We start from the raw sequence: 57671 nt of genomic DNA, 5'->3' as shown, positions 1-57671 counted from the left end.
CACTGGCATCCTGCGCAATATCGAAGGAATCCAGCGAGGCTGAGCCGACTGGAATCCACTCACGCGTCAACGCTGTGGACAGACCTCGGTCGAACCGGTGCCCACCGGCACCACATGATGTGACCGGCCGGTCGGCCCACCGCGGCTGACGTGGACGGAGGCCGCCGACTGCCGCTGGGGGCGCTTCCTGTGACTCAACCTCACAGGAGGCGCCCCTTCGTCGTTCCATCCACAGGGCGGCACTCCGGCCTGGCCGGTGACAGCCGGGCGGATCCAGGCTCGGTGCATGCAGGTAGCCCTCATCACCGACCTCGGTGCGATCACCGAAGAATGCGCACGAGTGGCCGAAAGCATCGGCATCTCGCTGACCGTCCTGCCTCCCGACTCCGGAGGCTGGCAGTCCGCGTCGCTCATCCTCCTCGGAGAAGACGTCCGCGAAGCCCCCGCCACCGACCGGGCAGACACGATCCTCGTCGTCCTCGACGATGACGAACCCTCCTCGACCTGGGCGAGGGCCGCGCACCTCGGCGTCGACCAGCTCGCCGTGCTGCCTGCTGCTGCGGAATGGCTGAGCGGGCGGATGATCGCCGCTGTCGAACCGCCGACGGCACCCGGGACCACGGTCGGCGTCGTCGCCGGATGCGGGGGAGCCGGAGCCTCCGTGCTCGCCTGCGCACTCGCCCGGCGGGCCGGAGCCGATCACAGCACCGTCCTCGTCGACGCCGACCCGCTCGGCGGGGGACTCGACCTCGTCCTCGGTGCCGAACAGGCCCCCGGTCCCCGGTGGACCGACCTCAGTGCCTCCCGCGGACAGCTGCGCCCCTCCACCCTGGCCGAAGCGCTGCCCCGCCACGACGGGCTCGCCCTTCTGTCCTGGGGGCGAGACGACACCGTCGACCTCGACCCGGACGTCTTCGACGACTTCCTCGCCGCGGCCGGCCAGGCCTTCGACCTCGTCATCGTCGATCTGCCCCGCCACGCCCCACCCCAGTGGACCCGGCGCTGCCATCATGTCCTCCTCGTCTCCCCGGCCCGGGTCAGATCCGCCGTCGCCTCCTCCCAAGTGGCCAAGCGGCTCTCCCAAGCCCACCCGGATGTGCGCCTCGTCGTCCGTGAAACCGGGGCCGGCGGGCTCGACGCCGACCTCCTCGCCGATTCCATCGGGCTGAGCCTGGCTGGAAGCATCCGCGACGATCGGGGCCTGTCCGCTGCCGTCGACCGCGGCGAGGGAATCCCAGGTGGGGCGCACCTCGGCCGCCTCGTCGACCGATTGCTGGGGGAGTGGGTGGAATGAGCGAATGGCTCGACGCCTCGCTCGTCGCCGATGTCCGCAAAACGCTGCTCGACAATCCGGGACCGGTGACCACGGCCGCCGTCGCCGAGGCGGTCCAGCGCACCGGACGCGTGCTCGGTTCCTCCGCCCTGCTCGAACTCGTCACCCGGCTGTCCGCGCAGCTGTCCGGGGCCGGACCCCTGCAGTCCGTGCTCGAGGTGCCCGGCACCACGGACGTGTTCGTCAACGGGCCGCGGGAGGTCTTCGCCGACACCGGTGACGGTCCCCAGCTGCTCGACCTGACGCTGGGATCCGAAGAGGACGTGCGGTCCTTGGCGGTGCGTTTGGCCGCCCTCGGCGGGCGCCGCCTCGACGATTCTTCCCCCTATGTCGACGTTCGTCTGCCCGACGGGGTGCGGATGAACGCGATCGTCCCACCGATTTCCGGGGAGACGACGACGATCAGCTTCCGCGTACCCAAACGGGCCGGATTCCCCTATTCCCAGCTCTGCGCCGAAGGGTTCGTCCCCGCTGAGATCAGCCCCCTCGTCGCCGAGGCGGTCACCTCGCGGGCGAACATCCTCGTCTCCGGCGGAACGGGCACGGGAAAGACCGTCCTCCTCGGCGCTCTGCTGTCGCTGGTCGAACCGATCCAACGCATCGTCATCGTCGAGGACTCCCGCGAGCTCATCGTCACCCACCCGCATACCGTGCAGCTCGCTGCGCGTCAGGCCAACGTCGAAGGCGGAGGCGAAGTGACCCTGACCGACCTCGTGCGCAATGCCCTGCGGATGCGGCCCGATCGCCTCGTCGTCGGGGAATGCCGCGGTGCCGAGGTCCGGGACATGCTCACGGCCCTCAATACCGGGCACGAAGGTGGGTGTGCGACGATCCACGCGAACACCGCCGAGGCCGTGCCCAGCCGGGTGGCTGCGCTCGGTGCGCTGGCGCAGATGAGTCCGGACGCCGTGTATTCGCAGTTCTCCACCGCCATCGACCTCGTCATCCATCTGCGTCGCACGGGTTCCGAGCGGGGAGTCACGGAATTGGCGATCCCGACGAGGACCGGATCCGAGGGAGTGGTGATGGAACCGGTGTGGGGTCGCCCCTCGCCGTCGACGGCCGGCACTGTCAATCGGCGTGCCCTGGCCCGGTTCGAAGCCGTGCTCGAACAGAAGTCCGCGCAATGATCGTCGTCACCGCCGTCCTCATCGCGGCCGGGATCATCCTCGCCGCGCCTCCGGACCCGGGCTCCAGGCTGCGCGAGCTCTTGCCCCGTGGGGAGGGCGGAGAATCGGTGCGGAAAGGGGTGCGTGCCTTCTTTCGCCCAGGCGGTCACACCGCCGACGATCAGGCAGAACGTCTGTGGGCGATCGCCGCCGTGGAGAACTGCGCCCACCTGCTCAAGGTGGGGATGACCCCGCAGGCGGTGATGAGCACGCTGAGTCGCCGCAACGACGTCCTGACCCCGATCTCACGAGCCATCTCCCTGGGTGAGGAACCCGGACGCGCCATCGCCACCCGCAGCTCCGGACTGTCGGAAGCCGCCGCTCACGTGCTGTCGGGAATGGCCGCTGTGTGGACGGTGTCCGAACGCTCCGGAGCACCGGCAGCGGAGATGATCCTCAGGTATGCGGCAGCCCAGAGAGACGCCCTCGACGCCGAACGCGAACGCCGCATCGCGATGGCCGGACCGAGGTCGACGGTGCGGGTGCTCAGCTGGCTGCCGCTCATCGGTGTCGGTCTGGGCCTGCTCATCGGCGTCCGCCCTCTGGAACTCATCACCGGACTGCCGGGACAGCTGAGCATCGGTGCCGGCCTCCTCCTGTACGGTGCCGGCCGGTGGTGGATGCGGACGATGATGCTCAGAGCACAGAGATGACCATGCTGATTGTGCTCATCGGTGTCTGCGTCGGACTCGGCGTGCTGCTGTGGTCCGGACCGACCCGCGGGAGACTGCAGAGCCTCCTCGGCGAGGGCCGATCCGTTCCCACCGACACCGAGGCGGCTGCCGGGGAGGCGGGAACGCCGGAGTCGGGGACGGCAGGAGCAGTGGCCGATGATCAGCTGGCGTTCGACCTCGACCTTGTGGCGATCTGCCTGACCTCCGGTCTGCCGATTCCCGTGGCGCTGACCCTGACCGCCGAGGCCACAGACGACCGGTCGGGTCTGCAGAGGATCGCCCGTGCAATGACGATCGGAGGGCGCAGGCTCGCCGACGACGATCGCCTGCTGCCGGTGCTCGAGGTCTTCGAGTTCTCCGAACACACCGGCGTCGGCCCGGCACCTCTCATCGAGTCAGTGGCCGAGGAGCTGCGGGCTTCGTCCCGTCGGCGTCGGCAGGAGGCGGCTGCCTCGCTGGGTGTGCAGCTGGTGCTGCCCTTGGGTGTGTGCATTCTGCCGGCGTTCCTGCTGCTGTCTGTTGTTCCGGTCGTCATCTCACTGCTGACCGACCTCACGACCGTGTTCTTCTGAAGTGGTGACCGGGTTTTCAGACTCGACCGATAGGCTCGGGACATGGCACCGGTCACACCTTTCAATCAGCTGTCCAATGTCGAACAAGCCGAGGACTACGCCGAGAATCTCTTCGTCGGTCGATCCGTGCGCCTGCGGCCGCTAAGGGAGGATGATCTGCCGTACCTCGAACAGTGGTGGTTCGATCCCTCGATCGTCGTCCTGCAGAATCACACGGTTCTGCCGCGGCCCGAAGGGGGTGTGTCCGAGCAGTTCTCGCAGTGGAGTGCGAACACCTCGAGCGAGGCAGTCGGCTTCAGCATCGAGCTGACCGAAACCGAGGAGTTCGTCGGCCATGTCACCCTCTACGGACGCAATCCCATCAACCAGTCCGCCACTCTGGCGATCGTCCTCGGCCCTGAATTCCACGGTCGCGGATACGGCTCGGATGCCGTGCGACTGGCCGTGAAATACGGGTTCCTCCAATTGGGACTCAATCGCATCGAGCTGCAGACCTGGGCGTTCAACACCCGTGGAATCGCCTCCTATACGAAAGCCGGATTCGTCGAAGAAGGCCGTCGACGCGAAGCCGTGTTCTTCAACGGCCGGCGCCACGACGAAGTCATCATGGCCATCCTCAGAGACGACTGGGCCGGCAACAGCTGATGCTCGGGCTGCGCTGACTCGCACGCCGTTTCCTGTGGACGGCGCCTCCACTCACACACGGTGAGCCTGTGGATGCAGAACACGTTTCCACAGGTGCGAATCCGGCCCTGGACACGGCAGTATGCCGACTCCCAGGCTGAAGGTCCGCTCGCAGAGTGCGAACGGGGTTTCAGCCAAGGAGGAGAGCATGGCCACCACATCACCGTCCCCGCAGATCGAGGACCCGCCGACCGGGCACGTGGAACCGGTCGAGGACCACAGCGAGATCGAACAGTTCTGGGAACCCGACGCCGGAGCGACCACAGCCGAATATGCGATCACCACTCTGGCCGCGTGCGGATTCGCCGCACTTCTCGTCGTGGTCCTCAAATCCGAACCGATCAAGGAACTCATCACGGGGGTCATCTCCTCGGCGCTCGGTCTGGGAAGCTGAACCGTCATGGCACGCGGACGCTCCCGTCAGCGGCAGCGAGGATGGGATCGCGATGCGGGAACGGCGACGGCGGAATTCGCCGTCGTCATGCCGGCTGTCGTTCTTCTCATCGTGCTGCTCGCGGGAGCCGCCGCTGTCGGGTTCTCCCAGCTGCGAGCCTTCGACGCGGCACGGTCCGCGGTCCGTGAGATCGCCCGCGGCGAACCACAGGCCGCCGTCGTGTCCGAAGCGAAGAAGCACGCCGGTGACTCATCCTCGGTCCGTGTCCGAGCCGACGGCGGATACTCGGTCGTCACGGTCACGATCGAGCTGCCGGCCGCGATCTTCTTCCTCGACACCGTCGACGCGGATGCCACCGCACGGTTCGAAGGGGACAGAGGAGGACCGTCATGACGAACATCGTCGTGGGTCTCTGCTCGATCGTGCTCGTCCTCGTCACCGCCATCGGCAGCCTCGGCCAGGCGTTCGTCGCCCACAGTCGGGCACAGAGTGCCGCGGATCTGGCGGCGCTCGCCGCTGCGGACGCCGTGCGCGGACTGGCCACCGGGGAACCGTGTGAGACGGCGAAGGAGGTAGCGATTCGCAACGGCGGACACCTCAAGGACTGCCGTGCCTCATTGAGTGAGCAATCCGCCTATGTCGTCATCGAAGTCGACATCCCGAGACCTCTGCCGAAGGTCAGAGAGGAGGCCGTCGCCGGGAAATGAGGGGGATCGCTACCTGAGCACGGTGCGCAGCAGCCTCAGCGCAGCGTCCTTCTCCAACGGTTCGTTGCCGTTGCCGCACTTCGGCGACTGCACACACGACGGGCAGCCGTCGATGCACTCACATGCGGCGATGGCATCCCTTGTCGCACCCAACCATTCTTCGATGACCTCGCTGCCGCGTTCGGCGAAACCGGCACCACCGGCCAGACCGTCATAGACGAACACTGTCGCCAGTCCGGTGTCGGCATGCAGAGCCGTCGACACTCCGCCGATATCCCACCGGTCGCAGCCGGCGAAGAGCGGCAGCAGACCGATCGAAGCATGCTCGGCGGCATGGACGGCTCCGGGCAGGTCTCCGGAGACGACTTCGGCCTCGTCGAGGACGCTCTGCGGAATCGTCCACCACACGGCCTTCGTCCGCAGCGTGCGCTCCGGCAAGTCGAGCTCGTGTTCGGCGATGATCGCTCCACCGCGCTTGGCCCGCATACGGTAGGCGACGACCTGATCCTTGACGTCGACGGTGCCGCTGCACACAGCCACCCCGGAGGGCAGAACCCGCTGCGCATCGGTGTCGACGATCGAGATCTCCGTCTGCGAGCGCGGCTGAGTCGTGTAGTCGACCTCGGCACGTTCGACGGCGACGATCCGGTCCTCGAGGTCGAGATCGAGGACGGTGAAGTCGATGCCCTGATGCGTGTACACCGCGCCCGGATGGGCTCCCGTATGTGCACCCGATTCGTCGACCGTGCCCAGCAGAGTGCCGGTGCTCGCTTCGACCAGGCTGAATTGTCCGCCGCCGGAACCGCGGATATCGGACAGGTCGGTCGCCGGTTGGTCTTTTGCCCAGAACCATCCGGTCGGCCGTGCTCGCAGCATCTTCCGCTCCACGAGATCGTCGATGACCTCGGACGAATCGTCCGGGAAGTGCACGAGATCGGCCGCCTTCAGAGGCACCTCGGCGGCGGCCGCACACAGGTGACCGGAAAGCACGTGCGGATTGCCCGGATGGATGATGCCGGCGTCGACGGGGGAGTCGAAGATGACTTCGGGGTGGTGGACGACGAAGGTATCGAGCGGATCATCGCGGGCGATGAACACAGCCATCCACCGTTGCCCGGCTCGGCCCGCGCGTCCCGCCTGCTGCCATAGGGACGCCAAGGTCCCCGGCCAGCCGGAGATGATGACCAGGTCGAGTCCGGAGATGTCGATGCCCAGCTCCAGAGCATTCGTCGACGCCACGGCCAGCAGCTGACCCGAACGCAGAGCCGTCTCGAGCATCCTGCGCTCTTCGGCCAGATACCCGCCCCGGTATGCCGCGACCTTGCCGGTCAGGGTCTCGTCCACCTCACCCACCTGGTCACGGACCGTCTGCGCCAGGGCTTCGGTGCCTCGGCGGGAGGCGATGAACGTGATCGATCGATATCCGGCGCACATGGAATCGGTGATGACATCGGCGGCCTCGACGAGGCCGCTGCGCCGGTCCCCGCCCGGTGACACAGGAGGCTCCCACAGTGCGAAGCTGCCTGCTGCCCGGGGTGAAGAATCCTCGGTCACCGCGTTTGCGGGCCGCCCGGTCAGCTTCGCAAAGGCTGCGTCCGGGTCCGCCATCGTCGCCGAGGCTCCGATGACGACCGGGGCAGCCCCGTAGTGGGCGGCGATGCGCAGCAGGCGGCGGAGGATGAGTGCGACGTGGGACCCGAACACTCCACGGTAGCGGTGGGCTTCATCGATGACTATGAAGCGCAGGTTTTTGAACATCCGGGCGAAGCGTTCGTGCTGGGGCAGAATGCTGCGGTGGAGCATGTCCGGGTTGGTGAAGATGATGTTCGCATGCCGTCTCGCCCAGTCCTTCGAGACCTGTGAGGTGTCCCCGTCGTAGCTGGCGGGACGCATGCCCTGGATGACGAATCGTTCGAGTTTGGCCAGCTGATCGGCGGCCAGAGCCTTTGTCGGAGCGATGTAGATCGCCGAGGCGGTGCGCAGCTTCCCGCGAGTCGATTGGATCGCTTCGAGCACCGGCAGCCAGAATCCCAACGACTTGCCCGACGCGGTGGGGGTGGCGATGACGACGTCGGAACCGTCCCTGGCCGTCTGCGCCGCCTCGAGCTGGTGCTGCCACAGAGCGTCGACGCCGATGGAATGACATGCGTGCTTGAGTTCCTCGTCGATCCAGTCCGGCCACTCGGCATCCCGTTCGAAACGCTGCGGGATATCGCGGACATGGACGATCCGCTCATCCCGGGCACCGAAACCGGTGACGATGTCGAGAAGAGCAGAGGAGGCCATGAGTCAATTATGGCGCAGTCGCTAGGATTCTTCTGTGACTGATCTGCCGTTGGCCCACCTGGGCGAGACCCTCTACCGTTCCGGATACACCGAACCACGGCTGCGCCAGTTCTGGGGTGGTCCGACCTCGGAGGCGCTGCTGCGCAACAACGCCGCACCCGCCATCCACCACTGCGCCCGGACGCTGGCGGACCAGTCGTCGACGGCCGCCGACCGTGCCATGGCCAGCGCGGCGCTGCTCTTCCACTTCCACCGCACAGTCCCGGTCGCCCAGGTCCGCGCCCTGCTGGGGGAGTCCTTCGACACCGCCGCCGAGGCGGGGCTGATCACCGTGGACGACGACGAGGTGACCGCCCCCTTCGCCCTGACCCCCTATGAACTTCCCGTGGGTGTTCCCCGCGGCTTCCGTCCCGGGGACGAGAACCTCTACCTCGTGGCCGACCACGGCACCCTGACCACACCGGATGTCCTCGACGGCGAGTTCGTACTTGGACTCGGCGGAGCCGGCCGGACACTGGTGTCGATCACCCCGCGCGACCACGTCGGGGTGGCCGCCGACATCGGCACCGGCTGCGGAATCCAAGCTCTGCTGCTGACCCGCCACAGCGACCGAGTCATCGCCACCGACATCTCCCACCGGGCCCTGCGTCTGGCCGAACTCTCGGCCGGACTCAACGGTGTGACGACGATCGAATTCCGGCACGGCTCGCTTCTCGAACCATTGCAGGAACCCGTGGATCTGCTCGTGTCGAATCCGCCGTTCGTGATCACCCCGCGCAGCACGGACACCACCTTCGAATACCGGGACGGCGGAATGACTGGGGACCGACTCGTTCGGGAGCTCTTCACCCGGATCCCTGAGAACCTCGCCCCGGGCGGACGCAGCGTCTGCCTCGGAAACTGGGAAGCCGCCTCGGGGAAGGACGAAGGACCGGAGTCCTGGGTCTGCGATGACGACACGTCAGTGTTCGTCATCGAACGCGAAGCCCTGGACCCCATCGCCTACGCCGAGACCTGGATCCGCGACAGCGGGATCCCTCGCGCCAGCACCGCCTGGAACGACGCAGTCGCCGCATGGCTCGACGACTTCGCCACCAGAGCTGTGGACGAAGTCGTCTTCGGGTACGTGCTGATCGCGAAGTCCGATAACGATGTGCCAACGATTGGTACCGAAGATCCCGCGATCGGCGACGTCACCTCGGACGTCGACCGCGGACCGTCGGGGACGGCCGAGGGAGTGTTCAAGACCCGGGTCAGAGTCACCTCGGCGCCGGCGAACAATCCGCACGGACTCGCAGAGTTCCTCACCACGATTATCGCGATCCGGTCGTGGCTGGCAGCGGCCGGACCGGAGGAGATCGCCGCGACTGCTTTCACACGCTCTCCGGACCTCGTCGAACATCGCCATTTCCTTCCCGGAGCGCCGGAACCCAACTCGATCACCTTGGAACAGGGGATCGGCTTCGGGCAGGTCTTCGACCTCGACACGGCACTGGCCGGATTCGTGTCCGTCGCGGATGGGACGCTGACCCTGCGACAGACGGCCGGGGCCTTGGCCCAGCTTCTCGAGGTCGATCCCACGGCTCTGGAAGATCAGCTCGTGGCGCAGGTCAGAGCCCTGTGCGCGGCGGGTGCACTGCTGCCCGACGGCGGTTCGATCGGGACCTCGACGACTGGGACGTCGGCGGAATAGGGATAGGATCGGAAACCGTTGACCCCGTGTCCGAGCCGAGATCGGACGAGGTCCGGGCAGCATCCGGGCCGCAAGTGCCGATGAGGAACGTGTCCGTTCAACAGTGTTACATTGGGCCGGATCGTCCGTTGCAGCGGGCAGCTGATGCCGTGAGAGGAATGTGAAAGCGTGACCACAACCGAGAAGAAGCCCCGTCGCCTCGTCATCGTCGAGTCTCCGACGAAGGCGCGAACGATTGTGGGATACCTCGGCGACGGTTATGACGTCGAGGCCTCCGTCGGTCATATCCGCGACCTGCCCACCCCTTCGGAGCTGCCCGCCGATATGAAGAAGGGGCCGTACGGAAAGTTCGCTGTCGACGTCGACAACAACTTCGATCCCTATTACCGGATCGATCCGGGCAAGAAGAAGAAGGTCACCGAACTCAAGCGTCTGCTCAAAAACGCCGACGAACTCTATCTGGCAACGGATGAGGACCGCGAGGGAGAGGCCATCGCCTGGCATCTGCTCGAAGTCCTCAAACCGAAGATTCCGGTCAAACGCATGGTCTTCCACGAGATCACGCCTGAGGCGATCGAACGGGCCCTGGAGAACACCCGCGAAATCGACACCTCGCTCGTCGACGCGCAGGAGACCCGCCGCATCCTCGACCGTCTCTACGGCTACGAGGTCTCACCCGTGCTGTGGCGCAAGATCCGTGCCGGGCTCTCGGCCGGACGTGTGCAGTCCGTGGCCACCCGCCTCGTCGTCGAACGCGAACGCGAACGCATGGCCTTCGTGCCCGCTGACTACTGGGACCTCGATATCGATCTCGGTCTGCCGGACGGGACGAACCCGTTCGCTGCGAATCTCACCACACTCGACGGATCGCGAGTGGCCAGCGGCCGTGACTTCAACGACAAGGGCGAGCTGAAGAACACCTCGGCGACGATCGTCGACCAGGCGCGAGCGGAGTCGTTGGCCACGGAGCTGAACGGCAGCGCAAAGGATGCGCTGACGGTGACCGCGGTGGAGTCGAAGCCGTACTCCCGGCGTCCGGCCGCACCCTTCACGACCTCGACCCTGCAGCAGGAAGCCGGACGCAAACTGCGCATGAGCGCTCGTCAGGCCATGCGCACCGCTCAGTCGCTGTACGAGCACGGCTACATCACCTATATGCGTACCGACTCCTCGGCGCTGTCGGGTCAGGCCATCGCTGCCGCCCGCAAGCAGGTGACCGAACTCTACGGTCCCGAATTCGTTCCGCAGTCGCCGCGCCAATACGCGAGCAAGCAGAAATCGGCGCAGGAGGCCCACGAGGCGATCCGTCCCGCCGGTGACTCCTTCCGCACCCCGGCACAGGTGTCCAAGCAGCTCAACGGCGACGAGTTCCGTCTCTACGACCTCATCTGGAAGCGCACCGTCGCCAGCCAGATGGCCGACGCGAAGGGCAAGACCGCGACGATCAAGGTCAGCGCTGCTCTCGCCGACGGCCACGAAGCCGGTTTCAGCGCCAGCGGCACCGTCATCACCTTCCGCGGGTTCCTTGCCGCCTATGAAGAGGGCCAGGACGCGTCCCGCTACGACACGAAGTCCGGAGAATCGCGGCTGCCGCAGGTCGAAGAGGGCCAATCGCTGTCGGTCGTCAAGGCCGAAGCCGACGGCCACACCACCGCTCCGCCGCCGCGCTTCACCGAAGCCAGTCTGGTCAAGCAGCTCGAAGAGCTCGGCATCGGCCGACCCTCGACCTATGCTGCGACGATCTCCGTGATCCAGGACCGCGGCTATGTGACCACTCGCGGCAATGCATTGGTACCCAGCTGGTTGGCGTTCTCTGTCGTCCGCCTGCTCGAAGAGCACTTCACCGGTCTGGTCGACTATGCGTTCACCGCTGACCTCGAATCCGAACTCGACCGGATCGCGATGGGCGAGGAGGATCGCAACGACTGGTTGGCCGGATTCTATTTCGGTGACAAGACCCAGGACCGTGAAGGACTCAAAGCCATCGTCGACGACCTCGGCGATATCGATGCCCGCGAGGTCAACACCGTCGCCATCAGCGAAGGTGTGAACCTGCGTGTGGGCCGCTACGGTCCCTACCTCGAAGTCGCCTCGGAGAAGGACGGAGAGGACCCGAAGCGGGTCTCCGTCCCCGACGATCTGGCACCCGATGAGCTGACAGCGGCGAAGGCCGCCGAACTCATCGAATCCCAAGGCGACGGCGACCGCGAGCTCGGCGTCGACCCGGAGACCGGACACACCATCGTGGCGAAGAACGGTCGTTTCGGACCCTATGTCTCCGAGGTGCTGCCCGAACCCGAGGAGAAGCCGAAGCGCGGCGCGAAGAAGCCGAAGCCGCGCACAGGTTCCCTGTTCAAGTCGATGGATCTGAACTCGATCGACCTCGAGACCGCGCTCAAGCTGCTCAGCCTGCCGCGCGTGGTCGGACAGGACGAAGAGGGCACGGACATCACCGCGCAGAACGGCCGATACGGACCGTACCTGAAGAAGGGAACCGACTCCCGCTCCCTGACCGATGAGGAGCAGATCTTCAACATCACCCTCGAAGAGGCGCTGAAGATCTACTCCGAGCCGAAGCAGCGCGGCGGTCGTCGGGCCGCGGCTCCGCTGAAGGAACTCGGCGAGGACCCGGAGACGAAGAAGCCCGTCGTCGTCAAGGACGGTCGCTTCGGACCGTATGTCACCGACGGTGAGACGAATGCGACCCTGCGCAAGGACGACTCCGTCGAAGCCGTGACGCTCGAACGCGCCGCGACTCTGCTCGCTGAGAAGCGCGCGAAGGGGCCGGCGAAGAAGAAAGCTCCGGCAAAGAAGGCCCCCGCCAAGAAGTCGACTGCGAAGAAGACGACGGCTTCCAAGTCGACTGCGTCGAAGTCCACGGCGGCGAGAACTACGGCTGCGAAGAAGACGAGCACGGCCAAGCCGAAGACTCCCTGAGTCGACGTCCGCCGAGCCCGCGGCGTTCACCTGTCACTGCTTTCGCCACCTGCCTGATGGTCCGGCAGGTGGCGAAAGTCGTTTCTTCTCCCGTCGCCTGTGACACCCCGTGGCCCGTGATTGTTGGGTCGATCCACGGTGTTTCCGACGTCGAAAACACCGTGGATCGACCCAACAATCGCCGTTTGCCGGCGCCGGCCACGTACTCCAGTGCTTCTGGGACGTGGACAGCAGTGCCTCAGGGACGAGGTCAGTCGCGCGACGAATCTGCGAAGTCCGTGAGCGCCTGGCCGTCGAGTCGGTAGGTCTCCCACTCGTCCTGCGGCTTCGCACCCAGCGATTCGTAGAACCCGATGGACGGGGTGTTCCATTTGAGCACGCACCATTCGAGCCGCGTCAGTCCGCGCTCCTGGCAGATCTGCGCCAGCCGGCCGAGCAGCGCCTTTCCGGCTCCCGAGCCGCGATGTTCGGGCAAGACGAAGAGGTCTTCGAGCCAGATGCCGTTCCTGCCCGTCCAGGTCGAGAACGAATGGAACCAGATCGCGATGCCGATGACCTCGCCGCCCGACTCGGCCACGAGACCGAACGTGTTCGCATGACCACCGTCGGGGAACATCACTGCCGCGAAATCCGCCTCGGTGGCCTCGACCGCATCCGGTTCCTTCTCGTAGACGGCCAGCGCGCGGACGAGCCGCAGGATCTCGGGCAGATCAGAGCGTTCTGCTTCACGAATGGTGACGGTCATGGTGTGTGCTCCCAAAGTCGTTCGGTCAAAGGAATTCAGTCTCCGCGGTTCGCGCGCTGTCCCGGCCTGTGCCGACCACAGCTTTCGCCGACCTCACAGCCGGTGCTTGTCCGCGTGGGCGGCTACTTCGGCCAGCTCCTCGGCGGTGGGGGACAGGGGCGAATCCGGATTCGCGTCGGCATAGTAGGCGGCGAACGCCTCGGCGACGGAATCGATCGTCACCTCCGGATGGACCTCGCTGATCGATCCGCCCGTGGACGGATCCCAGTCGATTCCGAGGGCGGCTTCGACATCGGTGAGTACCGCGCGGATCGGATCCGGGTCCTCGACGACGACGGACGACGAGAACAGCCAGGCACCGGAGACCACGCGCTGGGCGGTGCCGATCGCCTTGATCCGCCCGGCCACGTTGACGCTGTGTTCACCGGGACAGTATTCGCCGGGAATCTCGCCGAGGCGGGCATCGATGCCCAGCCCGCGCAGCACCTCGACATAGTCCTGGCCGAAACCGGTGAACCGTGCGTTGGTGTTCGTGATGAATGAATCACTCGGTTCGATGTGATCGATGACCAGCGAACCCGGATGGTATGCGGCCGCGCGCCCGCCGAGGCTGCGCAGGGCAGGCGTGAAACCGTGATCCCGGGCCGCTTCGATGGCGGCGGCGAAGCCGGGCAGGAAACGGTCCCTGGCACCGAACGCCAAGGTCGGGGCCGGTCGGTACATCCGCAGAGTCGCTCCGCGGCGTCCGGCCTTGACCGAATCGAGGAGGACGCGGGCGAATGCGAGTTCCTCCACGGGGCCCATGCCTTCCGCCGCCACCGTGGTCATCGCCAGTGAGTCTGTGTGCACGAGTTCAAGGGTAGAGGATCGGCAGGCCCCGGTCGGGTTCGGGTTGTCGCAGATCGCACTCGTTTCCAAGAGATATGTCAGTTCGGCCAGATAGTGTAGGGCTGTGAGCATGTTGACGACTACAGGACACCGACTGCCCGGAGCCCCCGGCCGCCTGGTCACCGAGACCGCCGCCTGGGGTGCCCTGATCGTTCTTGTCGCGATCAGCTACGTCGTGGCAGGAACCAGCGGACTCGTCGCGACGGTGGGCGGACGCGCCTACACCGCCATGGGAGAGTCTCTCAGCGCCGGAGGATTCGACAATCAGATGGGCAGTCTGTCGCTGCTCATCGTCTTCGCCCTCTCCTGCGCAGGTCTCTTCATCCCGGCCAAGGTCTTCGCCTCCCGACCGCCGGCGGTGCGCAAGACAGCTCTGAGTATCTCAGCGATCGTCGAAGCCGCACTTCTCGTCGTCCTCAGCCTGGCTCCCAGCGCGTGGTTGACCTGGGTCGCGGCCCTGTTCCTCGGCGCCGTGGTGGGTCTGCTCATGAGCATCAACCCCTTCAGGCACGAGAAGCCGTGGCGCCGTGTCGGCATTCCCGCGGCCGTCCTCGTCTTCGTCTCCTGCGCCTTCCAGATCCTCGGCGGCTCTGCAGCGGGAACTCAAGCGCTCGGCTGGGTGTCCCTGCTGGTGGGCATCGGCATGGCCGCCGGTTCCGTCATCATTTTCCTCACCCCCGAACGTGCCCTGCACGCAGAGTCTGCGACGACCGGGCAGTTCCCCGAACTCAAGGCCCGGGTCGCCCGCCCCGCCGAGGCGATCGCGAATCCGTGGGTGTGCATCGGCCTCTTCGCCGTCCTCGGCGCGACCTTCATGCTTGCCCAGCCGACGGCGATCGGCCACGGCTATGGTCAGGCCGGTTTCGCGCTCATCATCGCCTGCTGCCTCGTCGGGTGGGCCGTCGGATTCGAGATGGGGCCGACCTTCGCCCCCGGAATGTCCCGTCCGCGTGTGTCCACTTTCGCTCTGCTCGTCTCCGGTGTGCTGTTGCTCGCCACCGGCGCCATCAACGAACTCTCCGGCAAGGTCGTGCTCTCGGCCGCGATCGCGTTCCTCGTCGGCATCGGCGTGCGCGCTCAGCCCTATGACTTCTCCCGCCGCTACGGTGCCGTCGCGGGCGCCGGTCTGGCCTTGGTGATCAACGCCCTCGATCTCGGCGGCACGGTCGAAGTCGGTTCAAGTCCTGACTGGATCCTGGCTCCCAGCGACGTCGCGTTCCTCATCTTCGGCATCGCCGCCCTGGTCGCCGGAGTCATCGGACTCTTCACCTTCGACCCGCACAGACTGCAGGGGCTGTCCGTCGACATCGTCCACGGATTCCGCCCGCCCAGCCAGCCGGAGACTGCGGCCGGCGGACTCGGGAACTCGGCCGAACGCCTCGGCGCCGGATTCTTCATCGCCATCGAAGGCGGGGATGGTTCCGGCAAGACCACACAGATCAAACGCATCTCCGCGGCTCTGGCCGATGACGGCTATCACGTGGAGGCCACTCGCGAACCCGGCGGCACCGAACTGGGCACGAAGATCCGTTCTGTTCTCTTCGACTCCGACCCGCCGAGCTCGCGCACCGAAGCCCTGCTCTTCGCCGCTGACCGTGCCCACCATGTGGCCTCCCTGGTCGACCCCAGCCTCGACGCCGGAAACATCGTCATCACCGACCGGTACATCGATTCGACGATCGCCTACCAGGCAGCCGGTCGCAGCTTCGACGAGAAGACGATCCTCGCGCTGAGTCGGTGGGCCACCCAGGGGCTCGTACCGAACCTGACGATCGTCCTCGACATCGAACCCGAGGTCGCGGCCGAGCGGATGGGCAAGCGCGGCGACAGCAACTACCTCGACGACGAGAACCAGCAGTTCCACCAGCGCGTGCGCCAGACCTACCTGTCCCGCGCACACAAGGAACTCGACCGGTATGTCGTCCTCGACGCCTCAGTCGACGCCGATGAACTCACCGAGCAGATCCTCGCGGCCATCCGCGCTCGGCTTCCGCAGACCCTGGTCAAGCGCGACACCGGCACCGAGGCGCCCCCCGCCTCAACATCGAATGCTGAGCCCGACAGCGGCCCGGAACGCAGCTCCGTGCCGATCGCTGCCGTGGCCGCCGGAACCGTGCCTGACGACGATAAAGACGAAACATCCTCTCCCGACTCCTCCGCAGAAGTGGACGGTGCACCTGAGACTGCAGACGACTCTGTCGACAGCCGGGATACGGCAGATGGCTCCGCCGAGGATGACACCGATGCGAACGACACCGACGAACGCGATACGCGCGGCGAAGACGAGATGCACGAACGTGGACCGCGTTTCGTCCCCGCCTCCGGCGATCGCTTCGTTCCCTCTGCGGTCACCGACGCCGAGGCCGAGATCTCGGGTGCTGTTCCCACCAAACGCGTCGACCTCGGAGCGGATCTGCGAGAGGATCCGACCGCCTCGGCGAGTGAGGAACCATCCGGTGCTACCAGTGCTCCGGGGGTCGCCGGTGAGGCCGCGGACCGGGACTCGGAGAATGACGAGGAGGAGCTCCCGTCGTTCCTCGAGCAGAAGGGTGCGCGCCGATCCGACGAGGATGATGCCACCACGGTGCTGCCGACCCACGGAACCGACGCGATCATCGATGACAGCGACGATGCCGATGGTGTGCCGACGGACCGAATCGTCACGGATGAAGACGCGGAAACCCGCATCGTCAACCGTGTCGATCCCGAAGACGCCGAAACCCGCGTGGTTCACCGGGCCGATTCGAGTGCCGAGGCAGGTGCGGGTGGCGCAGACGAGGACTCGGCCGATGCCGGGGATGCGGAAACCACGGTGCTGCCGGTCCGCAGTGCACGGGAGATGAGTCGTGAACGGCTGCAGGCGCAAGCCGAGATCGAACGGCAGGCTCGGGAACGTCTGCGCAGGCAGCGGGAACGCAGCAACCGCCGCTTCACCAACCCGGAGGATTCCTGAAGTGAGCGTCTTCGACGAACTCGTCGGCCAGGATGACGTCGTCACCCAGCTCGGCTATGCCCTGGACAACCCGGCGGCGATGACCCATGCGTGGCTGTTCACCGGTCCTCCCGGCTCAGGGCGATCCAATGCGGCTCGGGCCTTCGCCGCGGCCCTGATCTCCGGTGGCACCGAATCGAACGACGTGACCGCCAGGGTGCTGTCGGGACATCACGAGTCGCTGACGATCATGTCGACGCAGAAGTCGGTCATCTCGATCGAAGAGGTCCGCGAACTCGTATCCAAGGCTCAGTCGTCGCCGGTGAACTCGAAATGGCGTGTCGTCATCATCGAAGATGCCGATCGGATGATGGAGCGGACGGCGAACGTGCTGCTCAAAGCCATCGAAGAACCTCCTCCGGGAACTGTGTGGCTGCTGTGTGCACCGAGCCCGATCGATGTGCTGACCACCATCCGATCGCGGTGTCGCCCGGTACGCCTGCGTATTCCTTCTCGGGAGGCCGTGGCACAGCTGTTGATGCAGCGAGACAGTGTCTCGGAGGATCGTGCCCATTGGGCTGCGGCCGTGGCTCAGAACCACATCGGGCGCGCGAAATACCTGGCGCTCAACGAGTCGGCCGACGCCGAACGCAAACAGATCCTCGCCATCCCGGGCAAACTCACCTCGGTGGGGGCGACGATACGTTTGGCCGGTCGCATCGTCGACGCAGCGGCAGAGACCGCGAAGTCACGAGTCGAAGAGCGCAATGCCGCCGAGCGGACTCAGCTTCTGACCACATTGGGGGTCGAAGGGGAGAAGACGATTCCGCCCTCGGCCAGAGCGCAGATCAGAAAGCTCGAGGAAGAGCAGAAGCGCCGTTCGGTGCGGGCCCGCAACGATGAGCTCGACCGGATCTTCCTCGAGCTCATGAGCCTCTACCGTGACATCCTCATGTACCAGCTGGGGATCCGAGACGGGTGGATCAACGCCGGCGAAGTCGATCTCATCGCCGAACAGGCGAACCGGGACGGCCCCGACACCACTCTGCTGCGCATCGATGCGATCACCGAGGCCCGGCAGCGCCTGCAGACGAACATGTCGCCCGTGCTCATCGTCGAAGCAGCCTTCGTGCTGCTGTCGAACCCCTGGCTGCAAGAGGACCGCACGGGCGCACTCTGATCGCCGACGGTTGGGCGCGCCGGGGGAATGGCCGAAGACGCTCAGTCGTCGCCGAGGAGTTCTGCTATGAGTGCTGCGGTGAGTTCGATGCGGCGGGGAATCCAGATCTGCAGAGCGTGTTCGGTCCGGGCGTGGGAACCTCCGCCGACGGTGCCGAGGCCGTCGAGGGTCGGCGTCCCGACTCCGGCGGTGAAGTTGCCGTCCGACCCGCCGCCGACTGCGACTGACCGCAGCGGGGGATGCCCGAGTCGTCCTGCCAGTCGTTGGGCACGGGCATACAGGCCCATCGCCATGTCCTCTTCGAGCGGGGCGCGGTTGATTCCGCCTTTGAGTTCGATCTTCGCACCGGCCACGCTGGGCGTCAGGGCGCGCAGAGCCTCATCGATGCGCACCTGTTCATCCGCCGAGGCTGCCCTGGAGTCGATGCCGACGACGGCTTTGGCCGGTACGGTGTTCGTGGTCGATCCGCTGGTCATCACGGTCGGGACTACAGAGGTCCCGACAGAGGGTTTGTGCAGTGCAGCGATCTCGATGACCTGGTTGGCCACTTCGATGGTGGCGTTGATGCCCTTCTCCGGTTCTACTCCGGCATGCGATGCCAGACCGGTGACTTCGAGCTGGTAGATCGCCACGCCTTTGCGAGCGATCTTGACGGCACCGTCGGCGGCACCGCTTTCGAACACGAGGGCGGCCTTCGCTCCGCGCGCTTCGTTTTCGATGATCTGCCGGGAGCCAGGGGAACCGAGTTCTTCATCGGCAGTGATGAGGAGGCTGACGCCATCGAGATGGCCGAGTTCGGCGCGGACCTTCGCCAACGCGTAGATTGCGATGAGCAGTCCGCCCTTCATGTCATCGGCGCCGGGTCCGCGAACAACTCCGTCCTTGACCGAATACGGAAAATCAGCGAGCGTTCCCGTCGGCCAGACGGTGTCGTGGTGGCCGATGAGCACGACTTTGCGCGGTCCGGTGCCGAAGCGCCACAGCACATGCGGGTGGCCGTCGGTCTCGACGATCTGAGGTGCGGCACCGAGCATTCCGGTGCCGATTCGCGAGACGAGCCGTGCACTGCGGGCCAGGGAAGAGAGGTCGTTGGAGAACGACTCGCATTCGATGAGCGCCTGGAAATCACTCATGAAATCGTCGGAGTCGAACTCTGCCATGGATGTCTCACCTTCTCGCTTGTCAGCCAACTGTTCTTTCAAGGTTAACGGGTGCCGAGATGCGGCCCGGCGGCACCCGCGTAAAGGCGGGCCAGGTGGTCGGTTGTCGCCGTCCGGCGAGGGGGTGACGAAGCTCTCTGCCGGAACCGCCCTGGAGGGTGATCGTCGTTTTGACCGCTGGCAGAGAAGTTGGCTAAAGTTGGTTCGGTTGCCGCCTTAGCTCAGTCGGCAGAGCGATTCACTCGTAATGAATAGGTCGCGGGTTCGATTCCCGCAGGCGGCTCGGCAACAGCCCCTCCCACCAGGACAGACTCTGGTGCGGGAGGGGCTTTCTCGTGGCCGAAGTGCCTGTTAGGCGAGACCCTCTCAGCCGGGAGGCGGAGCGAAGACGGTCTCACTTGCTTGGCAACCCGTCTGCAGGCTGCGGCTGAGATCGTCGGTGGTGCTCACTCGGCTGACCATCAGACACAGCGCTTCGCCATCGACGGACGTCGTCGTGTGAAAGCTGCCTGGAGACATGACGATTCCCTGCCCCGGGCGGACAAGAAACCGATTGACCGTTCCGTCGTCGACATCGTCTCGGAACAAGTGCTGGACGATCGTACCGGTGATCGGAATGAGCGCCTGCTCCGTGAGCAGATGCGCTTCGAAATCCTCCGGTGGCTCTGCGCGGTCGTAAGATACCCACAGCAGATCGGTCGTTCCGTCGGCGCCTGGTTCGAAAAGGGAAGCACGGAAGAACGAGGTCGCTGCTGACAGGAATGCTGACGAACCGGGCACCTGCTGGGCGTGGAAATCCATCACCCTGCCGAACGGCGCGAAGGCTTCCGGCGTCAGCTCGAGCATTCCGTCCCCCGCGAGGTCGGAGTTCTCGCGCCGACCCAAGGTCACGTGAGAGCGGGAAGGAGACTTCACGGTTCACTTCACCCGACCGGCTCAGGCATCTTTTCCACGGTGTAGGACATTTCGATGCTGTCCTCGGTGCGCGGGTCGAACAGGCGCACTCGCCAGAGTGAGGCGAACTGGTCAACACCTTCAGCCATGGGGATGGTGCCAGAGATGAGGACGGTGCCCGGCTGCGCGACCTCCTTGGCCTTGAGTTCGTCAAGCCAATAGCTCGGAGGCAGCAGATCGGCAAAGCTTCCATCCTGAAGCTGTGATTCGACGCCACCCGCATCAGTGACGAAGGACTCGATGCGGATCTCGTCGATGTGATCGGCAATTTCCTCATAGACCCATGCACGCTTGGCCAGAATGTTCGGTGCAGCATTCTTGCTCCATGCCACTCCATACACTTCGAGGTCGCGATCGGTCTGATCGCTGGCTGCGGTGATGAGTACGCCGCGGTCCGATACGACCAGCGCCCATTCCGCCTCTCCAGAAGATTTTCCGTGCTGGACCGTCACGATCTCAGCCTGCTGAGCAAGGTAAGGAGACACGGGGTATAGGGCGGGCACCTGGCTGGGGCCAGGTACTCCGAGAGCGGCCAACTCGTCAATGTGATGCTGAACCGCTTCTTGGTTTCGACCGGCATAGCCCGCGTTGAGAAGCCTGTCGACGTGTACGTCAACGGTGGTCTTGTCCGGGAGTTCGAAGGTAAGCATCGTGTGTTCTTCCTTGTCGTCGATGAGGTTTCACGTGATGTTGTCTCATTGTATACAGCCTGTATACTGTTAGCGCAATCACAGTTCTTGCCGCAGAGTCGCAGGCGAGCATTGTCCAGACAGATGAAAAGGATTGCTATGCAGAGTGCATCAACAACCCGTCCGCCGGTGGCGCGGAAGGATCTCATCAAGGCATTCGCCGCCAGCCTGAGCGGCACCACGCTCGAGTGGTACGACTTCGCCATCTATTCGGCAGCGGCGGCCATCGTCTTCCCCGTGCTCTTCTTCCCTTCGGGCGACCCGATGGTCGGCGTGCTGTTGGCTTTCTCGACCTATGCAGTCGGCTACGTCTCTCGGCCGTTGGGCGGAATCGTCTTCGGCCGCCTCGGCGACAAAGTCGGTCGAAAGAAAGTCCTGGTCTGGACTCTTGTGCTCATCGGAGTCTCGACATGTCTCATCGGCATCCTTCCGACCTACCAGAGCATCTCCCTGTGGGCTCCGCTCTTACTGGTGCTCCTGCGTTTCGCTCAGGGCATCGGTGTCGGCGGTGAATGGGGCGGCGCTGTCCTCCTGTCTAGCGAATACGGAGATCCGCGCTATCGCGGCTTCTGGTCGTCAGCTGCTCAGATCGGACCTCCGGCCGGCAACCTCATGGCCAATGGTGCCTTTGCGGGTCTGACTCTCGCCCTCAGCGAAGAGCAGTTCTTCGCTTGGGGCTGGCGTGTGGCGTTCCTCGTGTCGGCGGTGCTCGTGCTCTTCGGTCTGTGGATCCGTCTCAAGCTCGAAGACACCCCGGTATTCAAGGCAGTCGAACAGTCGGGTGAGCGTCCCGAGAAGCCGATCACAGAACTTCTGCAGACCGAGTCGCGCCCGCTGTTCTCGGCGATCCTCGCCCGTATCGGGCCCGATGTCACCTACGCACTCTTCACAGTCTTCACCCTCGCCTACGGCACGATTGTGCTCGACCTCGACCGGACCACGGTGCTGGGCGCGGTCATGCTCGGCTCAGCTTTCCAGGTCATCTGCATCCCGCTGGCCGGCTATCTCTCGGACATCATCAACCGACGTCTTGTCTATGGTGTCGCTGCGGTGGGCGCAGTGGCGTGGACCTTCGTCTTCTTCACCAAGCTCGAAGCGGGAGACGCCACCTGGATGTACATCGGCATCCCCGTCGGCCTGTTCTTCCACTCGCTCATGTACGGGCCGCAGGCGGCGTTTGTCGTCGAGCAGTTCACACCTCGACTGAGGTACACAGGTTCGTCACTGGCATACACCATCGCCGGTGTGCTCGGCGGGGCGATCGCTCCGATGATGTTCACGCTGCTGCTCGACAACACCGGAACCTGGGTCTGGGTAGCCGTGTACTTGGCCGGAGCCGTGACTCTCACGCTGATCGGTCTGATCATGGGACGCAACAACAACGTGCAGGAGGACGTCGACCATCTTGAGAGGCTTGCAGTCGCGCAGCGCTCGGCGGACTCCGTCGACGAGGTGGCTGCGAGTCGTTGAGTTCGATGAGCCATGTGCTCCGGCGGCCCGCGGCTGCCGGGGCACTGTGAGTCAGACGGGGGTGCAGAGTCATCGACGACTGCGAAGCCAGACTTCGAGTAGGCGGCCCGAGAAGAGAGCCTGCTCGTCGAGGTCTGAGGTTCTCAGCGGGAGAGCAGCAGGTTCTGAGTTTGTGCGATGTGTTCGCGGATCGCCGCGGCGGTGGCATCGTAGTCGCCGGATTTGAGGGCCTCGAGTATCCGAGAATGCTCATCGAGTACCTGCGTTGGTCGGTCGGCGCTCGTCCACGTCGCAGAGATTCCGAAGCGGACGTGCTTGACTCGCAGGCGGGTATAGATGTCGCTGAGCACACGATTTCCTGCCGCGTCGACCATTGATGCGTGAAAGCGCTGATCGAGACTGATGAAATCGGGAATCGTATCAGGAGAAACGGGAAGCTCCACCTGTTGGCGATAGAGGTCGTCCATGACCGCAACCGGAGTTTCACCGGAATCCAGGATCTGTCGAGCTGTGTCGAGCTCGATCATCTGTCGTACTTCCATCGTCTCGCGGATCTCACGATCGTCACTGGGGCGAATATAGGCTCCACGATGCGGAATGAGATCGACGAGCCCGTCGGAAGCAAGCATGATGAGCGCTTCGCGGATCGGAGTCCGGGACAGGCCGAAACGTTTGACCAGATCCCCCTCGGTCAGGAAGGTTCCCTGAATCGCAGGATCCGTCAGGACGAGGTCACGCAGGCGCTCATAGGCTGTCCGGCGTGCGGCTGGACCTGACGAAGTTTGCATACAACCCACCTTAGTCGTTTGCTGGACAACCAGCATTCGTCGCACAGAAGACATCCGATTCAACCATGGATACAGAGGAGAGAGACATGAAGATCGCGTTGGTTCAGATGAACTCGACGGGAGACCCGCAGGCGAACCTCGACAAGGTCGCAGACCACACTGCGGCTGCAGCGGTTGAAGGGGCGCAGCTCGTGGTCTTCCCCGAGGCCACACAGATCGCTTTCGGGCACGATTTGGCGCGCGCGGCGGCGGACGACAAGGGTGGGTGGATTCAGTCGATTACCGAGATCGCACGGAAGAACGAAACTGTGATCGCCGTGGGCGTCTTCCGCCCGGGTGACAACGGGACCGTGACCAATAGTCTCGTGGTCCGCGGTATCGATGACGGTCGAGAGGTCAGCGCCGACTACGACAAGGTCCATCTCTACGATGCCTTCGGCCACCGCGAATCGGACTCGGTGACCGCAGGGGAGTCGGTTCGCACATTCCGCCTCGGCGATCTGACCTTCGGCCTGGCGATCTGCTACGACGTGCGATTCCCCGCATTGTTCACCGCTCAAGCGCGAGCGGGAGCGGATGCGATCATCCTCGCGACCTCGTGGGGCGCCGGTCCGGGCAAGGTTGAACAGTGGAAGCTCTTGGGACCAGCCAGGGCATTGGACTCCACAGCTTATGTGCTCGCCTGTGACCAGGCGGATCCCGCGGTTACGGAAGCACCGGCGAAGGAAGGAAATCCGACGGGGATCGGCCATTCGTATGTGGCTGCTCCGAACGGTGAATTGCTCGCCGAGGCGGGGCGCGGTGAAGAGATCATCTTCGCCGACATCGATCCGGACAGAATCACGGACATCCGCGCTTCACTGCCCGTTCTCAATAACTCGCGTCTGGAGAAGGACATTCGCGTCGAAAGCATTTGAAAGGAGGTCTTCAGCCGGCTGATTGCCGGAGCGCCCATCGCGGGCGGACAGGCGACAGCCCCTCTCGATCCAACGCACATGCTGGATCGAGAGGGGCTTATGCATCTCTACTTGCGTCCTCGGCCTGTAGGCGAATCGTCAGGCGCTCAGCGCTTCTTCACCGGTTTGAACGACGTCGAGCACTTCCACGTCGTCTTGCCCTTCTTTGCCATCACGGTCACCTTGACAGCCTTACCTGGGGTAGCGCCGGAGATGTAGTACTTCAGAGAGGCCTTGCCCTTCTTCGACGCAGTGGCCTTCTTCTTCGTCTTCGTCGTCTTGTAGTGGGCAAGGGTCTCGACCTTGGCCTTCGAGCCGACCTTCGAGACATTGACCCAGGTGTTCGAGTACTGGCGGGGCTTCGAATTCGACATCTTCACTGCGCATTTCTTCGTCGCAGCTTCGGCGGGTGCCGCGTCGACGGCGATGGGGCCGGCGAGCAGGCCGACAGCAAGGGTCAGTGCCATGAGCTTCGAACCCGTCTTCGTGCGGGCAAGGGTGGTCAAGGACATGATTCTCCATGGGGATCAGAACTGATAAGTCGATTCATCATAACCACTTCTGTCGTCAAAGCTAATCGGCATTCCGGGTGGGCCTCTCGAAAGCAGTCCTATGAGGGCCTGGAAGAGGGGCTGAGTTCGGGTTGGAAGGCCCGTCGAACCGCTCGAATGCCATGTGTTGATCATCACTGGAAACTGGTAGACAATAGAAGGGCACACTACTGAACGATTGATCAGTCAGCTCGATTTCCGCCAGACACCACGCGCGTTCGAGCACGGAATCGGGCCGGCGGCAATCGTGAAGCAGACACAGGAACCCAACATCGGGTCGTCCGCTGGGGTCACTACCGAGATCCCGTGCGAGGCCCTCAGACTGTGAGGAACACATGAGCGAAGCGTTCATCTATGACGCAGTGCGCACCCCACGCGGCAAGAACCGCGGCGGAGCGCTGCACAGCGTCAAACCCATCGATCTCGTGACCGGACTCATCGACGCCATTCGCGAGCGCAACCCCGATCTCGACGACAAAGCCATCGACGACATCGTCCTCGGCGTTGTGTCCCCGGTCGGCGAGCAGGGGTCGGATATCGCCCGCGTCGCCGCCATCGTTGCTGGCCTCGACGAGTCCGTCGCCGGCGTTCAGGTCAACCGCTTCTGCGCCTCCGGGCTCGAAGCCGTCAACATCGCCGCCCAGAAGGTCGGCTCCGGCTTCGAGAACCTCGTCCTCGCCGGAGGCGTCGAATCGATGTCCCGTGTGCCGCTGGGATCCGACGGCGGAGCCTGGGCACAGGATCCGACGACGAACTATGACACGTACTTCGTGCCGCAGGGCATCGGTGCCGACCTCATCGCCACCACAGAGGGCTTCAGCCGGGCAGACGTGGATGCCTTCGCCGCCGAATCGCAGAAGCGTGCCGCTGCTGCCTGGGAGAACAACCTCTTCGAAAACTCGATCATCCCGGTCAAGGACATCAACGGCATCACCGTGCTCGACCGCGATGAGCACATGCGTCCCGGCTCGACCGTCGAATCGCTGTCGCAGCTGCCACCGGCATTCTCCAAGCTCGCCGCACAGACCGGATTCGACGAGGTGGCTCTGCAGAAGTACCACTGGATCGAAGCCATCGACCACGTCCACACCGCCGCGAACTCCTCGGGAATCGTCGACGGCGCCTCGCTGGTCATCCTCGGCGACGAGGAAGTCGGCCAGAAGATGGGGATGAAACCCCGTGCCCGCATCGTCTCCACCGCGGTCACCGGCTCGGAACCCACGATTATGCTCACCGGTCCGACTCCGGCGACGAAGAAGGCCCTCGACAAAGCCGGCATGACCGTCGATGACATCGATCTGTTCGAACTCAACGAGGCATTCGCAGCCGTGGTGCTCAAGTGGATGAAGGATCTCAACATCCCCCACGAGAAGGTCAACGTCAACGGCGGAGCCATCGCCATGGGCCACCCGCTGGGAGCCACCGGGGCCATGATTCTGGGCACTGTCCTCGACGAACTCGAGCGCCGCGACCTCAAGCGTGGACTCGTCACCCTGTGCATCGGCGCAGGCATGGGCATCGCGACGATCATCGAAAGGGTCTGACATGACGAACACTCAAACCACAGCTGCCGACTACCAGCGCAACACCGATGCCGAAGGCATCGTCACCGTCGTCATCGACGAACCCGGTGCCAAGGTCAACACCATGAACGACTACTTCGCGGCTGCCCTGGAGGCGACCGTGGAGTGGCTCGAAGCCAATGTCGATGACATCACCGGCGTCGTGCTGACCTCTCCGAAGAAGACCTTCTTCGCCGGCGGAAACCTCAACAAGCTGCGTGCGGCCGATCCGGCCAATGCCGAAGAGGAGTTCGCGACCGTCGAACACCTCAAGAAGGTGCTGCGTCGCCTCGAGACCTTCGGCAAGCCGGTCGTCGCCGCCCTCGGTGGTGCGGCACTGGGCGGCGGACTCGAACTCGCCCTGGCTGCTCACCACCGGATCGCCGCCGATGACAACCCGAGCGCCCGCTTCGGCTTCCCCGAGGTCTCACTCGGCCTGCTGCCCGGCGGCGGCGGAGTCGCCCGGTCGGTGCGCATGCTCGGCATCCAGACCGCACTGCAGAAGGCCATCCTGCCGTCGACGAAGTTCAAGGCCGCCGACGCCCAGGCGCTCGGCCTCATCGACGAACTCGCCCCCGCGGCCGAACTCGAATCCAAGGCCAAGGCCTGGATCAAGGCCAACCCCGAGGCTGTGCAGCCGTGGGACGTCAAGGGCTTCAAGATCCCCGGCGGCTCCCCGTCCTCACCGAAGATCGGCGCGATGCTTCCCGCGCTGCCGTCCTTGCTGCGCAAACAGGGCAAGGGTGCGCCGATGCCGGCTCCGCGAGCTGTGGTCGCCGCTGCGGTCGAAGGCGCACTGGTCGACATCGACACCGCGCTGACGGTCGAGTCCCGCTACTTCGTCAACGTCACCCATACTCCGGTGGCGAAGAACATGATCAAGGCGTTCTTCTTCGACCTCGGCCACATCAACTCCGGCGGCTCGCGCCCTGACGGTGTCACACCTCGTCAGGTGAAGAAGCTCGGCGTGATCGGTGCCGGAATGATGGGGGCGGCGATCGCCTACAGCGCAGCGAAGTCCGGTATCGAGGTCGTCCTCAAGGACGTCGAGCTCGCCAATGCGGAGAAGGGCAAGGCTTACGCCGCCAAGCGTGAGGAATCGGCCTTGGCCAAGGGCAAGACCACCGAGGCGAAGTCTCAAGCTGTCCTCGACCGGATCACCCCGAGTGCCTCGGCCGAGGATTTCGCCGGTGTCGACTTCGTCATCGAGGCGGTCTTCGAGTCCGTCGATCTCAAGCAGAAGGTGTTCCAGGAGATCCAGGACATCGTCGAGCCTGATGCGGTCCTCGGTTCGAACACCTCGACCCTGCCGATCACCGACCTGGCCAAGGGCGTCACCCGGGACAAGGACTTCATCGGTGTCCACTTCTTCTCGCCGGCCGACAAGATGCCGCTGGTCGAGATCATCTGCGGTGAGCACACCTCCGACGAGGTCCTCGCCCGCACCTTCGACCTCGTGCAGCAGATCCGGAAGACTCCGATCGTCGTCAACGACTCGCGCGGATTCTTCACCTCCCGCGTCATCGGCACCTTCATCGCCGAGGCGGTCGCCGCCGTCGGCGAAGGCGTGGAGCCGGCCAGCGTGGAACAGGCGGCACTGCAGGCCGGGTACCCCACCGGTGCCCTGCAGCTGCTCGACGAACTGACGCTGACCCTGTCGCAGAAGATCAACAAGGAGACCCGCGACGCGGTCGAGGCCGCTGGCGGCACCTGGATAGCCCACCCCTCCGAAGCCGTCTTCGACTGGATGGTCGAGCAGGGACGGACCGGACGCAAGGACGGCGCCGGCTTCTACGACTACGACGAGAACGGCAAACGCACCACGCTGTGGCAGGGTGTACGCGAGAAGTACGAATCGGGATCGAATGATCAGCCCTTCGCCGATCTGCAGGAGCGGATGCTCTTCGCCGAGGCGATCGAGACGATCAAATGCCTCGACGAGGGTGTGCTCACCTCGGTGCCGGACGCGAACATCGGTTCGATCTTCGGCATCGGATTCCCCGCGTGGACCGGCGGCGTGCTCCAGTACGTCAACCAGTACGAAGGCGGTCTGGCCGGCTTCGTCGACCGGGCGAATGATCTGGCTGCGAAGTACGGCGAGCATTTCACACCGCCGGCCTCGCTGGTCGAACGCGCGAAGACCGGGGAAACCTACGAGTAAGAGGAGACCCCTGGAATAGCATGATGGCCTTCCGGTGTTGTCCTGTCACACTGAGACTTCAGTGTCACTGACATCTACCGGAAGGCCATTGCCATGCGCGCCGCCGTCTATGACGCCTACACCGAGAACTTCGACGACATCACCGTCCGCGAGCTGCCCGATCCGAAGCTGCCGCCCGCCTCGGTGCTCATCGAAGTCAAGGCTGCCGGAGTCAACCCGGTCGACTGGAAGCTCGTCGGCGGGCACCTCGACCCGGTCATGCCCACGCAGTTCCCCGTCATCCCGGGCTGGGATGTCGCCGGTGTCGTCGTCGGACTCGGCTTCGACACCCCGGAATTCTCCATCGGCGATGAAGTCGTCGCCTATGCACGCAAGGACGTGCTCGGCGGCGGGACCTTCGCCGAGAAGGTCGCCGTCCCCGTGCGTGCGGTCGCCCCGAAGCCGAAGAGTCTGAGCTGGGAACAGGCAGGCGGACTGCCGTTGGCCGGCGGCACCGCTCTGCGGACCCTCGAGTCCCTCGGCGACCTGGAGGGCAAGACCGTGCTCATCCACGGAGCCTCCGGGGGAGTGGGCGGCTTCGCCGTGCAGATCGCCCGGGCCGCCGGAGCACGCGTCATCGGCACCGCGTCCGAAGCCAATCATGAATACCTGCGCGGACTCGGCGCCGAGCCCGTGACCTACGGCGACGGCCTGGTCGAGCGCGTTCTCGAGGCTGCCGGCGGCGAGGTCGACGGGGTCGCGGACTTCGTCGGGGGAGTCCTCGACGACACCCTGGCCGTGCTCGCCGAGGGCGGAGCGCACGCCTCGGTGGCCGATCCCAGTGTCGCCGAGCACGGCGGACGCTACATCTGGGTGCGTCCCGACGGCTCCGAGACTGCTCGCCTCGGTCTCCTCGTCGACGAAGGAAAACTCACCGTCGACATCGCAGGCACCTACGGCCTCGACGATGTTCCCCGGGCCTTCAAGGACAGCGCCACCGGTCACGTCCGCGGCAAGCTCGTCATCGTGCCCTGAATATCGGCTATACCGTCCTCGGTGATCGAAATATCGCCGAGGCGGGACTCGGCTGATCCGGTGATCAGCTGAGTCCCAGCGCCGCGGCCGCTGCGGCGCGCAATTCGACCCCGACCACCTCGGCACTGGAGCGACGAGCCTGGTGCGGGGTCGAATTCATCATCCCGAACGCCGCATGCACGCGCACAGTGGCCGACTCCAGCGTCCACGCCGGATGGGCGGCCTCGACGACCTCCGCCCACCGACTGACATAGGCACGCTGGAGACGGCGCACGGTCCGTCGCGATTCGTCCGGCAGCGCCTCGAGGTCACGGTCCTGGATGCGGATGAGCTCGGGCTCGCTCATGGCGAAGTCGACATGGAAGTCGATGAGACGCCGCAGGGTCGGGACCGCCTCGGTGGGGAAGATCCCCGAGGCGGTGTCCCATGCCGCGGAGACGATCTCCTCGCCTCCGGACTGGAGATACGCAGAGATGCCGACGAGGAGCTCCTCGAGCACGGCCTCCTTCGACGAGAAATGCCGGTAGACCGCCGGCGCCGAGATCCCCGCACCTTTGCCCAGGTCGTCGAGGCGCACCCCATGGAAGCCGTGCCGGGCATAGAGCGTCTTCGCGACCTTGAGCAGCTGCTCGCGCCTGGCTGCCTTCGCCGCTGCCCGCGCCGTCGGCTTGGCCTCGTCCGAGATCGACATCCGGCCTCCTTCCCTGAGCCTGATGCCCACCGCCTGGGACGACGTCGGTGCGGGCTGGCTCGTGCGTTGTCAGTTCTGCCTGTGAGCAGTATCATAGCAGTCAGTTAAGAATCATTAACTGAAATGAGGATGGAATGAGAGCAGTGGGAACTGCGGTCAGTCCGGCGACGGGGCAGGTCAACTCCGAGGCCCACGCCGAACTCATCGCTGAACTCCGGGAGCGCATTGCGGCCACAGCCCGCGGCGGTTCCGAGAAGTCCAGACAGCGCCATATCGATCGCGGAAAGCTGCTGCCGCGTGAGCGCGTCGAGCATCTCCTCGACCCCGGCACTCCCTTCCTCGAACTCTCTCCGCTGGCCGCCAACGGCATGTATGACGACGCCAGCCCGGGCGCCGGAATCATCACCGGAATCGGGCGGGTCGCCGGCCGCGAATGCGTGATCGTGGCCAATGACGCCACCGTCAAGGGCGGAACCTACTACCCGGTGACCGTGAAGAAGCACCTCCGGGCCCAGGAAATCGCCAAAGAGAACAGCCTTCCGTGCATCTACCTCGTCGACTCCGGTGGCGCGAACCTGCCGAATCAGGACGACGTCTTCCCCGACCGAGAGCACTTCGGTCGCATCTTCTTCAACCAGGCCACACTCTCCGCTGCCGGAATCCCGCAGCTGGCCGCCGTCATGGGCTCCTGCACCGCCGGCGGCGCCTACGTCCCCGCGATGGCCGACGAATCGATCATCGTCTCCGAGCAGGGCACGATCTTCCTCGGAGGCCCACCGCTGGTCAAGGCCGCCACCGGCGAGGAAGTCACCGCCGAAGAGCTCGGCGGCGGAGCCCTGCACTCCCGGGTCTCCGGCGTCACCGACCACCTCGCGGCCAATGACCCCCATGCACTGGAGATCATGCGCGACATCGTCTCGACTCTCGGGCCGAAGAGCACTCCGAACTGGGACGTCATCGAATCCCGCATGCCGGCACACTCGCCGGAGGAGCTGACCTCGGTGGTGCCGGTGGACTCGCGCACACCGTATGACGTCCGCGAGGTCATCGCCCGCCTCGTAGACGGATCCGAGTTCCACGAGTTCAAAGCCGAATACGGCACGAGCCTCGTCACCGGATTCGCTCACCTCGACGGACACCCCGTCGGCATCATCGCCAACAACGGAATCCTGTTCGGCGAATCCGCGCAGAAGGGCGCCCACTTCATCGAGCTCTGCGACCAGCGCAGCGTGCCGTTGGTGTTCCTGCAGAACATCTCCGGATTCATGGTCGGCCGCGACTACGAAGCCGGCGGCATCGCCAAACACGGTGCGAAGATGGTCAACGCCGTCGCCACCGCCCGCGTCCCGAAGTTCACCGTCGTCATCGGCGGCTCCTTCGGCGCCGGCAACTACTCGATGTGCGGCCGCGCGTACTCCCCGCGTTTCCTGTGGATGTGGCCCAATGCCCGCATCTCCGTGATGGGCGGCGAACAGGCCGCCAGCGTGCTCTCGACCGTCAGGCGCGACCAGCTCGAGGCCCGCGGCGAGGAGTGGAGCGCCGAGGCCGAAGACACGTTCAAACAGCCCATCCGCGACCAGTACGAAGCCCAGGGAAACCCGTACTACTCGACGGCTCGCCTGTGGGATGACGGAATCATCGAACCCGGTGACACCCGCCAGGTACTGGCACTGGCCCTCGAACTCGCCCGCTTCGGACCGATGGAACGCCCGCTGAATGCCAGCGGCTACGGCGTCTTCAGAATGTGAGCCCCACCATGACGAAAATGTTCACAACAGTCCTCATCGCCAACCGCGGCGAGATCGCCCTGCGCGTCATCCGCACCTGCCGCCGACTCGGCATCCGCACCGTCGCCGTCTACTCCGACGCCGACGCCCGTGCGGCCCACGTCAAGGCCGCCGACACCGCGGTCCACCTGGGGCCGGCCGCCGCCTCCGAGTCCTATCTGCGCATCGACAAGGTCATCGCCGCAGCACAGGCTACGGGAGCCGAAGCCATCCACCCCGGCTACGGATTCCTGTCGGAGAACGCCGAATTCTCCGCTGGCTGCGCCGACGCCGGAATCGTCTTCCTCGGCCCCGGAGCCGACGCGATCCGGACGATGGGCGACAAGATCACCGCGAAGCAGGCTGTCTCCTCCCGCGGGGTGCCGCTCGTGCCCGGCACGAAGGACGCCGCGATGAGCGACGAGGCCCTCATTGCGGCTTCGACGGACGTCGGCTTCCCCGTGCTCATCAAGCCCTCCGCCGGCGGCGGCGGCAAAGGAATGCACGCGGTGTTCGAAGCCGACAAACTCGCCGAGGCGCTGCGGACCGCCCGCCGCGAAGCCGCGAGCTCCTTCGGCGACGACACGCTGTTCCTCGAACGCCTCGTCGCCACCCCGCGCCATATCGAAGTCCAGATCATGGCCGACGCGCACGGCAACGTCATCCACCTCGGCGAACGCGAATGCTCGCTGCAGCGCCGTCACCAGAAGGTCATCGAGGAAGCACCCTCTGCGCTGCTGGACGAAGAGACCCGCGCCCGAATCGGCCAGGCCGCCTGCGAGACCGCGAAGTCCGTCGGCTACGTCGGAGCCGGCACTGTCGAGTTCATCGTCGGGGCCGACCGTCCCGATGAGTTCTTCTTCATGGAGATGAACACCCGACTGCAGGTCGAACACCCCGTCACCGAGGAGGTCACCGGAGTGGACCTCGTCGAACTCCAACTGCGCGTCGGCGCGGGCGAAGAGCTGCCGCTGACGCAGGATGACATCACACTGACCGGGCATTCGATCGAAGCGAGAATCTACGCCGAGGATCCCTCGCGCGGATTCCTGCCCACCGGTGGGCGTGCCCTCGACGTCGTCTTCCCAACCGGTGAGGGCATCCGCGTCGATGCCGGCCTCGACGCTGGCCAGACCATCGCCTCTGACTACGACCCGATGATCGCGAAACTCATCGTCCGTGCCGACGATCGGGCAGCGGCGCTCAAGCGGCTCGATGCCGCGCTCGCCGCCTCGGCGGTGCCGGGAATCGTGACGAACATCGACTTCCTGCGCACCCTTCTCGCGCTGCCCGAGGTGATCTCCGGGGACCTCGACACCTCACTCATCGACAACCTCGGCGAGGATCAGCTGGCGCACAGCGCCGGTGAGACCCACGCGCAGCTGGCGGCCGCCGCTGTCACGGTCACCGGGGGAGCGGCAGGCACGACCCTGACCGGACCGGTCACGGACGCCGAACTGACCGCGAATCGGTCGGCCGCCTCGGCGTGGGCAGGACCCAGCGCCTGGCGCACCTCACGTCCGGACTTCCACCCCACGGTCACCCTGGCCACGGGCGGAGAGACGGTCGACGTCGAGACTCGAGCGGGAGCCGTCGAGGTCGACGCCGACGGACTGTGGCATGTCACCCTCGACGGGATTCAGCACACGGCGCGGATCTTCTCCGATGCCCGTGACCGCAGCATCTGGGTGAGCACCGACACCGGAATCCACGTCTTCGTCCGGCCGCAGGCCGACACCTCGCTGACCCCTGGACTCGAAGGCGCCGAGGTGCTCGCACCGATGCCCGGCTCCGTCGTCGATATCAAGGTCGAAACCGGCGACCACGTCGAACAGGGCGATCCGATCGTCATCGTCGAGGCGATGAAGATGGAGCACGTGCTCACCGCACCCGCAGCCGGAATCGTCACCGTCACCGCTGTCGAAGGCGCCCAAGTCGCTCTCGACGAAGTGCTCGCCACGGTCGTCGACGAAGCCGCCGCCGAGGCCGTCGCAGACGCCACCGAATAATCACCAGCCACTCACACCACAACCACGCCACAAGCGGGGAGGAAACTATGGAAACCTTTGTTCCGGGAATGCTGCCCGAAGAATACGAAGACCTGCGCCAAGGTGTCGCGAAATTCGCCGACGAAGAGGTAGCACCCGTCTCAGCCGAACTCGACGCCAAGCACGAGTTCCCCTACGACCTCGTTGCGAAGATGGGCGAGATGGGGCTCTTCGGCCTGCCCTTCGACGAAGAGTACGGCGGAATGGGCGGCGACTACTTCGCCCTGTGCCTGGCCATCGAAGAACTCGGCCGGGTCAACCAGTCCCTGGCCATCACGCTCGAGGCCGGGGTCTCGCTCGGGGCGATGCCGATCTACCGCTTCGGCACCGAAGAGCAGAAGAAGGAATGGCTGCCGAAGCTCACCGACGCCTCGGGCCTGGCCGCCTTCGGCCTGACCGAACCCGAGGCCGGATCCGATGCCGGCGGCACCCGGACCAAGGCCACTCTGGAGGGCGGGACCTGGACGATCAACGGCAGCAAGTGCTTCATCACGAACTCCGGCACCGACATCACCCGTCTGGTCACCGCCACCGCCGTGACCGGAACCCGAACGTCGAAGTCGGGCCGCGAAGTGCCTGAGATCTCGACGATCATGATCCCGACCGGCACCCCCGGCTTCACCGCCGAACCGGCCTATGACAAAGTCGGCTGGAACTCCTCGGACACGCACCCGCTCACCTTCGACAATGTGCAGGTGCCCGAAGCGAACCTGCTCGGCGAACGCGGACGCGGCTACGCGAACTTCCTGCGCATCCTCGACGAGGGCCGCATCGCCGTGGGCGCCCTGTCCGTCGGCGCCGCCCAGGGCTGCGTCGACGAATCAGTGAAGTACGCGAAGGAACGCCAGGCCTTCGGCAAGCCGATCGCCGACTTCCAGGGCATCTCCTTCAAGATCGCCCGCATGGAAGCACGCGTCGTCGCAGCCCGGTCGGCGTACTACCTCGCGGCTTCGCGGATGCTCGCCGGACTCCCGTTCAAGAAGGAAGCGGCTATTGCAAAGATGATCGCCGGCGAAGCAGCCATGGACAATGCGCGCGACGCCACCCAGATCCACGGCGGCTACGGCTTCATGAACGAATACCTCGTGGCTCGCCACTACCGCGACTCGAAGATCCTCGAAGTCGGCGAAGGCACCACCGAGGTCCAGCTCATGCTCATCGCCCGCGAACTCGGACTCTGAGCTCCCGCTCCTGATCTGAGAGCAGGTGCCGACCTTCCGTCGGCCACCCATGCCAGATCGCCCGCCGAGGCGGCGCCGCACATCCGTACGGACGTGCAGGTCCGCCTCGGCGGGCGATATTCTTATCCGATAACACCGTGAGGTGAGACGGCGACCGAAAGGGAAGTGGGAGCACATGGATCTCAGCATGGTGGCATCGGTGGCGACGACGACGTGGATCGTCATCGAATACATCGTGAAGATCATCGCGGTCGGTGTGGTGCCGGAGAACCGCCGCCCGTCATCGTCATCGGCATGGCTGCTGCTCATCCTGTTCGTGCCGATCGTCGGAATTCCCGCATTCCTGCTGCTCGGCAGCCCTTATATCAACCAGCGCCGGGCGCGGATCCAGGCCGAAGCGAACGAACTCATGCACGAAGGCGCCGACGACCTGCCCGATGTGCCGCCGTCTCTGGTCGCCGAGCCCGAATTCGTCTCCGTCGCCCAGCTGGGGCGGGCACTGACCGCGCTGCCGATGGTCACCGGCGACAGCCATGGGGTGATCTCCGATTACGCAGCGTCGATAGCGCGGATGGCCGAACTCGTCGACGAAGCACACGAATACGTCCACGTCGAGATCTACATCATGGCGTGGGATTCGACGACCGACGTCTTCTTCCAGGCGCTCGAGCGAGCATCTGCGCGCGGGGTCGAAGTCCGTGTCCTCTTCGACCACATCGGATCCCGGAAGTATCCGGGATTCCACCGGCTCGGCAAACGACTGAACGCGGCCGGCATCGAATGGCACCTGATGCTGCCGTTCATTCCATGGCGAGGCAAGGCTCGGCGCATCGACCTGCGCAACCACCGCAAGCTGCTCGTCATCGACGGCAAGCGGGCGATGATGGGTTCGCAGAACATGATCGATTCGAGCTACCTCAACAGGAAGAACTCACAGATCGGCCGGAACTGGCACGACATCATGGTCGAGCTCTCCGGGCCCATCGTCGCCGGAATCGAGGCGGTGTTCTCCACCGACTGGTATTCCGAATCGGGACAGGCTCTGGGCATCCGCCCGTACGAGCGCGACGGCAACGAGCCCGAAGTAGGCGGGGCGACGAGCGCGATGCAGCTGGTTCCTTCGGGGCCCGGGTTCACGACCGCTCCGAACCTCAAGGTCTTCACCTCGATGATGTACCTGGCGCAGAAGCGTCTGGCCATCGTCAGCCCCTACTTCGTGCCCGACGAATCGCTGCTGGCCGCCGTGGAGACCGCGGCCAGGCGTGGGGTCGACGTCGAACTCTACGTCAGCGAGCAGGCGGACCAATACATGGTCGACCGGGCACAGTCGTCTTACTACCGGTCGCTGCTCGAAGCTGGGGTGCGGATCTTCCTGTACCCGAAACCCGCCGTGCTGCACACGAAGTGCTTCATCGTCGACGACCTCTATGCTGTGATGGGCTCATCCAACATGGACATGCGCTCGTTCGGCCTCAACTACGAGATCAGCCTGCTGACCACCGGCGGCGACCTGGTCGACGACATCATCGATGTCGTCGCCGACTACCAGGGCGTCAGCGACGAACTCACCCTGGAGGAATGGGAGAAGCGGCCATGGCTCCGCCGCTATATGGAGTCCGTCATGCGCCTGACGTCGTCGCTGCAGTAGGCGGGCTGGGGAGGCTGCTTCGCCGAGAAACGGGCAGCGGCACGGCTGCTTCGCCGAGAAACGGGCTGAGTGTCGAGAAACGCACGTGCGCGCCCGTGTCTCGACACTCAGCCCGTTTTTCGCTGATCAGTCGTCTCGATGGCCCGCTCGATCGCAGCGAAGATGCGAGGTCTGAAGAGGTCGCCGAAGCTCAGGTTGAAGACCTTGAAGCCGGCGTTGAGAAGATCCATATTGCGCTGATGACTCAATTTGGCCGCCTCATCAGGGCCGTGAGGGTTGAGATAGAACTTGCCGAGACCGTGGACTTCCACTGCGACAGCAGCGGACTTGTGCCGAAAGTCATTGCGTCCGATGAACTTGCCCGACTCTGTGAACGTGTCGACCTGCGGGACCATTCCGGTTACTCCGAAGCGATGGAACTTCACTGCGCAGACCGCCTCGGCTGGAGATTCATATTCGGCGCTCGAGAGATCAACGGCCAAGAGGGCTCTTCGGCGTCCGCGTTGCCCTTTCGCCAACAGATCGGTGATGTCTGCCCGGTCCACCTCTCCCGAACGGAGTGCTTGAGAGATGAGCGGTACAGAAACTTCGAGCGAACGGTCAAGAGCAACGTCAGCCAGAGTCCTGGGCAGAGTGGTGACCGGATAGGCGAACTCGGATGAGACCTGTTCCGGTGGAAGTCTGCGCGAGTAGATGAACACGCCGTCGTAGTTGCGGGTAGGGGAGTTCCTGGAGATCTCGACTTTCGACGATTCGAGCACAGCGGGGTCAAGACAGTGGATGAGCGCGGCCGAAACATTAGAGAACACATCTCCCGGCAGAAGCTCACCGAGGCGGCATGCGATCTGGACCCGCAGCTCCTCGGCTTCGTCCCGCAGATCTCCGAAGGTTTTTGGAAACGAAGTGTCGTGATCCGTGGAAAGACCGCGGATGGGTCCGTGATGGCTATCATCACACGACTTGCGGATCACGTAGTGACCCTTCCTGACTAGGCGCAGGCAGCATCGTTTGGCGTCGGCCAACTGTCTGCGGGACATGCCGAGTCCACGGAGCTGTTGCGCTGTCAGCACTTGGAACATCTATCAAGGATGATCTTAAAATATGCCAAATGCAAGCAAATACTATTAAACGTGGTTTATTTGTGTGGTCAGATGGTGCAGCTTCGGCGACGGCGAAGGTGAAGGGATTGATGCAGCACGGGCCTGTGCTGGGTTGCAAGGTCGCCGGCTCCATCGAAAAACGGGCTGAGTGCCGAAACACGGGTGCGTACACCCGTGTTTCGACACTCAGCCCGTTTCTGGGCGGCCCGGGGTGCATGCCCCCTGTCTCTCGGCGAAGGAGTGCGTGCCTCAGGCGGAACCCGTGGGGTCGGGGCCGAGGTCGCCGCGGCTCTCCAGCGGCACGTCCAGCAGATTGTGGACGCCGTCGACGATCTCGTTGGGTCGGAACGGAAAGCGGCGGACATCCTCGGCGGTGGAGATTCCCGACAGCACGAGGACCGTGTGCATGCCCGCTTCCATGCCCGCGATGATGTCGGTGTCCATGCGGTCGCCGATCATTGCGGTGCTCATCGAATGGGCGCCGATCCTATTCAGGGCCGAGCGGAACATCATCGGGTTGGGCTTGCCCACGACGTAGGGTTCGCGGTTCGTCGCCTTCGTGATGAGAGCGGCGATGGCGCCGGTGGCAGGCAGGACGCCCTCGGGGGAGGGACCGGTGGCGTCGGGGTTCGTGACGATGAAGCGGGAGCCGGCGTCGATGAGGCGGATCGCCTTCGTGATCGCCTCGAACGAATATGAATGGGTCTCGCCGACGACGACGAAGTCCGGGTCGTGCTCGGTCATGACGAACCCGGCCTCGTGGATCGCCGTGGTCAGCCCCGCCTCGCCGACGACATAGGCCGTGCCGTGCTCGACCTGATTGGACAGGAAATCCGCAGTGGCCATCGCAGAGGTCCAGATGTTCGACTCGGGGACGTCGAGCCCGTTCGAGCGCAGCCGGGCGGAGAGATCACGAGCGGTGTAGATGGAGTTGTTCGTCAGCACCAGGTAGGGGATATCGGCCTGACGCCACTGGGCGAGCAGCTCTGCGGCTCCCGGCAGAGGATTGTTCTCCTTGACCAGGACACCGTCCATATCGGTCAGCCAGCAGTCGATCGAATCGCGATCCATGTCTCTCCTCGAGCTCGGGGTGGGCCGAAGCGGCTGCTTCCAGCCTAGTCGGGTTGGGCGCAAGTGTGCTGAGAAGTCCGATCCGGGGTGGTGCCGTACCCCTTTGCGGATCGTCCCAGAGCCCCCTTGACGGAGCGGTCGAAAAGTGTATTGTAGTAATCACTTAATTAAGGGGATGCTTAAATGAGTATGGATCACGTCTTCGCGGCGCTTGCCGATCCGACGCGTCGGGCGATCATCGATCGTCTGCGCGGGGGAGACAAGACCGCCGGTGAGCTCGCGGAGCCGCTGCCGATCAGTCGTTCCGCGGTCTCCCAGCACCTCAAGGTGCTCGAGACGGCGGGGCTGATCACCCGATCGAAATCCGCGCAGCAGCGCATCGTCGCACTCAACGCCGATGCCCTCACCGAGGCCGCCGGCTGGCTGCAGGCGGCCCACGACGAATGGCAGCAGCGCTTCGACAGCCTCGACCGCATCCTCGCCGAGGAGGTGCCCACCGATACATCGACGACCGACCCGTCGACCACAGATCGAACTGCGGACTGACTATCGACATCAACGACGTACCGAATGACGCAGACATCACGTATGACGCAGACATCATGCAAGACTCAAGGAGGAGAACAGCGATGAACGCCGAGAACACAGCCACCACAGACACCACAGCCAACACCGCGACCGATCCCAACAGCGCACAGGCGGGAGAACCCGGATTCACCATCGTCCGCGAATTCGCCGCCCCGCGCGCCCGCGTCTGGGAAGCCTGGACGAACCCGGACGTCATGGCCCGCTGGTTCCACCCCGAAACGCTGGTCACTCCACGCGAATCCGTATCCGTCGACCTGCGGGTCGGCGGCGAATACACCTATACGATGCGCATACCCGATACGGGGCAGGAGTTCCCGACCGCCGGGAAGTACCTTCACATCGACGAGCCCGTCCGCCTCGACTTCACTTGGGGAAGTCCCGGCGAGGTCGACGATGCCCCGCGCGTCAGCGTCGCACTTGAGGAGATCGGCGCCGACCGCACTCGCATGACGTTCACGCTGACCGGCCTGCCCAATGACTCGGGTGAAGACGCCAGTGCCTACGACGGATGGTCATCGGCCTTCAACGAACTCGGTACAGAGCTCGGGTCCTGACCGGTGCCGACTGATCACGGCGGTGGACCGCCTCAGGCATCGCCGAGGTGGTCCACCGCAGCGAGCGACCGCAGGGTCCGATTGCCGAACCGATCGTCCTCGGTCAGTTCGGTGATGCACCCGGAATGCGCGGCGAACGTCGCCCGCCCCATCGCCTCGAGAGGCAGTTCGAGCCACCGACCGATGACGAACGTGTGGGCGAAGCCGTGGGTGACGACCACCTGGTGCGAGGCTCGCTGCGTGAGGATCTCGCCGACCGCGGCGTATATCCGAGCACCGGCCTCGCGTCGCGTCTCCGCGCCGTCGATGCCTTCGGCATGATCGAGGCGCATCGTGTGGTCGAAGGCGTCGTCGGGCACGGGTGGGAAGATGAAGCGCGCGTCCAGCCAGGACTGCTCCCGTCCCTCCGCGACTCCGTACGACTTCTCGCGCAGACCCGGGTGGTCGATTGCGCGCGTGCCGAGCCGATCGGCGATCACTTCGGCGGTCCTGCGCGTCCGTTTGAGATCAGAGGTGAATACCGGCGCGGAGGCGGCCGTCGGGATCCGCGACCGCAGTTCGGCGGCGATGCGATCGGCTTGGAGTTCGCCGCGGACGGTGAGCTCGGAATCGTGCCACCCGCCGACCCGGGCCTCGAGATGGTGTCGGGCCTCCGGGTGGGTGACGACGAAGAGGGATCGTGTGATGACCATGGTGTGCTCGATCCTACCGACCCCCGGGTCGCAGGGGTCCGGTGAATGGCGATAAACTCAAATCACGACGAGTGAGGAGCGTTACATGAGTGACAAGGTCATTGCACAACGAGGTCTGTGGCTGGACGAGATGGAAGTCGGCGCCACCTATAAGCACGCACCGGGCCGCACAGTCACCGAAGCGGACAACACCCTGTTCACGGCCGTGACGATGAATACCCAGGCCCTGCACCTCGACGCGGCCTGGTCGGCTACCGAACCCTTCGGCGAGCGCCTCGTCAACTCGATGTTCACCCTGGCCACCCTCATCGGTCTGTCCGTGTCCCAGCTGACGCAGGGAACGACAGTCGGAAACCTCGGTTTCTCCGAGGTCAGCTTCCCGGCACCGATGTTCCACGGCGACACTCTCTACGCAGAGACGACGATCCTCGACAAACGCGATTCGAAGTCCCGTCCGGGCCAGGGCATCGTCACCTTCGAACACCGCGGCTACAACCAGCACGGCAAACTCGTCGCGAAGGCCGTGCGCCAGGCGATGATGTTCGACTCCAGCCACGAGTCCACGGCGGCGAAGTCCGCCGCCGACACCGCCGATCAGACCGACACCGGAAAGTGAGCCCCCATATGTCCCTCGAGTTCAAACCCGCCTGGCTCTTCGTCCCCGGCGATCGTCCCGATCGGTACACGAAAGCAGCCGAACGCTCGGATATCGTCATCCTCGACCTCGAAGACGCCGTCAACGAGGCCGACAAAGCTGCCGCACGGGAGTCCATCGTCGACTTCCCGCTCGACCCGACCCGCACGGTCGTGCGGGTGAACTCCCACGATTCGGGCCACCTCGGCGAAGATCTGAAGATGCTCGCGCGCACCGAGTACACGGCCGTGATGCTGCCGAAGGCGGAGCTTGCATCTGATGTGTCGATCCTGTCCGGGTTCCAGGTCATCGCGCTCATCGAAACCGCGCTCGGAGCCGTCAACGTCGCCGAGATCGCCGCTGCGCCGAATGTCTATGCGCTGATGTGGGGTTCGGAGGATCTCATCGCCGACCTCGGCGGAGGCTCCTCCCGCAGGGCCGATGGCGGCTACCGGGAGGTGGCCAAGCATGTGCGCAGTCAGACCCTCCTCGCCGCTCGGGCCCATCGCAAGTTCGCGCTCGACTCGATCTGGGCGGACATCCCGAACCTCGAAGGACTGGCAGCCGAGGCCGAAGACGCCGTACAGTCGGGGTTCTCCGGCAAGGTCTCCATCCACCCCAACCACGTGCCCGTCGTCCGCGACGCCTTCCGCCCCAGCGACGAACAGCTGACCTGGGCGCGGTCCGTGCTCGACCTGGCGAAGACGGAGAAGGGCGCATTCTCCTTCGAGGGCAAGATGATCGACGCCCCGCTGCTCAAGCACGCCGAACTCATCGTCGCCCGCGCGAACTGAGGGACACCACCTCGTGAACGTCTCCGATGCGCTCATCGCCGACCAGATCCGTGCCGTCCTCACCGCCGCAGAGACGGGGGACGGGACCGCGCCCATCGTCGAGGCAGGGAACCCGGTCCTCCGGTCCCAGACCCGCCCTTTCGACGGGCAGGTCGACGACGCCGAGCTCGAGCAGCTCGCCGAGGTGATGCGAGCGACCATGCTCGCCGCCCCGGGAGTCGGCCTTGCCGCCCCGCAGGTGGGCATCGGCCTGTCGATGTTCGTCGCCGAAGATCCTGGTGCCCGTGATCCCGAGGTCGCGAAGGTCCGGCAACGGGAGCCGATGCCGCTGAGGGTGGTCCTCAACGCGGGCTGCGAACGCGCCGGAGGTGAGGACGTCGCCTTCTATGAAGGATGTCTGTCGATCCCCGGCTACCAAGCCGTCGTGGCCCGCCCCCGCAACATCGCATTGACGGGCATCGACCTGCAGGGCGACCCCATCGCCGAGGAGGTCTCCGGCTGGTCGGCGCGCATCGTCGCCCACGAGACCGACCACCTATCCGGGATCCTCTTCCTCGACAAAGCCGAGATGCGATCCCTGGCGACGAACGAATCCGTGGCGAAGTTCTGGCACCAGCCCTCGACACAGAAGGCCGCCGCAGAACTCGGCTTCTCCTTGCCTTCGGGCATGGTGATGTGAACCTCCGCCGCGGTCGCCGGTCCGGATACCGCCGAGACTGTTGACCGCTCTCATCTGCGTCACAGGCGGGCATGTTTCGATAAGGACATGCGACTTCCCGTCATCCCCCTTCGTCATCACCGAACCGTCCGTACCGCTGCCGCACTCGGCACCGGCGCCCTCGCGCTGGTGCGCCGCCGCGACGTCTCCGCCGAACGCCAGACCGGCCTGAGAGCGGGAACCGCCCTGGCCAATGCGGGCCTGACCTGGCTCACCGGGTCCCGGGCCTTCCTCGGCAAGGTGGGCGGATCGAGCGGCATCGACGAATTCCTCGGAGCCTTCTCCACCAGAGGGAGCGGTCCCGTCCGATATGCTTCCTCTCCTGCGCACATCTCTGACGTCGGAGTACTCGACGGCGATGCCGCCGCGGATACTTGGTGGGACGAACAGGCGAGCGTGACTTCCCCGGCGTTCCTCAATGCGGTCACCGCGGCAGCAGCGGGAGCGGCCTCATGGGCGCTCTGGCCGCTGACGGAGCGGCTGGCGGAGGCTATCGATGCGAAACTGCCGACGGGCGTCGGCCGAGGTCTCAATGCCGTCGTCAACGGCGGGCTCGTCGCGGTGACAGCGGTCCTCATCGACAAGGTCGAGAAATGGACCGACGACGTCGAGGACTTCGACTACGCGCCGGTCGAGATCGAACTGCCCACCCGCATCCGGGAGTCGGTGAACCTCCTGTTGTCACAGCCGCATCCCGTCGCACAAGCCACCGCCGAGGCAGTGTCCGAGCAGCTCGACACCGCGCGCTTCTTCGTCTGGGTCACCTACCCGAGAGCTGAGTATCCGGGAAACGAGCCGATCATTCTGGACCCCGACCGGCTGGCCGAGATCATCAGGAACGAAGACATCGAGAGCATCCACGTCTACCCCGCAGCATCATCCCCGCGGGTGGTCCCGGCAACGCAGACATACCCGGTCGTTGGGATCAGGCACAGCGCGGACCAAGATGGGGGAGAGACGGCTGAGAGGGAACTGAGTCTGAGCATCGTCAACGGCTATCTCGACGCCATCTCGTTCAGCTCGCCTGATTCAGATTTCAGGGTCTCCGAGGATCTTCCCGAGGACTCTGTGCCGGGAACGCTGCATCCCGAGGGCCTCGAACAGGAGTCAGACTATGCGGGCTACTCGAACAGCTTCGAGATCCTCGACGAGGACGAACATGTGACCGTGCTGGCGACGTGGCCTGCCCCCGATCAGCTGACCTTCCGCGCCGATGGCAGCTGATCGTACCGCTGGGGCCGGGAATAACCTGCTCGCGTCATCGTTATACGTTGCATGAGCGATCTTCGTACCCTCACCCTCGGCGCCGGCTGCTTCTGGTGCCTCGACGCCGTCTACCAGCGGACCACCGGCGTGAGAGAAGTGATCTCCGGCTACACCGGCGGACACACCGACAACCCCGGATACCGTGAGGTCTGCTCCGGGATGACCGGCCATGCCGAAGCCCTGCAGGTGACCTTCGACGCCGACATCGTTCCCGAAGACGTCATCCTCGGCCTGTTCTTCACCGGCCACGACCCCACGAGCCTGAACCGCCAGGGCTACGACGTCGGCACCCAGTACCGGTCGGCCATGTTCTATCGCGACGAGACCGAGAAGCAGCACTTCGCCGAGGCCATCGAATCCGCGCAGAACCTGTTCGACGATCCGATCGTCACCACCCTCGAACCTCTCGGTACCTTCTATCCCGCCGAGGCGGTCCACCAGGACTTCTACACCGCGAACCCGGACAACGGCTACTGCCGTGTCATCATCGACCCGAAACTGCACAAGGCCCGCACCGCCTTCGCCGAATGGGTGAGCTGATGGGCAGTCACAAAAAGGACAGATGCAAGAAGTCCAAACACAAGGACCGCAAACGGTCCAAGGACTCGGGCAAGGCCTGCGATGTGACGAAAGACCGCGTCCGTGCCCACTTCCTCGACGGCAACACCGGACCATGGGCGAAGAGCCTGGCCGCGCAGAAAGCCCAGAACATCCAGGGCGCACAGTTCGATGTGTCCCCGCGGGACGGGGCTCACCCCACCGAGGCGGCCGCCGCCTCGGCGAGTGACCGCACCTCAGCCGTGACGCCCACTCGCCGCGGTCCCGACTACTCAGCGCCGTCGTCGATCGACATCGTCGCCGATCCCGTCCTCCACGCCCTGAGCACCCGACGGTCGATCTCAAAGGTCGACCCGGTGACCCCGAACGACTCCGACCTGCTCGAGATCATCCGATCGATCTCCTCGGTCGCCGACCACAAGTCACTGCGCCCCTGGCGCTTCCTCATCATCCGCGGAGACGACCGGCACCGCCTCGGCGACGCCCTCGACGAAGCCGCCGGCGTCGTCCGCAAACCCGGCGAGACCAATACGAAGCCGCTGCGGGCCGAACTTCTGCTCGCCCTCGTCTCCTCACCGGTCGAACATGACAAGGTTCCCGAATGGGAGCAGCACGCGACCGCCGCTGGTGCCGGCCACCTGCTCGAACTCGCCCTGTGGCAAGCCGGCTGGGGAGTCATGTGGCGCTCGGGAACCCTGACGAACACCGAACCGGTCCGCCGCCTCCACCGCCTGAACGATCATGAACTGCTCATGGGCTGGTTCTACATCGGAGCCGTCCCCGAACGCTACCGACAGCGCCTGACCACGAGCACTCGCCCCCTGCCGAAGCCCGAACAGTTCCTCGATACCCTGTGAGCACTCCCGACACCGACACTCCGGAAACGCGCCGCCTGCCCAAGGAGATCTATGTCCTCGTGGCAGCGGCCTTCATCGTTGCCCTGGGCTACGGAATCATCGCACCCGTCCTGCCGCAGTTCGCGGCGAGCTTCGACTTCGGGGTCACCGCCGCAACCATCGTCGTCTCCTCGTTCGCATTCTTCCGGTTCGTGTTCTCACCCTCATCCGGGCGCCTCGTCGATGCCTTCGGCGAACGCCGCATCTACATCACCGGTCTCCTCATCGTCGCAGCCTCCACCGCGGCCGTCGCCTTCGCTCAGAACTACTGGCAGCTGCTGATCTTCCGCGGACTCGGCGGCATCGGCTCGACGATGTTCAGCGTCTCCGCGATGGCGCTCATCGTCCGCCTCGCCCCGATCGACGCCCGCGCGAAGGCATCGTCGACGTATGCGACCGCATTCCTCGTCGGCAATATCGCCGGACCCGTCCTCGGCGGTGCCATGGCCGGATGGGGGATGCGCATTCCGTTCATCATCTATGCCGTCGGTCTGCTCATCGCCGCCATCGTCGTCCGCGTCTTCCTCGCCTCCACCGCATCCTTCGGCTCCTCGACGAAATCCGGGCGTGCCCGGCTGGAAGCGGAGAAGGACAAGCAGCAGCAGGAAGTCATGTCCTTCCGGGAAGCCTGGAAGGATTCGGCCTACCGGTCGGCGCTCATCTCCGCCTTTGTCCAAGGCTGGTCGGCGATGGGCATCCGCGTGGCCATCTACCCGCTCTTCGCCATCCAGGCCCTTAAGGCCGATACCGCCGTGGCCGGACTGGCGCTGACCATGTTCGCCATCGGCAATGCCTCGGCCGTGACGGTGGTCGGACGCTTTGCCGACACCGTCGGGCGCAAACCCTTCATCCAATGGGGCCTGTTCGTCCTCGGCGTGACCACCGCGGCGCTGGCCTTCATCGATTCGATCTGGCTGTTCTTCGTCTTCTCCATCATCGCCGGGATCGGCTCCGGCCTGGCCAACCCCGCTCAGCAGGCCACCGTCGCCGACGTCATCGGCCGCGACCGCAAGGGCGGCCGAGTGCTCGCCCGCTACCAGATGGCCCTCGACGGCGGAGCCATCCTCGGCCCGATCATCGCCGGAGCCGTCGTCGATCACTTCGACTACTCGTGGGCGTTCCTGCTCACCGGTGTCCTCGGCATCGTCGCCGCGGGCCTGTGGTTCTTCGGCCGTGAGACCCGTCCCCGCCGACCGGCCGGCGTTCAATAGCCTGCCGACAGCTCGGCGCACCGGCAACAGCTCGGTGCACGGACCGAGCTGTTGCCGGTTCACCGAGCTGTCGCACGAAACGCGATGCGTCGGGATTCTGGTTCCGAAAAGTCAGGTTTTCCTCATGTGCGGTTCAGGGGACACTCACTAGGATGGTTGGTTGAGTCGGCGTTCTGCGTCGTCGCCCTGTCTACGACAAAGAAAGTCCCCCTCGTGAGTTTCCTGACCCGGCTGAGTCTGAAGAACCGGGCGCTCATCGCGCTCATCTCCGTCGTCGCCATCATCTTCGGCGTCATCGGTGCCGGTGCTCTCAAGCAAGAGCTCTTCCCGTCCCTCGACAACCCACAGGCCACGGTCACCGCCTCCTATGAAGGAGCCACCCCCGAGGCCGTCGAATCCGAAGTCACCGACCCACTCGAAGGGGCGCTGACCGCACTGCCCGAGGTCGAGGACATGACCTCGACCTCCTCGGCGGGCAGTTCGCAGATCACCGTGAGCACGAAGTACGGCGACGACTCCGATGACGTCGTCCGTGCCCTGCAGCGCGCCGTCTCCCAGGTGCAGCCGACCCTGCCCGACGGGGTCGAACCGAACGTCATGATGATGGGCACCGATGATATTCCGGTGCTCGCCCTGTCCGTGACCTCGGATGCCGATGAAGACCAGCTGGCGGCGAATCTCGAAGACATCGTCGAACCGGAGCTGAAGAAGGTCGACGGCGTCTCCCAGGTCCAGATCGCCGGAGCGAAGACCAAACAGGTCGAGATCAGCATCCGCCGCGACGACCTCGAGGACGAAGGAGCCAACCTCGACGAGGTGGCCGGAATCCTCCAGTCCAACGGTGTGCCCACCTCGGCCGGTGAGCTCAAGGGCGACGACGGCGCGGCCCCGGTCGAGGTCGGCACCCGCATCCGCTCGATCGATGCGATCAAAGACCTCGTCATCTCCGGCAAGGACGGGCCGATCCAGATCTCCGACGTCGCCGACGTCAAACTCGTCGACGAGCCGATCGAGTCGATCTCGCGCACCAACGGCGAACCCTCGCTGTCCGTGTCGGTGATGAAGGAATCCGACGCGAACACCGTCGACGTCTCTCACGCGGTGGCCGACAAGCTGCCCGAACTCGAGAAGATGATGGGTGACAACACGGAGTTCGTCTCCGCGTTCGACCAGGCCCCGTTCATCGAACAGTCCATCCACGACCTGCTCAACGAGGGTGGGCTGGGCCTGATCTTCGCGGTCCTCGTCATCCTCGTCTTCCTGCTCTCGGTGCGGGCGACGATCATCACCGCCATCTCCATCCCGCTCTCCCTCCTCATCGCCATGATCGGGTTGTGGATGGGCGGGGAGACCCTCAACATGCTCACCCTCGGTGCGCTGACGATCTCCGTCGGCCGCGTCGTCGACGACTCCATCGTCGTCATCGAGGCGATCCGCAGACGCCACGCCTCCGGCGGCGACAAGTTCTCGAACATCCTCGCCGCCGTCTCCGAAGTGGCCGGTGCCATCACCGCATCGACGCTGACCACGGTGGCCGTGTTCCTGCCGCTGGCATTCGTGACCGGGCAGACCGGAGAGATGTTCCGGCCCTTCGCCCTGACCGCGACCATCGCCCTGCTCTCGTCCCTGTTCGTGGCACTGACGATCGTGCCCGTCCTCGCGTACTGGTTCCTGCGTCAGCGTGAAGCGAAGGTCAAGCTCACCCGTGCGGAGAAGGCGGAGATCCGTCGCAGCCGCAAGTCGATGCTGTCGCAGTGGCGGGCAGAGAAGAAGGAAACGAAGAAGGCCGACAGGAAGCGCGACCTCGTCGCTGCCGGTGCCGAAGCCGAGGACACCGGTCCTCGAGACAGTGTCGAATCGTTCCCGCGCGCTGATGCCTCCGCACAGGCCGGTGCCACGACTCGAACCGATGCGACCGGAGTGGCAGCGGGCGGACCGCGCTACGGCGAATCCGAAGACGGAACGGAAGCGGTCGACGAGCTCGCCGGAATGCATTCGCCGGTGACGCGACTGCAGAAGACCTATATGCCGGCCATCGGGTTCTCGACGAAGCACCCGATCATCATGATCCTCATCGCCGTGCTCGTGCTCGCAGGCACCGGAGCGATGATCCCACAGCTGAAGACAGAGCTCTTCGGCGACACCGGGCAGGACTCACTGCAGATCTCGCAGACCTTCGACCCGGGCACCGACCTCGATGAGGCCTCGGAACAGGCGAAGAAGGTCGAGGACATCCTCGCCGACGAATCCGATGTCGACAACTACCAGTTGTCGCTAGGCGGCACGTCGTTCGGCTTCACCGACGATTCGTCGCTGACGGGCACCTATATCGTCAACACGAAGTCCGGAGTCTCGGCGCAGTCGATCTCCGCAGATCTGCAGAAGCAGTTCGACGGCCTCAAGGGCGCCGGCGACGTCGAGGTGGCAAGCCAGAGCTCGACCCCGGGTGCGCAGACCATCGACGTCACACTCACGGCCACCGATTCCGAAGAACTCGAGGACGCGACGAACAAGGTCAGCGACAAGCTCGAGGGCGTATCGTCGGCGCAGTCGGTGACGAGCGATACCGCCGCGGTCCAGCCCGTGATCGAAGTCAAGGTCGATCATGAGAAGGCCGCAGAGGAGAACCTCACCGAGGCGGCCATCGGCCAGTATGTGCAGCGTGCCATGCATGGCCAGCAGATCGGTGAGGTCGTCATCGACGATGTCTCCCATTCGGTGCTGCTCTTCGATCGCAATGCCGACACCGTGGAGAAGCTGCGCGAACTCAAGATCCCGGGCAAGCCGGAAGAGACGGCTCCCGCTGGAGGAGCCGGCGCAGGTGCGGCAGGCGGCGCCGGTGGTGCGGCCGGAGGTGCCGGTGGCTCAGGTGACGCCGGCGCGGCCGGTGGTGCCGGAGGTTCGGGTGACGCTGGTGGTGGCGGAGGCGCTGGCGGTGCCGGCGGCGCAGGCGGTGCTGGTGGTGCGGCCGGTGGTGCCGGTGCGACAGGCGGCGATCCGAATGCTGGTGCTCCTGTGACCTCGGAGCCGCGCTTCATCGAACTCGATGAGGTCGCCGACGTCAAGGAGGTCAAGACCGCACCGACGATCCGCCACACGGATTCGCAGCGTTCGACCACCGTGTCCGTGACTCCGGAAGGCGATGACCTCGGAGCCGTGTCGACCGAGGTCCAGTCCGCCCTCGACGAGGTGGACCTGCCGGATACGGTGTCCGTCGACACCGGCGGTGCCACCCAGGAGCAGAACGAAGCGTTCTCGCAGTTGGGGCTGGCGATGCTCGCGGCGATCCTCATCGTGTTCGTCATCATGGTCGCCACGTTCAAGTCGCTGCTGCAGCCGCTGATCCTGCTGGTCTCGATCCCGTTCGCAGCCACCGGTTCGGTTGCGCTCTCGCTCATCACCGACACCCCGCTGGGGCTGACGTCGATGATCGGTCTGCTCATGCTCATCGGCATCGTGGTGACGAATGCGATCGTGCTCATCGACCTCATCAACCACTTCCGAATCCGCGGGGTCGATCTGCGTACGGCCATCGTCCACGGTGCCAGGTTGCGTTACCGTCCGATCCTCATGACTGCGGCCGCCACGATCTTCGCTCTGCTGCCGATGGCCCTCGGGCTCACCGGCGGGGGAGTGTTCATCTCGAAGCCGCTGGCGATCGTCGTCATCGGCGGACTGGTCAGCTCGACGCTGCTCACGCTCATCCTCGTGCCCGTGCTCTACCTGCTGCTCGAAGGGGTCAAGGAACGCCGAGCCGAGAAGAAGTACGTGAAGAACATGGCTCGCGGCGAGGTCCTCGATGCCGCCGAGGCACGGGCACATGAGCGGGAGACCGCCGCTGTGCCAGCCGGTGCCGGGGCCGCTGCCGTCGGTTCCGACGACACCCTGGCGCAGGCAGAAGGGGAGGTCCCCACCGTGGCGACCGCACCGACCGCGGACTCGACGTCCGCGGATTCGGGCAGAGCCGCCTCGACGTCGGGTGGGTCGACGGACGCCGACCGCCTCGGTGACCGCCGCGACGACGAACCGACCGGCAGCTACGGACGCGACTACGACGGGATCCGGGGCGATGGGCCGGGAACGGACTTCACCCTGCGCAGCCAGCAGCCGCGTCGTGATGACGGGGACGGCGAACCCAAACACTGACCCGTCCCGGCTAGAGTTGAGTCCATGACGACCGAGCTCGAACCACAGGAGAGAAAGCGCCTGTGGTTCGAGCTCGGTCTCATTGCGGCCCTGTCCCTGGGGCAGGCATCCGTCTATGCGATCGTCCGTCTGGCAGACATCGCCACGCGCGGACCGATCAGCGACGCCCAGGCCAAGCTCAACACCTCGATCTCGCCCCGGCCGGCCTTCGACCTGATCTACCAGCTTCTCGACATCGGCTTCACCCTCGTGCCCGTCGCCCTCGCGATCTACCTGCTCAGTCGAGACCGACCGGCCCTGCCGCTGCCGATCAGGCTCGGAGTCGACGGGCACCGACTGCGCGACCTCGGTCACGGTGTACTCATCTTCCTCGTGATCGGCATCGGCACCCTCGGGGTGTACGCGGGCGGCAGGGCACTGGGGATCACTGCCGAGATCCAGCCGTCCAACCTCGGCGACCATTGGTGGACGATTCCCGTGCTGCTGCTCTCGGCCGCGAAGAACGGAATCCTCGAAGAGGTGCTCATCTTCGGCTTCGGGGCGCTGCGACTGCGGCAGCTGGGCTTCGGGCCCTGGCCGATCATCATCTCCCTGGCGATGTTCCGCGCCAGCTACCACCTCTACCAGGGCATCGGCCCGTTCATCGGCAACGTCGTCATGGGCATCATCTTCGGCTGGTACTTCCTGCGCAAGGGCAGACTCATGCCGTTGGTGTGGGCGCATGTCATCATCGACGCCGTCGGATTCCTCGCCCCGGGAGTGCTCGCCCTCGTCGACTTCGGCTGAGTGCTGCAGGCGAGGTCGGGACAGGCGAACGGGACACTCATTCCTCCCTCCGGGTTCACCTCTGATTCACCGACGGGTAGTTCCAGGGCCGCTTGCCGGTGACAGTCTCGATCGGGTGAGTCCTTCCGGTTCCGCCCTCTGTACCGGGTGGGCCCCGGACTGGGAAGATACCCGATACAAGGAGAGAATCGATGCGAACCTTTCTGCCGATGGCCGACCATGTGCGTGGCAAGCGCAGCCCCGTCACGTGCGCACTGAAGTGCGACAACGCCTGCCTCAAGGCCACCTGCAACACATCGGCAAATGGGTATTTCCGCGATATCGTCAATGCGAAGCTCAGCCGTCGCGCGGTTCTCGGTGCCTCGGCTGCAGGTGCCTTGGCCATCGCAGTGACCACCGCACCGAGTCCGACCGCACGCTCTGCCGCCGCAGCCACCGCAGGCAGTCTGGCCTTCACCGCCATCGACCCGGTCCAGCATGAGGTCGACGAATTCGTCGTCCCCGAAGGCTACTCCTGGCATCCGATCGTCCGCTGGGGAGACCCCTTGTTCCCCGACTCTCCGAAATTCGACCCGGAGAATCAGAGCCCAGAGGCGCAGCGCCGCCAGTTCGGCTACAACAACGACTTCCTGTCCATCCAGATCGACCCCGATGACTCCAACCGGGCCGTGCTCTTCGCCAACCAGGAATACACGAACGACGCCATCATGTACCCCGAGGACATGGACGGAGCCGATCAGCGGGCGATCAGCCGCGAAGCCCACGGACTGACCGTTGCCGAACTCATCCGCACGGACGAGAAGTCGACGTGGACGATCGATGTCAACGGAAAGAAGAACCGCCGGTTCCTCATCGACACCGAATACGAGTTCACCGGTCCCGCCGCCGGTTCCGATCTGCTGCGGACGAAGGACTACCCGAACGGTGACAAGGCGCAGGGCACTCTCGGCAACTGCTCGGGCGGGCTCACGCCCTGGGGCACTCTGGTGTCCGGTGAGGAGAACTTCAACTCGTACTTCAAGGCGCAGGGCACCTCGGCGGCCGATAAGCGCTACGGTCTCGACAGCGAAGACTCGGCCAACGGGTGGGAAGCCGATGTCGACCGATTCGATACGAACAACCCGGGCTACGCGAACGAAGCGAATCGCTTCGGCTGGATCGTCGAAGTCGACCCCTGGGACCCGAAATCCACCCCTCATAAGCACACGAACATGGGCCGCTTCAAACACGAAGGGGCGAACATCACGATCTCCGATTCGGGCCACGCCGTGGCCTATATGGGAGACGATGAGAAGTTCGACTACCTCTACAAGTTCGTCTCGAAGGACACTTACGTCGAGGGCGATCGCGAACACAACAAGACGCTGCTGACCGACGGCGACCTCTACGTCGCGAAGTTCACCGGTAACTCACCGAAGTCCGAGATCGACGGCAGCGGTGAGGTGCCCGCCGACGGCGAGTTCGACGGCAGCGGACAGTGGCTTCCGCTGGTCAAGGACGGCAAGTCGCAGGTGTCCGGATTCTCCGTCGAAGAGGTCCTCGTCAACACCCGCCTGGCCGCCGACAAGGTCGGACCGACGAAGATGGACCGCTGCGAAGACGTCGAACCGAACCCGGTCAACGGCCGCATCTACGTCGCCTGCACGAACAACTCTGACCGCGGCACCGACGGGAAGGCCGCCGCAGATGAGGCCAATCCGCGCACGGAGAACCGCGACGGGCACATCGTCGAGATCACCGAGCGCTCCGGCGACCATACGGGCACCGAATTCGATTGGACGCTGCTGTTGGTCTGCGGAGACCCGAAGCAGGGCGACGCCACCTACTTCTCCGGCTTCCCCGCCGATCAGGTCTCACCGATCTCCTGCCCGGACAATGTCGCCTTCGACACCGCCGGAAACCTGTGGATCTCCACCGACGGTGCTCCCGACGGCATCGGCTATTGCGACGGGCTGTTCAAGGTCACGATCGACGGTGACCAGCGCGGCCGGGTCGAACAGTTCCTGTCCGTGCCTCGCGAAGCCGAGGTCTGCGGACCACTCGTCCACGATGAATATGAGTCAGCTTTCGTTGCGGTCCAGCACCCAGGTGAGGACGGCTCCTATGCCGATCAGCACTCGCAGTTCCCCGATTATGTCGACGCGACCGATGTCGACAAGGGAGTGGCCGCGATGCCGCGGCCCACGGTCGTGCAGGTCATCAAGGGCGACGGCGGATCGGCACCGGACCCGACTGAACCGCCGAAGGACCAGGACTCCGACGCCGACGGCACAGATGAAGGGGCGAAGGACTCGGACGAGAACGGCAGCTCAGATGGTGCCGGAACGGGTGAGGACACCGATGCCAAGGGCGACAGGACCGGAACGGACGCCGACAGCTCCGGATCGACTGCCGGGTCGCAGGACGGTGCGAAGGATGCCGCGGCAGCTGGTGCGGCCGCGAGCGCCGGAAGCGACGGCGGCTCAGGTTCAGGCGGCTCCGGCGGATCCGGCTCGGGCGGCGGTTCTTCGAACGGCGGCTCGGGTTCAGGCGGGTCCGGTTCAGGCGGGTCCGGGTCGGACGGCGGTGAACTGCCGTGGACCGGTACTGACAGCACTCTGCCGCTGCTCGGCGGCGGAGCAGGTCTCCTCGCCGTCGGCGGTGCGATGGCCACAGCCGCTCATCTGCGTCGGAAGAACGCAGACGGGACGGAAAGCGAGCAGGACTCGCCGACGGAGTTCCAGGGCGACTTATGACTCCAGGACCATAAGCTGAAGAAGGCCAGAGGCGACACTGCCTCTGGCCTTCTTCGACTCCGCAGAGTATGCGGACGCTGATGTGCTCAGATGGTGACGGGGCCGTTCTCCGTGTTGAAGCTCACCGACATGATGCCCGGCGTCCCGTGTGGTGCGGACCAGTCGATGTTGATCTCAGAGATCGGCTTGGCATCCTGAGTGCCCAGCCAATCGCGGAGACGATCGCGGTCCCCGGCGATCTGCAGGGTGTCGATGTCGACGCCCTCATTCGTCTTGTACGTCGACGGGTGCTGCGAGGAGTCGGCGGACCACTTGATGAAGAACGGCAGCTGGGGATCGGCGATGAGCCCCTTGACACCGATCTGCAGCCACCGAAGTTCCAAACCGGACTCCGGCGTGCGGTTTCCATCGACAGCCTTGCGCTCGAGGCGAGTTTCGACTGCGGTGAGATCGTCGACCGAGACGCACCAGCCCATCCAGCCACCGCCGAGCTCGGAACGAGCCCGGACCGCCTGACCGAAGGGCGTCGAGAGAGCGGCCGGATGCTCCAAGGCTTCCACGACTTCGAGGTAATGGCCGTTCGCTAGGGGGAAGATGAGGTTTCTGGTGCCGAATCGAGGATGCACACCGCCGTCGTAGGGAGCCACTCCGAGCTTCTCCGCGATCCGCTCGGCGGTCGCACGATAGCCGTCAGGTTCACTGGCGTATGACACATGATCGAGTTTCATGACTCGACAATCGCATAACCTGGCTCACACTGCCCCTTAGGCTTACCTAAGAAATCGTGATGGTCATCACGCTGCGGCCCCGGCCGGGGCCAAAACGAAACCGCCCGGATGTCATCATCCGGGCGGTCGCAGTCCAGCGCTGAGTTCTCAGCGCGGTGAGAGGGGAGGGACTCAGTGGCCCTCGGCCTTGAAACGCTCGATCGAGGCGTTGATCTCGGCCTCGGCGGCTTCGCGGCCGGCCCAGCTCGAACCCTTGACGTACTTGCCGGGCTCGAGGTCCTTGTACCGGGAGAAGAAGTGTTCGATCGAGTCGAGCATGAACTTGTCCACGTCCGAGATGTCGGTGTAGGAGTCCCAGCGAGGATCTCCGGCGGGCACGGCGAGGACCTTGTCGTCGCCTCCGGCCTCGTCTTCCATCTGGAACATGCCGATGGGACGGATGTCGATGAGCACACCGGGGAACAGCGGCTCGGGCAGCAGCACGAGCACATCGAGAGGGTCGCCGTCGTTTCCGAGCGTGTCCTCGATATAGCCGTAATCAGCGGGGTACTGCATCGAAGTGTAGAGGTAGCGATCGAGCTTGACCCGACCGGTCTCATGATCGACTTCGTACTTGTTGCGGGACCCCTGGGGGATCTCGATTGTGGCCAGCAGTTCCATAGTGCTCCTTCACGTTAGGGGTGCATCACTAGAATAGATGGTACAAGTCCCCGTCACCGCCCACCGACGGCGACCGCCTCACGGTCGTCGAGGAATGAGAGCCTGCGTTTGAACGACACCGATGCGCCGCAGAACCCGTCGGACTCCGGCTCCCCGCGCCGCGACCGCAGAGAGGCGACCTCGCGGCGGAAGAAGGGCGGTGCGATCACCGCAGGGATCATCGTCCTCGCGCTCGGTGCCTATGCCGCCGTCGACGCCTACGACCTCGTGCCCGGCCTGCCCGGCGTGCTGACCACCGAACCCCAGGTCGAGGTCCAGACCGTGCCCACTCCGCAGGCCCACGCCCAGCAGGTGCCCGCCCCCGCCTCGGCGGTCGACGATTCCGCTCCTGTGCCCACACAGATCCCGAAGACGATCGACGCCGTGCTCAAGGATTCGAAGGTCAAGGGCTTCGGCCTCGAGGTTCGCGACGGGATCAGCGACGACGTCCTCTACGCGAAGGACGAGACGAAGCCGCGCACTCCCGCCTCCGTGACGAAGGTGCTCACAGCGGCCGCCTCACTGTCCGCGATCGGCGGGGAGACGCGCCTGGCGACGACGACGGACTTCGACGCGGACACGAACACCCTGACGCTGACCGGCGGCGGCGATGTGCTCCTGTCGGCCGGAGACTCCGATCCCGGTTCGGTCAACGGGCACGGGGGACTGCGGACCCTGGCCGAAGACACCGCAGCAGCGCTCGAAGACCAGAACGTCACCGAGGTGGCCCTCAACCTGGATGCGAGCCGCTACGTCGGCGAGGACTTCGACTCCGGCTGGTCCCGGTCCGATATCGCCAAGGGCGTGATCACTCCGATCCAGCCGATCATGGTCGACACCGCCTACGTCGGGTCGAAGAACGCCGAATGGCGGGGGCGCAGCGAACACCCGGCCAAGGACGCGTTCTCGATCTTCGAAGAAGAGCTGAAGAAGACCGGGATCACCGTCACCGAGGCGACCGACCGGTCCGAATCCGAGGCGCCGTCCGAGAACCCGCAGGAGCTCGCCCGGGTGGAATCGGCGACGATCTCCGAGATCGTCGAATACGCCCTCGTGCACAGCGACAACGTCGTCGCCGAGATGCTCGGCAACGAGGTCGCCATCGCCCAGGGGCAGGACGGCAGCCTCGAGAACGGTCCGAAAGCGGTCCTCGAGGCCCTCGGCGAATCCGTCGACCTCGGGCGCACCCACCTCGTCGACACCTCGGGGCTGTCCTATGACAACCGGATCGCCCCGCACGATCTCACGACCGTCCTGCAGGCCTCGGTCGTCGCCGATGACTCGCTGGCCGGGCTCGTCAGCTACTTCCCCGTCGGCGGACTGACCGGCACCCTGCACGACCGATTCCTCGACGAGAGGAACGCCTCAGGGGTGGTGCACGCGAAGACCGGAACGCTGTCGACCGTGACCTCCCTGGCCGGGGGAGTGCTCGACGCGGAAGGCCGCTACCTCGTATTCTCCATCCAGATCGACGACGTGGATAAGGACAAGATCTTGGAAGCCAGAAAGACCGTGGACGATATCGTCACAGCCCTCGCGAACTGCGGCTGCCGATGATCATCGACGAGCACTTCGCCGCCCGCACCGCCCGTGAGCTCGTCTCCGCGGCGAAGGTCCCCGAACCGGGTGTGCTCGACGGACTCGTCGAGGGGATGAAGGACA

Annotated in this window: 50 protein-coding genes and 1 tRNA gene (2 of these 51 cut by a window edge); 37 read left to right on the top strand and 14 right to left on the bottom strand. The window is 65.0% G+C overall.

Annotated features, from left to right (window positions below; all coding sequences use genetic code 11):
• From HK108_RS06625 to HK108_RS06585, 9 genes are all read left to right on the top strand, one after another.
• A protein-coding gene (locus HK108_RS06625) for a hypothetical protein (protein ID WP_181270927.1) crosses the window boundary here: on the top strand, positions 1-43 show its end. 2624 nt of this gene lie to the left of the window's left edge; only the last 43 of its 2667 coding nucleotides appear in the window; its start codon lies off the left edge, out of view; the stop codon is at positions 41-43.
• 243 nt (positions 44-286) lie between these two features.
• Complete coding sequence (gene ssd, locus HK108_RS06620; RefSeq protein WP_181270926.1) at positions 287-1294, top strand: septum site-determining protein Ssd; 1008 nt, start codon at positions 287-289, stop codon at positions 1292-1294.
• Positions 1291-2463, top strand: a complete 1173-nt coding sequence (locus tag HK108_RS06615; RefSeq protein ID WP_172173911.1) for a TadA family conjugal transfer-associated ATPase — start codon at positions 1291-1293, stop codon at positions 2461-2463. The genes ssd and HK108_RS06615 overlap by 4 nt, the downstream gene beginning before the upstream one ends.
• Complete coding sequence (locus HK108_RS06610) at positions 2460-3155, top strand: type II secretion system F family protein (RefSeq protein WP_139468703.1); 696 nt, start codon at positions 2460-2462, stop codon at positions 3153-3155. Before HK108_RS06615 ends, HK108_RS06610 begins: the two co-directional genes overlap by 4 nt.
• Positions 3152-3748, top strand: a complete 597-nt coding sequence (locus HK108_RS06605; RefSeq protein WP_229664004.1) for a type II secretion system F family protein — start codon at positions 3152-3154, stop codon at positions 3746-3748. The genes HK108_RS06610 and HK108_RS06605 overlap by 4 nt, the downstream gene beginning before the upstream one ends.
• Before the next feature lie 42 nt (positions 3749-3790).
• Entirely contained in the window at positions 3791-4393 is a 603-nt protein-coding gene (locus HK108_RS06600) for a GNAT family N-acetyltransferase (RefSeq protein WP_092016110.1), read from the top strand.
• Positions 4394-4580: 187 nt separating this feature from the next.
• Positions 4581-4826, top strand: a complete 246-nt coding sequence (locus HK108_RS06595) for a DUF4244 domain-containing protein (protein WP_139468701.1) — start codon at positions 4581-4583, stop codon at positions 4824-4826.
• Positions 4827-4832: 6 nt separating this feature from the next.
• The gene (locus HK108_RS06590) at positions 4833-5219 is read left to right on the top strand and encodes a TadE family protein (RefSeq protein WP_181270925.1); all 387 of its coding nucleotides are present in this window, start codon (positions 4833-4835) and stop codon (positions 5217-5219) included.
• The gene (locus HK108_RS06585) at positions 5216-5533 is read left to right on the top strand and encodes an Rv3654c family TadE-like protein (protein ID WP_181270924.1); all 318 of its coding nucleotides are present in this window, start codon (positions 5216-5218) and stop codon (positions 5531-5533) included. Before HK108_RS06590 ends, HK108_RS06585 begins: the two co-directional genes overlap by 4 nt.
• Before the next feature lie 9 nt (positions 5534-5542).
• Here HK108_RS06585 and sftH read toward each other — a convergent pair whose 3' ends face one another.
• Complete coding sequence (sftH, locus tag HK108_RS06580; protein ID WP_181270923.1) at positions 5543-7819, bottom strand: DEAD/DEAH box helicase; 2277 nt, start codon at positions 7817-7819, stop codon at positions 5543-5545.
• A gap of 34 nt (positions 7820-7853) precedes the next feature.
• Between sftH and HK108_RS06575 the strand changes: the two genes are divergently transcribed.
• Positions 7854-9512, top strand: coding sequence for a DUF7059 domain-containing protein (locus HK108_RS06575; protein ID WP_229664003.1), 1659 nt, complete (start codon positions 7854-7856; stop codon positions 9510-9512).
• 168 nt (positions 9513-9680) lie between these two features.
• Positions 9681-12449, top strand: coding sequence for a type I DNA topoisomerase (topA, locus tag HK108_RS06570; protein ID WP_181270922.1), 2769 nt, complete (start codon positions 9681-9683; stop codon positions 12447-12449).
• Between the two features lie 250 nt (positions 12450-12699).
• On the opposite strand, the gene HK108_RS06565 is transcribed toward topA, so the two are convergent.
• Together HK108_RS06565 and HK108_RS06560 are read right to left on the bottom strand one after the other, a co-directional pair.
• Positions 12700-13194, bottom strand: a complete 495-nt coding sequence (locus HK108_RS06565) for a GNAT family N-acetyltransferase (RefSeq protein ID WP_139468696.1) — start codon at positions 13192-13194, stop codon at positions 12700-12702.
• A gap of 93 nt (positions 13195-13287) precedes the next feature.
• Positions 13288-14043: a lipoate--protein ligase family protein gene (locus HK108_RS06560; protein ID WP_229664002.1), complete on the bottom strand. Its 756-nt coding sequence runs from the start codon at positions 14041-14043 to the stop codon at positions 13288-13290.
• Between the two features lie 109 nt (positions 14044-14152).
• On the opposite strand from HK108_RS06560, the gene tmk reads away from it, so the two are divergent.
• Together tmk and HK108_RS06550 are read left to right on the top strand one after the other, a co-directional pair.
• Positions 14153-17035, top strand: coding sequence for a dTMP kinase (tmk, locus tag HK108_RS06555; RefSeq protein WP_181271040.1), 2883 nt, complete (start codon positions 14153-14155; stop codon positions 17033-17035).
• Position 17036: 1 nt separating this feature from the next.
• Positions 17037-18194 (top strand): DNA polymerase III subunit delta', encoded by a 1158-nt coding sequence (locus tag HK108_RS06550; protein ID WP_172173890.1) that lies wholly within the window; start codon positions 17037-17039, stop codon positions 18192-18194.
• Between the two features lie 41 nt (positions 18195-18235).
• Here the strand turns inward: HK108_RS06550 and HK108_RS06545 are convergent, their stop codons facing one another.
• Entirely contained in the window at positions 18236-19354 is a 1119-nt protein-coding gene (locus HK108_RS06545) for a M20/M25/M40 family metallo-hydrolase (RefSeq protein ID WP_181270921.1), read from the bottom strand.
• A gap of 210 nt (positions 19355-19564) precedes the next feature.
• On the opposite strand from HK108_RS06545, the gene HK108_RS06540 reads away from it, so the two are divergent.
• Positions 19565-19637 (top strand) — tRNA-Thr (locus HK108_RS06540).
• 83 nt (positions 19638-19720) lie between these two features.
• Here the strand turns inward: HK108_RS06540 and HK108_RS06535 are convergent.
• Positions 19721-20269 (bottom strand): ureidoglycolate lyase, encoded by a 549-nt coding sequence (locus tag HK108_RS06535; protein WP_139468693.1) that lies wholly within the window; start codon positions 20267-20269, stop codon positions 19721-19723.
• Positions 20270-20277: 8 nt separating this feature from the next.
• Positions 20278-20958, bottom strand: a complete 681-nt coding sequence (locus HK108_RS06530) for a DUF2848 domain-containing protein (protein ID WP_181270920.1) — start codon at positions 20956-20958, stop codon at positions 20278-20280.
• Between the two features lie 138 nt (positions 20959-21096).
• Here HK108_RS06530 and HK108_RS06525 point away from each other — a divergent pair, with 138 nt between their 5' ends.
• The gene (locus HK108_RS06525) at positions 21097-22467 is read left to right on the top strand and encodes an MFS transporter (RefSeq protein ID WP_229664001.1); all 1371 of its coding nucleotides are present in this window, start codon (positions 21097-21099) and stop codon (positions 22465-22467) included.
• Between the two features lie 143 nt (positions 22468-22610).
• Here HK108_RS06525 and HK108_RS06520 read toward each other — a convergent pair whose 3' ends face one another.
• The gene (locus HK108_RS06520; protein WP_188741299.1) at positions 22611-23291 is read right to left on the bottom strand and encodes a GntR family transcriptional regulator; all 681 of its coding nucleotides are present in this window, start codon (positions 23289-23291) and stop codon (positions 22611-22613) included.
• A gap of 50 nt (positions 23292-23341) precedes the next feature.
• On the opposite strand from HK108_RS06520, the gene HK108_RS06515 reads away from it, so the two are divergent.
• Positions 23342-24172 carry a carbon-nitrogen hydrolase family protein gene (locus HK108_RS06515; RefSeq protein WP_181270917.1) on the top strand — a complete coding sequence of 277 codons (831 nt, stop codon included), beginning with the start codon at positions 23342-23344 and terminating at the stop codon, positions 24170-24172.
• A 146-nt stretch (positions 24173-24318) separates the two neighbouring features.
• Here the strand turns inward: HK108_RS06515 and HK108_RS06510 are convergent, their stop codons facing one another.
• Positions 24319-24723, bottom strand: coding sequence for a hypothetical protein (locus HK108_RS06510; RefSeq protein WP_181270916.1), 405 nt, complete (start codon positions 24721-24723; stop codon positions 24319-24321).
• A gap of 374 nt (positions 24724-25097) precedes the next feature.
• On the opposite strand from HK108_RS06510, the gene HK108_RS06505 reads away from it, so the two are divergent.
• The 3 genes from HK108_RS06505 to HK108_RS06495 all read left to right on the top strand — a co-directional run bounded on the left by HK108_RS06505 (position 25098) and on the right by HK108_RS06495 (position 29499).
• The gene (locus HK108_RS06505; RefSeq protein WP_181270915.1) at positions 25098-26306 is read left to right on the top strand and encodes an acetyl-CoA C-acetyltransferase; all 1209 of its coding nucleotides are present in this window, start codon (positions 25098-25100) and stop codon (positions 26304-26306) included.
• A 1-nt stretch (position 26307) separates the two neighbouring features.
• Complete coding sequence (locus HK108_RS06500; protein ID WP_181270914.1) at positions 26308-28485, top strand: 3-hydroxyacyl-CoA dehydrogenase NAD-binding domain-containing protein; 2178 nt, start codon at positions 26308-26310, stop codon at positions 28483-28485.
• 93 nt (positions 28486-28578) lie between these two features.
• Positions 28579-29499 carry an NADP-dependent oxidoreductase gene (locus HK108_RS06495; RefSeq protein WP_139907208.1) on the top strand — a complete coding sequence of 307 codons (921 nt, stop codon included), beginning with the start codon at positions 28579-28581 and terminating at the stop codon, positions 29497-29499.
• A 64-nt stretch (positions 29500-29563) separates the two neighbouring features.
• Here HK108_RS06495 and HK108_RS06490 read toward each other — a convergent pair whose 3' ends face one another.
• Positions 29564-30190, bottom strand: coding sequence for a TetR/AcrR family transcriptional regulator (locus HK108_RS06490; RefSeq protein ID WP_181270913.1), 627 nt, complete (start codon positions 30188-30190; stop codon positions 29564-29566).
• Positions 30191-30324: 134 nt separating this feature from the next.
• Between HK108_RS06490 and HK108_RS06485 the strand changes: the two genes are divergently transcribed.
• The 4 genes from HK108_RS06485 to cls all read left to right on the top strand — a co-directional run bounded on the left by HK108_RS06485 (position 30325) and on the right by cls (position 36833).
• On the top strand, positions 30325-31938 hold the full coding sequence (locus HK108_RS06485) for a carboxyl transferase domain-containing protein (RefSeq protein WP_181270912.1): 1614 nt from the start codon (positions 30325-30327) through the stop codon (positions 31936-31938).
• Between the two features lie 17 nt (positions 31939-31955).
• Positions 31956-33965 carry an acetyl/propionyl/methylcrotonyl-CoA carboxylase subunit alpha gene (locus HK108_RS06480; protein WP_219922244.1) on the top strand — a complete coding sequence of 670 codons (2010 nt, stop codon included), beginning with the start codon at positions 31956-31958 and terminating at the stop codon, positions 33963-33965.
• A 47-nt stretch (positions 33966-34012) separates the two neighbouring features.
• Positions 34013-35185: an acyl-CoA dehydrogenase family protein gene (locus HK108_RS06475; protein ID WP_181270910.1), complete on the top strand. Its 1173-nt coding sequence runs from the start codon at positions 34013-34015 to the stop codon at positions 35183-35185.
• 175 nt (positions 35186-35360) lie between these two features.
• Positions 35361-36833, top strand: a complete 1473-nt coding sequence (gene cls / locus HK108_RS06470) for a cardiolipin synthase (RefSeq protein ID WP_139468679.1) — start codon at positions 35361-35363, stop codon at positions 36831-36833.
• Between the two features lie 107 nt (positions 36834-36940).
• Here the strand turns inward: cls and HK108_RS06465 are convergent, their stop codons facing one another.
• Together HK108_RS06465 and HK108_RS06460 are read right to left on the bottom strand one after the other, a co-directional pair.
• A complete protein-coding gene (locus HK108_RS06465) occupies positions 36941-37870 on the bottom strand; it encodes a hypothetical protein (protein WP_181270909.1) in 930 nt (309 codons plus the stop codon).
• A 312-nt stretch (positions 37871-38182) separates the two neighbouring features.
• Positions 38183-39004: an HAD-IIA family hydrolase gene (locus HK108_RS06460; protein ID WP_139468677.1), complete on the bottom strand. Its 822-nt coding sequence runs from the start codon at positions 39002-39004 to the stop codon at positions 38183-38185.
• A 183-nt stretch (positions 39005-39187) separates the two neighbouring features.
• Here HK108_RS06460 and HK108_RS06455 point away from each other — a divergent pair, with 183 nt between their 5' ends.
• Positions 39188-39550, top strand: coding sequence for an ArsR/SmtB family transcription factor (locus HK108_RS06455; protein WP_139907214.1), 363 nt, complete (start codon positions 39188-39190; stop codon positions 39548-39550).
• Positions 39551-39633: 83 nt separating this feature from the next.
• The gene (locus HK108_RS06450; protein ID WP_181270908.1) at positions 39634-40146 is read left to right on the top strand and encodes an SRPBCC family protein; all 513 of its coding nucleotides are present in this window, start codon (positions 39634-39636) and stop codon (positions 40144-40146) included.
• 32 nt (positions 40147-40178) lie between these two features.
• On the opposite strand, the gene HK108_RS06445 is transcribed toward HK108_RS06450, so the two are convergent.
• The gene (locus HK108_RS06445; protein ID WP_181270907.1) at positions 40179-40838 is read right to left on the bottom strand and encodes a histidine phosphatase family protein; all 660 of its coding nucleotides are present in this window, start codon (positions 40836-40838) and stop codon (positions 40179-40181) included.
• A gap of 85 nt (positions 40839-40923) precedes the next feature.
• Between HK108_RS06445 and HK108_RS06440 the strand changes: the two genes are divergently transcribed.
• The 10 genes from HK108_RS06440 (at position 40924) to HK108_RS06395 (ending at position 54582) form a co-directional block, all read left to right on the top strand.
• Positions 40924-41454 (top strand): MaoC family dehydratase, encoded by a 531-nt coding sequence (locus HK108_RS06440; protein WP_181270906.1) that lies wholly within the window; start codon positions 40924-40926, stop codon positions 41452-41454.
• 8 nt (positions 41455-41462) lie between these two features.
• A complete protein-coding gene (locus HK108_RS06435) occupies positions 41463-42266 on the top strand; it encodes an HpcH/HpaI aldolase/citrate lyase family protein (RefSeq protein WP_139468672.1) in 804 nt (267 codons plus the stop codon).
• Between the two features lie 13 nt (positions 42267-42279).
• On the top strand, positions 42280-42945 hold the full coding sequence (locus HK108_RS06430) for a peptide deformylase (RefSeq protein WP_139468671.1): 666 nt from the start codon (positions 42280-42282) through the stop codon (positions 42943-42945).
• Positions 42946-43032: 87 nt separating this feature from the next.
• Entirely contained in the window at positions 43033-44208 is a 1176-nt protein-coding gene (locus HK108_RS06425; protein ID WP_181270905.1) for a hypothetical protein, read from the top strand.
• Between the two features lie 51 nt (positions 44209-44259).
• Positions 44260-44790 carry a peptide-methionine (S)-S-oxide reductase MsrA gene (gene msrA / locus HK108_RS06420; RefSeq protein WP_139468669.1) on the top strand — a complete coding sequence of 177 codons (531 nt, stop codon included), beginning with the start codon at positions 44260-44262 and terminating at the stop codon, positions 44788-44790.
• Positions 44790-45665 carry a nitroreductase family protein gene (locus HK108_RS06415; protein WP_181270904.1) on the top strand — a complete coding sequence of 292 codons (876 nt, stop codon included), beginning with the start codon at positions 44790-44792 and terminating at the stop codon, positions 45663-45665. Before msrA ends, HK108_RS06415 begins: the two co-directional genes overlap by 1 nt.
• Complete coding sequence (locus HK108_RS06410; protein ID WP_181270903.1) at positions 45662-46915, top strand: MFS transporter; 1254 nt, start codon at positions 45662-45664, stop codon at positions 46913-46915. The genes HK108_RS06415 and HK108_RS06410 overlap by 4 nt, the downstream gene beginning before the upstream one ends.
• 213 nt (positions 46916-47128) lie before the next feature.
• The gene (locus HK108_RS06405; protein WP_229663999.1) at positions 47129-51061 is read left to right on the top strand and encodes an efflux RND transporter permease subunit; all 3933 of its coding nucleotides are present in this window, start codon (positions 47129-47131) and stop codon (positions 51059-51061) included.
• A gap of 24 nt (positions 51062-51085) precedes the next feature.
• Entirely contained in the window at positions 51086-51847 is a 762-nt protein-coding gene (locus HK108_RS06400) for a CPBP family intramembrane glutamic endopeptidase (RefSeq protein WP_139468666.1), read from the top strand.
• A 191-nt stretch (positions 51848-52038) separates the two neighbouring features.
• A complete protein-coding gene (locus HK108_RS06395) occupies positions 52039-54582 on the top strand; it encodes a PhoX family protein (RefSeq protein WP_181270902.1) in 2544 nt (847 codons plus the stop codon).
• A gap of 86 nt (positions 54583-54668) precedes the next feature.
• Here HK108_RS06395 and HK108_RS06390 read toward each other — a convergent pair whose 3' ends face one another.
• Positions 54669-55310 carry a VOC family protein gene (locus HK108_RS06390; RefSeq protein ID WP_101545790.1) on the bottom strand — a complete coding sequence of 214 codons (642 nt, stop codon included), beginning with the start codon at positions 55308-55310 and terminating at the stop codon, positions 54669-54671.
• Positions 55311-55481: 171 nt separating this feature from the next.
• Positions 55482-55970 carry an inorganic diphosphatase gene (locus HK108_RS06385; RefSeq protein ID WP_101545791.1) on the bottom strand — a complete coding sequence of 163 codons (489 nt, stop codon included), beginning with the start codon at positions 55968-55970 and terminating at the stop codon, positions 55482-55484.
• A gap of 108 nt (positions 55971-56078) precedes the next feature.
• Between HK108_RS06385 and dacB the strand changes: the two genes are divergently transcribed.
• Both dacB and HK108_RS06375 read left to right on the top strand, forming a co-directional pair.
• Positions 56079-57566, top strand: a complete 1488-nt coding sequence (gene dacB, locus HK108_RS06380; protein ID WP_219922243.1) for a D-alanyl-D-alanine carboxypeptidase/D-alanyl-D-alanine endopeptidase — start codon at positions 56079-56081, stop codon at positions 57564-57566.
• A protein-coding gene (locus tag HK108_RS06375) for an Rv3626c family coenzyme F420 biosynthesis-associated protein (RefSeq protein WP_229663998.1) crosses the window boundary here: on the top strand, positions 57563-57671 show its 5' end (the start). Its footprint extends 815 nt past the window's final position; the window shows 109 of its 924 coding nt (coding positions 1-109); it begins with the start codon at positions 57563-57565; its stop codon lies beyond the right edge, outside the window. Before dacB ends, HK108_RS06375 begins: the two co-directional genes overlap by 4 nt.

The organism is Brevibacterium sediminis, assembly GCF_013623905.1.
GTDB classification, from domain to species: Bacteria; Actinomycetota; Actinomycetes; order Actinomycetales; family Brevibacteriaceae; genus Brevibacterium; species Brevibacterium sediminis.
This window is presented reverse-complemented; position numbering and strand designations above follow the sequence as displayed.

Bases quoted from the DNA above. Each gene is read 5' to 3' on its own strand.
- ssd (WP_181270926.1), top strand. From the start codon at position 287: ATGCAGGTAGCCCTCATCACCGACCTCGGTGCGATCACCGAAGAATGC.
- HK108_RS06615 (WP_172173911.1), top strand. From the start codon at position 1,291: ATGAGCGAATGGCTCGACGCCTCGCTCGTCGCCGATGTCCGCAAAACG.
- HK108_RS06610 (WP_139468703.1), top strand. From the start codon at position 2,460: ATGATCGTCGTCACCGCCGTCCTCATCGCGGCCGGGATCATCCTCGCC.
- HK108_RS06605 (WP_229664004.1), top strand. From the start codon at position 3,152: ATGACCATGCTGATTGTGCTCATCGGTGTCTGCGTCGGACTCGGCGTG.
- HK108_RS06600 (WP_092016110.1), top strand. From the start codon at position 3,791: ATGGCACCGGTCACACCTTTCAATCAGCTGTCCAATGTCGAACAAGCC.
- HK108_RS06595 (WP_139468701.1), top strand. From the start codon at position 4,581: ATGGCCACCACATCACCGTCCCCGCAGATCGAGGACCCGCCGACCGGG.
- HK108_RS06590 (WP_181270925.1), top strand. From the start codon at position 4,833: ATGGCACGCGGACGCTCCCGTCAGCGGCAGCGAGGATGGGATCGCGAT.
- HK108_RS06585 (WP_181270924.1), top strand. From the start codon at position 5,216: ATGACGAACATCGTCGTGGGTCTCTGCTCGATCGTGCTCGTCCTCGTC.
- sftH (WP_181270923.1), bottom strand. From the start codon at position 7,819: ATGGCCTCCTCTGCTCTTCTCGACATCGTCACCGGTTTCGGTGCCCGG.
- HK108_RS06565 (WP_139468696.1), bottom strand. From the start codon at position 13,194: ATGACCGTCACCATTCGTGAAGCAGAACGCTCTGATCTGCCCGAGATC.
- tmk (WP_181271040.1), top strand. From the start codon at position 14,153: ATGTTGACGACTACAGGACACCGACTGCCCGGAGCCCCCGGCCGCCTG.
- HK108_RS06545 (WP_181270921.1), bottom strand. From the start codon at position 19,354: ATGGCAGAGTTCGACTCCGACGATTTCATGAGTGATTTCCAGGCGCTC.
- HK108_RS06530 (WP_181270920.1), bottom strand. From the start codon at position 20,958: ATGCTTACCTTCGAACTCCCGGACAAGACCACCGTTGACGTACACGTC.
- HK108_RS06525 (WP_229664001.1), top strand. From the start codon at position 21,097: ATGCAGAGTGCATCAACAACCCGTCCGCCGGTGGCGCGGAAGGATCTC.
- HK108_RS06520 (WP_188741299.1), bottom strand. From the start codon at position 23,291: ATGCTGGTTGTCCAGCAAACGACTAAGGTGGGTTGTATGCAAACTTCG.
- HK108_RS06515 (WP_181270917.1), top strand. From the start codon at position 23,342: ATGAAGATCGCGTTGGTTCAGATGAACTCGACGGGAGACCCGCAGGCG.
- HK108_RS06510 (WP_181270916.1), bottom strand. From the start codon at position 24,723: ATGTCCTTGACCACCCTTGCCCGCACGAAGACGGGTTCGAAGCTCATG.
- HK108_RS06505 (WP_181270915.1), top strand. From the start codon at position 25,098: ATGAGCGAAGCGTTCATCTATGACGCAGTGCGCACCCCACGCGGCAAG.
- HK108_RS06500 (WP_181270914.1), top strand. From the start codon at position 26,308: ATGACGAACACTCAAACCACAGCTGCCGACTACCAGCGCAACACCGAT.
- HK108_RS06495 (WP_139907208.1), top strand. From the start codon at position 28,579: ATGCGCGCCGCCGTCTATGACGCCTACACCGAGAACTTCGACGACATC.
- HK108_RS06490 (WP_181270913.1), bottom strand. From the start codon at position 30,190: ATGTCGATCTCGGACGAGGCCAAGCCGACGGCGCGGGCAGCGGCGAAG.
- HK108_RS06485 (WP_181270912.1), top strand. From the start codon at position 30,325: ATGAGAGCAGTGGGAACTGCGGTCAGTCCGGCGACGGGGCAGGTCAAC.
- HK108_RS06480 (WP_219922244.1), top strand. From the start codon at position 31,956: ATGTTCACAACAGTCCTCATCGCCAACCGCGGCGAGATCGCCCTGCGC.
- HK108_RS06475 (WP_181270910.1), top strand. From the start codon at position 34,013: ATGGAAACCTTTGTTCCGGGAATGCTGCCCGAAGAATACGAAGACCTG.
- cls (WP_139468679.1), top strand. From the start codon at position 35,361: ATGGATCTCAGCATGGTGGCATCGGTGGCGACGACGACGTGGATCGTC.
- HK108_RS06465 (WP_181270909.1), bottom strand. From the start codon at position 37,870: ATGTCCCGCAGACAGTTGGCCGACGCCAAACGATGCTGCCTGCGCCTA.
- HK108_RS06460 (WP_139468677.1), bottom strand. From the start codon at position 39,004: ATGGATCGCGATTCGATCGACTGCTGGCTGACCGATATGGACGGTGTC.
- HK108_RS06455 (WP_139907214.1), top strand. From the start codon at position 39,188: ATGAGTATGGATCACGTCTTCGCGGCGCTTGCCGATCCGACGCGTCGG.
- HK108_RS06450 (WP_181270908.1), top strand. From the start codon at position 39,634: ATGAACGCCGAGAACACAGCCACCACAGACACCACAGCCAACACCGCG.
- HK108_RS06445 (WP_181270907.1), bottom strand. From the start codon at position 40,838: ATGGTCATCACACGATCCCTCTTCGTCGTCACCCACCCGGAGGCCCGA.
- HK108_RS06440 (WP_181270906.1), top strand. From the start codon at position 40,924: ATGAGTGACAAGGTCATTGCACAACGAGGTCTGTGGCTGGACGAGATG.
- HK108_RS06435 (WP_139468672.1), top strand. From the start codon at position 41,463: ATGTCCCTCGAGTTCAAACCCGCCTGGCTCTTCGTCCCCGGCGATCGT.
- HK108_RS06425 (WP_181270905.1), top strand. From the start codon at position 43,033: ATGCGACTTCCCGTCATCCCCCTTCGTCATCACCGAACCGTCCGTACC.
- msrA (WP_139468669.1), top strand. From the start codon at position 44,260: ATGAGCGATCTTCGTACCCTCACCCTCGGCGCCGGCTGCTTCTGGTGC.
- HK108_RS06415 (WP_181270904.1), top strand. From the start codon at position 44,790: ATGGGCAGTCACAAAAAGGACAGATGCAAGAAGTCCAAACACAAGGAC.
- HK108_RS06400 (WP_139468666.1), top strand. From the start codon at position 51,086: ATGACGACCGAGCTCGAACCACAGGAGAGAAAGCGCCTGTGGTTCGAG.
- HK108_RS06395 (WP_181270902.1), top strand. From the start codon at position 52,039: ATGCGAACCTTTCTGCCGATGGCCGACCATGTGCGTGGCAAGCGCAGC.
- HK108_RS06390 (WP_101545790.1), bottom strand. From the start codon at position 55,310: ATGAAACTCGATCATGTGTCATACGCCAGTGAACCTGACGGCTATCGT.
- HK108_RS06385 (WP_101545791.1), bottom strand. From the start codon at position 55,970: ATGGAACTGCTGGCCACAATCGAGATCCCCCAGGGGTCCCGCAACAAG.